Source organism: Verrucomicrobiia bacterium, from assembly GCA_035629175.1.
Classification (GTDB): Bacteria; Verrucomicrobiota; Verrucomicrobiia; order Limisphaerales; family DASXHY01; genus DASXHY01.
In genome coordinates this window covers 1-57671 of record DASPIL010000096.1, presented here as the reverse complement: position 1 = coordinate 57671, position 57671 = coordinate 1, and the positions used below count along the sequence as shown (strand labels likewise).

At 58.7% G+C, this 57671-nt stretch carries 49 protein-coding genes (1 of these 49 running past the window's edge); 15 read left to right on the top strand and 34 right to left on the bottom strand.

Annotation, left to right across the window (positions count from 1 at the left end; genetic code table 11):
* A protein-coding gene (locus VEH04_16745; protein ID HYG24428.1) for a hypothetical protein crosses the window boundary here: on the top strand, nt 1-2957 show its end. It extends 4606 nt beyond the left edge of the window; 2957 of the gene's 7563 nt are visible here — the last part of the coding sequence; its start codon lies off the left edge, out of view; it ends in the stop codon at nt 2955-2957.
* A 25-nt stretch (nt 2958-2982) separates the two neighbouring features.
* Complete coding sequence (locus VEH04_16740; GenBank protein ID HYG24427.1) at nt 2983-3558, top strand: hypothetical protein; 576 nt, start codon at nt 2983-2985, stop codon at nt 3556-3558.
* A gap of 497 nt (nt 3559-4055) precedes the next feature.
* On the opposite strand, the gene VEH04_16735 is transcribed toward VEH04_16740, so the two are convergent.
* The 3 genes from VEH04_16735 to VEH04_16725 all read right to left on the bottom strand — a co-directional run bounded on the left by VEH04_16735 (nt 4056) and on the right by VEH04_16725 (nt 6146).
* The gene (locus VEH04_16735; GenBank protein ID HYG24426.1) at nt 4056-4334 is read right to left on the bottom strand and encodes a DUF2892 domain-containing protein; all 279 of its coding nucleotides are present in this window, start codon (nt 4332-4334) and stop codon (nt 4056-4058) included.
* Between the two features lie 101 nt (nt 4335-4435).
* A complete protein-coding gene (gene dapF / locus VEH04_16730) occupies nt 4436-5272 on the bottom strand; it encodes a diaminopimelate epimerase (protein HYG24425.1) in 837 nt (278 codons plus the stop codon).
* 79 nt (nt 5273-5351) lie between these two features.
* Nucleotides 5352-6146: a prepilin-type N-terminal cleavage/methylation domain-containing protein gene (locus VEH04_16725; protein HYG24424.1), complete on the bottom strand. Its 795-nt coding sequence runs from the start codon at nt 6144-6146 to the stop codon at nt 5352-5354.
* 244 nt (nt 6147-6390) lie between these two features.
* Here VEH04_16725 and VEH04_16720 point away from each other — a divergent pair, with 244 nt between their 5' ends.
* Both VEH04_16720 and VEH04_16715 read left to right on the top strand, forming a co-directional pair.
* Nucleotides 6391-7011 carry an HNH endonuclease gene (locus VEH04_16720; GenBank protein ID HYG24423.1) on the top strand — a complete coding sequence of 207 codons (621 nt, stop codon included), beginning with the start codon at nt 6391-6393 and terminating at the stop codon, nt 7009-7011.
* 40 nt (nt 7012-7051) lie between these two features.
* The gene (locus VEH04_16715; GenBank protein HYG24422.1) at nt 7052-7780 is read left to right on the top strand and encodes a 2'-5' RNA ligase family protein; all 729 of its coding nucleotides are present in this window, start codon (nt 7052-7054) and stop codon (nt 7778-7780) included.
* 48 nt (nt 7781-7828) lie between these two features.
* Here VEH04_16715 and VEH04_16710 read toward each other — a convergent pair whose 3' ends face one another.
* The 4 genes from VEH04_16710 to VEH04_16695 all read right to left on the bottom strand — a co-directional run bounded on the left by VEH04_16710 (nt 7829) and on the right by VEH04_16695 (nt 11094).
* Entirely contained in the window at nt 7829-8197 is a 369-nt protein-coding gene (locus tag VEH04_16710; GenBank protein ID HYG24421.1) for a hypothetical protein, read from the bottom strand.
* 144 nt (nt 8198-8341) lie between these two features.
* A complete protein-coding gene (locus VEH04_16705; GenBank protein ID HYG24420.1) occupies nt 8342-9511 on the bottom strand; it encodes a zinc-dependent alcohol dehydrogenase in 1170 nt (389 codons plus the stop codon).
* Nucleotides 9512-9564: 53 nt separating this feature from the next.
* Nucleotides 9565-10164 carry a nitroreductase family protein gene (locus VEH04_16700; GenBank protein HYG24419.1) on the bottom strand — a complete coding sequence of 200 codons (600 nt, stop codon included), beginning with the start codon at nt 10162-10164 and terminating at the stop codon, nt 9565-9567.
* A 12-nt stretch (nt 10165-10176) separates the two neighbouring features.
* Nucleotides 10177-11094, bottom strand: a complete 918-nt coding sequence (locus VEH04_16695) for an SRPBCC family protein (GenBank protein HYG24418.1) — start codon at nt 11092-11094, stop codon at nt 10177-10179.
* A gap of 326 nt (nt 11095-11420) precedes the next feature.
* On the opposite strand from VEH04_16695, the gene VEH04_16690 reads away from it, so the two are divergent.
* A complete protein-coding gene (locus VEH04_16690; protein ID HYG24417.1) occupies nt 11421-12152 on the top strand; it encodes a hypothetical protein in 732 nt (243 codons plus the stop codon).
* Nucleotides 12153-12295: 143 nt separating this feature from the next.
* Nucleotides 12296-13114, top strand: a complete 819-nt coding sequence (locus VEH04_16685) for a BON domain-containing protein (protein ID HYG24416.1) — start codon at nt 12296-12298, stop codon at nt 13112-13114.
* A 30-nt stretch (nt 13115-13144) separates the two neighbouring features.
* Here VEH04_16685 and xseA read toward each other — a convergent pair whose 3' ends face one another.
* The 6 genes from xseA to VEH04_16655 form a co-directional block, all read right to left on the bottom strand.
* Nucleotides 13145-14659 carry an exodeoxyribonuclease VII large subunit gene (gene xseA / locus VEH04_16680; protein HYG24415.1) on the bottom strand — a complete coding sequence of 505 codons (1515 nt, stop codon included), beginning with the start codon at nt 14657-14659 and terminating at the stop codon, nt 13145-13147.
* A 1-nt stretch (nt 14660) separates the two neighbouring features.
* A complete protein-coding gene (locus VEH04_16675) occupies nt 14661-15446 on the bottom strand; it encodes a TIGR00282 family metallophosphoesterase (protein HYG24414.1) in 786 nt (261 codons plus the stop codon).
* 224 nt (nt 15447-15670) lie between these two features.
* Nucleotides 15671-16303: a response regulator transcription factor gene (locus VEH04_16670; GenBank protein ID HYG24413.1), complete on the bottom strand. Its 633-nt coding sequence runs from the start codon at nt 16301-16303 to the stop codon at nt 15671-15673.
* Nucleotides 16212-17396, bottom strand: a complete 1185-nt coding sequence (locus VEH04_16665) for an ATP-binding protein (protein ID HYG24412.1) — start codon at nt 17394-17396, stop codon at nt 16212-16214. Before VEH04_16665 ends, VEH04_16670 begins: the two co-directional genes overlap by 92 nt.
* 1 nt (nt 17397) lies before the next feature.
* Nucleotides 17398-18972, bottom strand: coding sequence for an ATP-binding protein (locus VEH04_16660; protein HYG24411.1), 1575 nt, complete (start codon nt 18970-18972; stop codon nt 17398-17400).
* 55 nt (nt 18973-19027) lie between these two features.
* Nucleotides 19028-20635, bottom strand: coding sequence for an ATP-binding protein (locus tag VEH04_16655; GenBank protein ID HYG24410.1), 1608 nt, complete (start codon nt 20633-20635; stop codon nt 19028-19030).
* A 182-nt stretch (nt 20636-20817) separates the two neighbouring features.
* Between VEH04_16655 and VEH04_16650 the strand changes: the two genes are divergently transcribed.
* Nucleotides 20818-20991, top strand: a complete 174-nt coding sequence (locus VEH04_16650; GenBank protein HYG24409.1) for a hypothetical protein — start codon at nt 20818-20820, stop codon at nt 20989-20991.
* Nucleotides 20992-21155: 164 nt separating this feature from the next.
* Nucleotides 21156-22142 carry a glucokinase gene (gene glk, locus VEH04_16645; GenBank protein HYG24408.1) on the top strand — a complete coding sequence of 329 codons (987 nt, stop codon included), beginning with the start codon at nt 21156-21158 and terminating at the stop codon, nt 22140-22142.
* Between the two features lie 31 nt (nt 22143-22173).
* Here glk and VEH04_16640 read toward each other — a convergent pair whose 3' ends face one another.
* The 3 genes from VEH04_16640 to VEH04_16630 form a co-directional block, all read right to left on the bottom strand.
* Entirely contained in the window at nt 22174-22689 is a 516-nt protein-coding gene (locus VEH04_16640; protein HYG24407.1) for a DUF2243 domain-containing protein, read from the bottom strand.
* A 299-nt stretch (nt 22690-22988) separates the two neighbouring features.
* Complete coding sequence (locus tag VEH04_16635; GenBank protein ID HYG24406.1) at nt 22989-24107, bottom strand: AI-2E family transporter; 1119 nt, start codon at nt 24105-24107, stop codon at nt 22989-22991.
* A 198-nt stretch (nt 24108-24305) separates the two neighbouring features.
* The gene (locus tag VEH04_16630) at nt 24306-24938 is read right to left on the bottom strand and encodes a hypothetical protein (protein ID HYG24405.1); all 633 of its coding nucleotides are present in this window, start codon (nt 24936-24938) and stop codon (nt 24306-24308) included.
* Nucleotides 24939-25095: 157 nt separating this feature from the next.
* Here VEH04_16630 and VEH04_16625 point away from each other — a divergent pair, with 157 nt between their 5' ends.
* Both VEH04_16625 and VEH04_16620 read left to right on the top strand, forming a co-directional pair.
* Nucleotides 25096-25455, top strand: coding sequence for a hypothetical protein (locus tag VEH04_16625; protein ID HYG24404.1), 360 nt, complete (start codon nt 25096-25098; stop codon nt 25453-25455).
* A 31-nt stretch (nt 25456-25486) separates the two neighbouring features.
* The gene (locus VEH04_16620) at nt 25487-25840 is read left to right on the top strand and encodes a hypothetical protein (GenBank protein HYG24403.1); all 354 of its coding nucleotides are present in this window, start codon (nt 25487-25489) and stop codon (nt 25838-25840) included.
* Nucleotides 25841-25879: 39 nt separating this feature from the next.
* On the opposite strand, the gene VEH04_16615 is transcribed toward VEH04_16620, so the two are convergent.
* The 6 genes from VEH04_16615 to VEH04_16590 all read right to left on the bottom strand — a co-directional run bounded on the left by VEH04_16615 (nt 25880) and on the right by VEH04_16590 (nt 36195).
* The gene (locus tag VEH04_16615; GenBank protein HYG24402.1) at nt 25880-26815 is read right to left on the bottom strand and encodes a prepilin-type N-terminal cleavage/methylation domain-containing protein; all 936 of its coding nucleotides are present in this window, start codon (nt 26813-26815) and stop codon (nt 25880-25882) included.
* 97 nt (nt 26816-26912) lie between these two features.
* The gene (locus tag VEH04_16610) at nt 26913-30398 is read right to left on the bottom strand and encodes a hypothetical protein (protein ID HYG24401.1); all 3486 of its coding nucleotides are present in this window, start codon (nt 30396-30398) and stop codon (nt 26913-26915) included.
* Nucleotides 30399-30718: 320 nt separating this feature from the next.
* A complete protein-coding gene (locus tag VEH04_16605; GenBank protein HYG24400.1) occupies nt 30719-31411 on the bottom strand; it encodes a response regulator transcription factor in 693 nt (230 codons plus the stop codon).
* Between the two features lie 5 nt (nt 31412-31416).
* Nucleotides 31417-32784: a sensor histidine kinase gene (locus VEH04_16600; GenBank protein ID HYG24399.1), complete on the bottom strand. Its 1368-nt coding sequence runs from the start codon at nt 32782-32784 to the stop codon at nt 31417-31419.
* Nucleotides 32785-32990: 206 nt separating this feature from the next.
* Entirely contained in the window at nt 32991-34682 is a 1692-nt protein-coding gene (locus VEH04_16595) for a hypothetical protein (GenBank protein HYG24398.1), read from the bottom strand.
* Between the two features lie 214 nt (nt 34683-34896).
* Nucleotides 34897-36195 (bottom strand): hemolysin family protein, encoded by a 1299-nt coding sequence (locus VEH04_16590; protein ID HYG24397.1) that lies wholly within the window; start codon nt 36193-36195, stop codon nt 34897-34899.
* Between the two features lie 302 nt (nt 36196-36497).
* Between VEH04_16590 and VEH04_16585 the strand changes: the two genes are divergently transcribed.
* From VEH04_16585 to gnd, 3 genes are all read left to right on the top strand, one after another.
* A complete protein-coding gene (locus VEH04_16585) occupies nt 36498-37337 on the top strand; it encodes a hypothetical protein (GenBank protein ID HYG24396.1) in 840 nt (279 codons plus the stop codon).
* Entirely contained in the window at nt 37334-38026 is a 693-nt protein-coding gene (locus VEH04_16580) for a DUF1559 domain-containing protein (GenBank protein ID HYG24395.1), read from the top strand. Before VEH04_16585 ends, VEH04_16580 begins: the two co-directional genes overlap by 4 nt.
* Before the next feature lie 161 nt (nt 38027-38187).
* Complete coding sequence (gene gnd / locus VEH04_16575) at nt 38188-39672, top strand: decarboxylating NADP(+)-dependent phosphogluconate dehydrogenase (protein HYG24394.1); 1485 nt, start codon at nt 38188-38190, stop codon at nt 39670-39672.
* Between the two features lie 49 nt (nt 39673-39721).
* Here gnd and VEH04_16570 read toward each other — a convergent pair whose 3' ends face one another.
* From VEH04_16570 to VEH04_16525, 10 genes are all read right to left on the bottom strand, one after another.
* Nucleotides 39722-41323 (bottom strand): ATP-binding protein, encoded by a 1602-nt coding sequence (locus tag VEH04_16570; GenBank protein HYG24393.1) that lies wholly within the window; start codon nt 41321-41323, stop codon nt 39722-39724.
* Complete coding sequence (locus VEH04_16565; GenBank protein HYG24392.1) at nt 41310-42833, bottom strand: ATPase domain-containing protein; 1524 nt, start codon at nt 42831-42833, stop codon at nt 41310-41312. The genes VEH04_16570 and VEH04_16565 overlap by 14 nt, the downstream gene beginning before the upstream one ends.
* 59 nt (nt 42834-42892) lie before the next feature.
* Nucleotides 42893-43339 carry a response regulator gene (locus tag VEH04_16560; GenBank protein ID HYG24391.1) on the bottom strand — a complete coding sequence of 149 codons (447 nt, stop codon included), beginning with the start codon at nt 43337-43339 and terminating at the stop codon, nt 42893-42895.
* A 215-nt stretch (nt 43340-43554) separates the two neighbouring features.
* Nucleotides 43555-45027, bottom strand: coding sequence for an efflux transporter outer membrane subunit (locus tag VEH04_16555; protein HYG24390.1), 1473 nt, complete (start codon nt 45025-45027; stop codon nt 43555-43557).
* Nucleotides 45024-48176 (bottom strand): efflux RND transporter permease subunit, encoded by a 3153-nt coding sequence (locus VEH04_16550; protein ID HYG24389.1) that lies wholly within the window; start codon nt 48174-48176, stop codon nt 45024-45026. Before VEH04_16550 ends, VEH04_16555 begins: the two co-directional genes overlap by 4 nt.
* 10 nt (nt 48177-48186) lie before the next feature.
* Nucleotides 48187-49380, bottom strand: coding sequence for an efflux RND transporter periplasmic adaptor subunit (locus VEH04_16545; GenBank protein HYG24388.1), 1194 nt, complete (start codon nt 49378-49380; stop codon nt 48187-48189).
* Nucleotides 49381-49400: 20 nt separating this feature from the next.
* On the bottom strand, nt 49401-50021 hold the full coding sequence (locus VEH04_16540; protein HYG24387.1) for a TetR/AcrR family transcriptional regulator: 621 nt from the start codon (nt 50019-50021) through the stop codon (nt 49401-49403).
* A gap of 420 nt (nt 50022-50441) precedes the next feature.
* Complete coding sequence (locus tag VEH04_16535; GenBank protein HYG24386.1) at nt 50442-51518, bottom strand: glycoside hydrolase family 43 protein; 1077 nt, start codon at nt 51516-51518, stop codon at nt 50442-50444.
* A 92-nt stretch (nt 51519-51610) separates the two neighbouring features.
* Nucleotides 51611-53596, bottom strand: coding sequence for a 1-deoxy-D-xylulose-5-phosphate synthase (gene dxs / locus VEH04_16530; protein HYG24385.1), 1986 nt, complete (start codon nt 53594-53596; stop codon nt 51611-51613).
* A gap of 76 nt (nt 53597-53672) precedes the next feature.
* Nucleotides 53673-53945 carry an exodeoxyribonuclease VII small subunit gene (locus VEH04_16525; protein ID HYG24384.1) on the bottom strand — a complete coding sequence of 91 codons (273 nt, stop codon included), beginning with the start codon at nt 53943-53945 and terminating at the stop codon, nt 53673-53675.
* A gap of 447 nt (nt 53946-54392) precedes the next feature.
* Here VEH04_16525 and VEH04_16520 point away from each other — a divergent pair, with 447 nt between their 5' ends.
* Together VEH04_16520 and VEH04_16515 are read left to right on the top strand one after the other, a co-directional pair.
* Nucleotides 54393-54932: a hypothetical protein gene (locus VEH04_16520; protein HYG24383.1), complete on the top strand. Its 540-nt coding sequence runs from the start codon at nt 54393-54395 to the stop codon at nt 54930-54932.
* Between the two features lie 262 nt (nt 54933-55194).
* The gene (locus VEH04_16515; protein HYG24382.1) at nt 55195-55500 is read left to right on the top strand and encodes a hypothetical protein; all 306 of its coding nucleotides are present in this window, start codon (nt 55195-55197) and stop codon (nt 55498-55500) included.
* Here the strand turns inward: VEH04_16515 and VEH04_16510 are convergent.
* On the bottom strand, nt 55497-56201 hold the full coding sequence (locus tag VEH04_16510) for a phosphoribosyltransferase (protein ID HYG24381.1): 705 nt from the start codon (nt 56199-56201) through the stop codon (nt 55497-55499). The two genes, VEH04_16515 and VEH04_16510, sit on opposite strands and share 4 nt — an antisense overlap.
* A gap of 2 nt (nt 56202-56203) precedes the next feature.
* Complete coding sequence (locus tag VEH04_16505; GenBank protein HYG24380.1) at nt 56204-56860, bottom strand: alpha/beta hydrolase; 657 nt, start codon at nt 56858-56860, stop codon at nt 56204-56206.
* Nucleotides 56861-57671: the final 811 nt, after the last annotated feature.

The window sequence follows — 57671 nt, the reverse complement described above, 5'->3', positions numbered from 1 at the left end:
CAATGGATGCAGATGTTCCCGCAGGCCGCGGGCCGACGCTCATCCAACGCGCTCGGGCTCTTCCGGACGCGCCGGACGCTCCGGCACCCGGTGCGCTGGACCAGGCCGACTTCATGCCTTCGAGCAACAAGGAGAAAGGCCCTGTCTGGTTCTCTCAGCTCGAACGCGTCGTCGGCTCGAAAATGGCAAACTCGACGACGCCCGAACAGCTCCAGGCAATGCTCAAGAACCCGCAGAACGGGGTCAAAGGCGAAGAGCTGAAGTGGAGCGGGCTCGACGATTTCCTGAGTGGGAAAACGAAGGTCACCAAGCAAGAGGTGCTCGACTTTTTGGAGCAGAATCGGCTCGAAGTCAAAGAGGTGGTTAAAGGCGGTGCGCAGGAACTTTCTCCGGCTTTACAGGGTTGGCTCGAACGCAATTCAGTGGACCGACCAAACTCGTCTGAAGCGTGGGTTGACGTAGCTGCCCGTTTAGAGCGCGAAGCCCAACGCTGGCAGGAAAACGGTGATGACTGGCAGGCGCAAAGGCGTTTTGAGATGGCCGAAGAAGCGACGCGCCGGAGTGAGTTCGACAACGACGGTGCTCCGACGAAGTTCTCGCGATATCAACTGCCTGGCGGCGAAAACTACCGCGAGATGTTGTTCACGATGCCGCCCGCAAAGGAACTGCAGGGCAATTTCACTTTGCCTGAAGGTCACGTTGTCCGAAAAACGGACCCCTCGCGGCCCTATGCGTGGGAGCATGTCGATGCGGACGGCAAGCGTGTTGGGCCTGAGTTCGGAGCGAGGTCTCTTGCGGAAGCACAGCGGTTTGCGGCCGACCGGCTCCACGGCGGGGGTCGACCAAATCAGCAGCACGCGGACAAGGTGTTCCGCTCCAGCCACTGGGACGAGCCCAACGTGCTCGCGCATACCCGCGTCAACGACCGCGTGGACGCTGACAGCAGGCCCGGGCTTTTCGTCGAAGAGATTCAGAGCGACTGGCACCAAAAGGGGCGAAAAGAAGGCTACCGTCAGCGGAAGGAAGTCACCCCCCTCGAAGAAGTCAGAGTGGGTGAAGTGGGGTATGCGGACGGACATCGTTTTAAGTTTCTCGATCTTAAAGTGGGGGATTACCTGTTTTTCAAGACCAAGGAAGAAGCCCTCCAAGCTCAGAGAGAGTGGGCGGCGGACAACATGACGACAGCGGGCGTCCCAGACGCACCTTTCAAGAACACCTGGCACGAGTTCGTTTTCCGCCGTCTCGTCCGCCAGGCTGCCGAAGAGGGCAAGGAGTGGATCGGCTGGACGACCGGAGAAATGCAGGCCGAGCGCTACGACCTGAGCAAGCAGGTTGAAAAAGTATCGGCTTGGCGAATGGACGACCAGCGCGACCTCTACTCAATGCACATTGAGCTGAAGGATGGGACTTTTCAGCAGTTCGACGATCAACCCGCATCGCGCCTGCCAGACCTAATCGGAAAAGAGCTTGCGGACAAAATTGTCAGCGACCCGCAAGTCGCGAACGACGGCGTTCATTTGTCCGGACTCGACCTCAAAGTCGGCGGCGAAGGCATGAAGGGCTTCTACGACAAGATGCTCGTCGATTTCGCCAATAAGTTCGGCAAGAAGTTCGGCGCGAAGGTCGAGATGCGGGACGTGCCTGCAGCCTCTATTCACGAAGGGCAAGAAATGGCCTATTCATTGCGCGAGGTTGAAGAGGATCGCTGGCAATGGTTCAACGACGATGAGGAGGCGGTCGGGCCGGAGTTCCGGAGTGAAGACGAAGCCCACGCATGGAAAGAGGCCGACCTATACCCCGTCCATTCGCTGCCTATTACCGAAGCGATGCGCAACAGCGTGCTTGAGGGCCAGCCGATGTTCATGCCCACCAAGGGCAACGTGAAGGTGCGCGCGAACGCGGAGAGCGTCACGCTTTCTGAAGACGTTCTCCCGGCGTTCTTGCCGGTCAACAAGGTGGACCTGCGCGATTATGTCGACCGACCTGTCATGGTGCTCACTGCAGACCGTCTCGGCGTCGGCGTCAAGGAAGTCGGGCCGACCGGTGCTAAAAAGCCCGTCTCGGTTGACGCGCAAGGTGGTCGTGGGTTCTCTTACATTGCAGCAGACGGCGGTTGGGCTTTTTCAGATCAACAATCGGCAAGCCGTTTTTTGAGTCGCGTAAAAGATGTCGCGGGTGACAACGATTCTGCCCTGGTGGCTGTCTCGGTGCTGAGTCCGTTGAACCACCTCAAGTCGCGTTACGGCCAACTGGCCTATCACGACGCGCTGCAGGCCGCAGTCGAAGCCGGTGCAGTCTCACAGAAGTTGGCTGATCGCCAAATCCGCGAGATTTTCAACCGCGTCAAAGCGTCCGATACCGTGCCAAAGGAAAAGAAAGTAATCGCCCGCAACATAAAGTCCCTGGCGGACTTCAAACGCGCAATTGACGAAGGCGCAATCGACTTTGGGTTGGCCGCGACCTACCTGAAGCGTGCGGTGCAGAAGGAGCTGCCGATACACGCCAACGAAGCGAAAGAAATCGGGATCGCCCCTGACCAGGTCGCCGCAGACATCGCGGACCCCGAGCTCGTGGACGTCGACTTCGGCACTGTCGTTGCGCTCCTGGAAATCCCGGTCGCTCAGAGGCCACAAAAAACGGATTTCCACTTCAGCTATCCGTTCCAGGTCGCGGGTCGTCCGATTGGCTTCCTGAAAAAGTTCAAAAACGTCAGTGAGCTGAGCGGTGAATCACGCATCCGAAATTCCCGCGGCGAGGTCACCGCCCAGCCGCTACAGACGGTTATGCCAATTTTGGACCGGCTCCGCTCTGCTGAGGTGTTGGAGCAGTGGATGCCGTCTAGGAAGGCGGCAGCCGAAGAACTTCCGATTCGGAAGCGTGGCACGACGCCCGCAAACCTCGACATCCGGTCGCGCGCCAAGGGCGTGCCGGTGTCAACCATGTCCTTGGAAGAGTAGTTGACCGTCAACCCATATTATATCGATGAACATTCTCTCTGACCTCGGTGTGCCGTCACCTGCAGCTCCGGTAGCGCCAGCGGACCAAGCCGCACCTGCCAAGCAGCCCACTGAAGACCCGGTCATAAGCAAGATCATGTCGGGCGAAGTCCCCGGCGTATATGTGCCTGAAGGCGCGCAACTCCCCCAGCCCGTTGAAGGCGTTACACCTGAATCGCTCGCACGGGTCGGCGTTCTGCTCTATAAGCCGAAGACTCCGGGAATTTCAGTTGTCGCGTTCAACTCGAAACTGATTCCTGCGCGGCAGCTCCGCGATGCGGATTTGGCAGGGAAGCTGACTGAGATTTTGCCGCCAGTCACTGACCTGTTGCCGGACACCGGGTCTGACGTCATGGGTGACCTGGCACCGGTTGCCGAGGACGTGCAACCGGCGACGCCTAACCGGGTGCCGGTCATGCCTCGCCCGTCACTTGGTGCCGGTGCCCAGCAGAAGCTTGCAGGCGTCCGAGCCGAGAGCGCAGCCGGTGCAGAGAACCCTTCTGAGCGTCCGATTGCAGGCGGGGGAGTGATTCTCAACGGGCTGCTCAAGCGCACGATTTGACGCGAGATTTTTTGAAGCACAAAGCCCCTGGATTCAACCCCAGGGGCTTTCGCTTTTTGTGCTACGAGTTGTGCTATTGAGGCCCCTTTCTGGACCCCTTGTCGATATTGGCAGAATCAGGGGTTTTCTTAGGAAATTCGCGAATTTTGGAGGACTTGAAACACACGCGAAAGGGTCAAAAACGGATTATGAGTCCTCTGCTCTACCCCTGAGCTACTCTGGCGGAGCCACCGTCACTATTGGCGAACCACAATTTCCGTCAATATTTTTACCGTGTTTGCCCAGCCAATTCTCCAAACGCGGCCGGCAAACGCGGCGAACACAAATAGTGAATCACACTGCCCTGCGCAAGCAGGAACCAAGCGCCGTGAATCGGGTGTCCGCGCCGCCGGCACAGCAACGCGGAAAATGCGGACCCGCGAGAGGTCTCCAACCCGGATTCACCGAGCTTGCTGGCCAGCGACGTCCAATCTCCTTGCGAACCAACCTGCGGCCAATCAGGCGCTTCCGGCAAGGGCTCGATCCTCCATCGGCGATTCCGTGGTCGTTTGAGCCAGCGCTTCCATGTCTGACATGTCTGTCCGATTGGTATCAATGCCTATGAACGAGTTGAGCGGGCAGACACGCGTCGTCGCCGTCACCAATTCGCTCAATCCGAGGAGCAGCGCTCCCAGACGCACGGGCCCGCTTGACCTTGACATGAAGGCAAGCGCCAGCAGCGCGCCACCCGCCACAAACCTGAGGTTCCTGTCCACTTCACCAACGTTTTCTTTCATAAGAATTCTCCTGTTGCGTTCCAATAAATTCCTTCGGGAACGTAACCACCATCACGCCAGTTGGGAGAAAATCGAATGGGGCAATGCGCTAATGGCGGATTTCATGCCAGGATCTCAGCCGACAACACTCCGTCCGCAACCCTCGTCACGGGCCCGGTCATTCGGATGTGAAACCCGGGATCAATTTCGATTGCCAGTTTCCCGCCTGGCATATGAACCGTGATCGCTCGGTCGCAAAGACCCAGCCGATGCGCAACCGCGGCGGACGCGCTGCTGCTGCTCCCCGATGCAAGCGTGTAACCGGCGCCGCGTTCCCAGATTTCAATCTGGATGTTGGATCGGTCCAGCACCTTGAGGAATTGCACGTTGGTTCGATTCGGAAAATAGGGATGCACCTCCAGCAACGGCCCATAGCGGCGCGCGAGCTCCTCACTAATATCCGGCAGCGGCAACACACAATGCGGATTTCCCACCGTCGCCGCACAATAAGTGAACAATCGATCACCAGCCTGGATCTGCTCGTTCAAGACCTCACGACGCTCGCCGTTCACCGGGATCCGATCACTGGCGAAGCTCACCTGGCCCATCTCGACGCGCACCATCCTTCCGTTGTCGAACACCGTCGACTTCACCAACCCGCCCGCAGTTTCGATTGCGAATTCTGTGTCCCCCACAATTTTGCGATCCCAAAGATAACGGGAAAAAATCCGCAGCCCGTTGCCGCTCTTCTCCGCCTGGCTTCCGTCGGGATTGTAAATAACCAATCCGACAGGGGCATTGTTCGATGGCATGGGCCCGAGCAGGATTCCATCGGAACCAATGCCGTAGTTGCGATGACAGATCCGCTTGACCTGGTTCACCGTTAGCGGCGCAGACAGTTCCTTCGGATCGAGAACCAGGTAATCGTTTCCGAGCGCATGATATTTCCAAAAATTCATGCGGGCGACGCTAGCGAGTCGGCGTCACGCTTGAAAGAGAAATGCGGTGGATTTGCGGAGGACTGCAACTCCCCTCGGGTTAACGGAATGCGACGGCCCGCAATGCGCCGAGCCGTTGCTGCAATGCGGGTGCGAAGTCACTGGAATCCTGCGCGAAAAACGCAGCCTTTGTCTCATCCCACGTGGTGAAATAATGCATCTCCTCGAACTTTCGCCATTGCGCAGAGCCATCCGTGAACACCTGATTGCCGCCGTCCGGGACCATGCCGCGTTTGCGATGAGGGGGGATGTTGGCATAGACAAATCCGCGTCCGGCAGTGGTGTCCTGGCCGCCCCAGCGGCCGTTGACCTTCATCACGGAATCGGCAGCCAGCGTCCAGAAGGGACGCGATTGCCCCAGCTTGATGGGACTGCGCGCCGGGAAATCGCCTTGCGGATTGTGCCACACTGTGGCCCCCCCGAAATATTGGAGACCTATTACCCACTGTGGATTCCCCGTCCCGAGCGGATTCGGCTCGTACATCGGCAACCCGGGTCGATTGGGGCACGTCCAAACCGAAACTGTGTTCGATTGGACGATCAATCCGACCTGCCGCGCCGCGCTGGCGTCAGGCGGATTCAAGGAAGTTTGAACCGAGCGCGTTCCCTGCAGGCGGGCGGTTAAAACCCGATCATTGTTGTCGCCCGCGTAGATGGTTGTGCCGATTCCCAGTTGCTTCAAGTTGCTGATGCACTGAATCCGCTTCGCCCGTTCCTTTGCACTCGCGAGTGCTGGCAACAGCATGGCGGCAAGAATGGCAATGATCGCGATCACGACGAGCAGTTCGATCAGAGTGAACGCGTGTCGTATTGATGGAGATGAATTCAGTTTCATGGCAGCTGGAACGTCGCCTTCCAACTTATGCGAGCCGCCCCTCGGCGTCATTCACCCGGAAGTGTGAATCTCCCATTGAGCGTTGGAACGAGAGGTGCGCGGGCAAGTTACACCCCTCCCGAATGTGTTCCGCGAAGCAGGCTGAAGGCTGCGGCCCGGCGCAATGTCAGGATGCGCCCGCACGCCAGTGGGTGCGTTGACACTGCAAGACTGCTTGTGTAGTTTCACGCGAGTTGGACCGGGTATGAACTCACTCCTCAACCAACATGTGCTGGTTCTGAATCGCCTCTGGCAGGCCGTCAATGTCTGCACAGCCCGCCGTGCACTGACACTTCTGTTCCAAGGCCAGGCGCAGGCAGTGCTCGGTGACTCTGACGGATCATTCCGCACGTTCAGCTTTTCGCAATGGCACGAACTGTCGCAGCAGGGACCCCACCCCGAATGCATCAGCACGATCTCGTTTCGCATTCGCATTCCGCGTGTCATCCTGCTCGCGGTATTCGACCGGCTGCCGAAGAAGGAAGTGAAATTCACGCGCCACAACATTTTCGAGCGCGACAAGAATACCTGCCAGTATTGCGGCGACGTGTTCGATCGCAAGGATCTCAACCTCGACCACGTCATTCCGCGCGACCGCGGGGGCCCGACGAGCTGGGAAAACATTGTCTGCTCCTGCATTGAGTGCAACACGGTCAAGGCCAACCGCACCCCGCAGGAAGCCGGCATGCATCTGATTCGCAAGCCGAAACGCCCGAAGTGGCGGCCGTTTGTGCAGATCAATCTCAGCCTGCAACAGCACGACAGCTGGAAACACTTCGTCGACCTCGCCTACTGGAACGTTGAATTGGGCGAAGATGTGGCCTGACGCTGCACTGCCTGGTTCGCCACCGGCCTGAACATTCGCAATGACTCCGTCCGCGTCCGCGCTGTCGCAACATTACGACACCATGTGGGCGGAATCCTTTCCCGCGGTGCGTGAAGGTGCCGTCGAAATCGATCCCGTCCTCGAGCGAGGAAGCGCTGATTTGCGCCGCGGCGTGACTCTTCTGTTCCGTCCGTCGTCGCAGGTGCTCGCGTCAATTGATCGCTTCCTTTCGGAGTTGAAAGCGTGCGAACCGGATCAATATTTCTACCGGCCGGATGAATTGCATGTCACGGCGCTCTCCCTGTTCACCGCCACAGAACGCCACACCGCCTTCACTGCACGCATTGACGATTATCGCGCGGCAGTGCAGGACGCTCTTGCGGGCGCGCCGCCGTTTTCAGTTCAGTTTCGCGGGATCACGGCATCACGCGGGGCGGTGCTCGTGCAGGGGTTTCCTGCAAGTGCGGGCCTGGAGGAGATACGCGGCCGATTGCGAGGATCGTTGCAATCGCGCCATCTCGCTGAAGGACTCGACAGGCGTTATCGCCTCGTTACCGCGCATTGCACAGCGGCACGATTCCGAAAGCCGCTGGCGCGTCCACAGGAATTTGCCAGCATCCTCGCGCAGCATCGCGCCACAGACTTTGGAAAAGCCCAGGTGCGCGAACTCAGCTTGATGACCAGTGACTGGTACATGTCCGCTTCAACGCAGCGGTTGATTGAGACAGTTTTGCTTCGGCCAGTGCACGATAGCGAACAGGGAAAATAGCCGGAGGAACATACGCGCCCCTTCATATGACGGTTTGGCCGAGTAGACTTACGTCTTGGCTGCTGACCGCGCCGCTTCGATCATTTCCCAGAACTTCGGATTCTGCTGGAGCGCTTCGTCTTCCTCCATCTTGAGTCCTGAACGGAACAGGAAATCCTTGAGCGTGTGGCGATTTAAGATGCGATGAACCACGACACCCAGGTCGTGCCGCTCGAAATAGACGCGGTAGTCGCCGACGCGGAAGCGATGCAGGACGCGCCCGGCTCGCTCCAGTTTGCCGAAGTCATCCAGCTCGGTGTGCATCACCTGTTGCGGCAACCCGCGGAACTCTCCAAGAATCTGCAACTGGAGTTCCTTTGGCATCTTCGCCAATTCCACCGCGCTGGTCGGATTAAAGATGATTTGAAAGGGACGCATCGATGCCCGGCAGAGTAGAGCCTCCGCAATCCCGGGTCAATGCACCCGAGGAAACGCCTGCGTAGCGCAGATTTTCCGTGGATTGTCTTCGCAGCTCAGAAGCGTGCAATCCAGCCTCTAAACACGCGCCGATTGCGGCTCACTTTACGGCTTCATCACAATCTTGATGCATTCGTCCCGTTTTGACCGGAATGTTTCATAACCCTCAGGCGCATCGTCGAGACTCATGTGATGCGTCACCACGAAGCTGGGATCAATCTCACCTTTTTCAATGCGCTCCAACAGCGGACGCAGATAGCGTTGCACGTGGGTTTGTCCGGTTTTGACGGTCAACGAACGATTCATGATCGCGCCAAACGGAATCTTGTCCACCAACCCGCCGTAAACCCCAGGGACCGAAAGTGTGCCGCCGCTGCGACACGCCATGATTGCTTCGCGCAAAGCAATGGGACGATCATTCTCAAGCATCATTGCCTGCTTCGCGCGATCGTAAACGTGTTGAACGCCGTGCCCGTGGGCTTCCATGCCCACGGCATCAATGCACGCGTCGGGTCCCCGTCCGCCGGTCATCTCCTTCAGCATTTCAACAACGCTGTCCACCAAGTCACAGTCAATGGTTTCCGCGCCGCCCTCCTTTGCCATGCGCAAGCGCTCGGGCACATGATCAATCGCAATCACGCGCTCGGCTCCCAGCAAGAACGCGCTGCGAATGGCAAATTGCCCAACGGGTCCGCATCCCCAGACTGCGATGGTGTCGCCAGGGCGTATGTTGCAGTTCTCCGCGGCCATGTAGCCGGTCGGAAAGATGTCCGAAAGAAACAGGACCTGCTCGTCGGTAAATCCATTTTCAATCTTGATGGGACCCACATCCGCAAACGGTACACGCACGTACTCCGCCTGCCCTCCTGCGTATCCGCCCGTCAGGTGCGAGTAGCCAAAGATTCCGGCAGGTGACTGCCCCCACATTTTCTCGGCCATGACCGAGTTGGGGTTGGAGTTTTCGCAAAGGGAGAAAAGACTTTGCTTGCAGAAGTAGCAATTGCCGCACGAGATCGGGAAAGGCACGACGACGCGATCGCCATTCTTCAAGTTCTTCACTCCAGGACCAGTCTCGACGACTTCGCCCATGAATTCGTGCCCAAGTATGTCCCCCTTCTCCATCGTCGGAACAAAACCGCCATACAGATGCAGGTCCGATCCGCAGATGGCGGTCGACGAAACTTTGATAATGGCATCGCGTGGATTGAGAATTTCCGGATCCGGAACTTCTTCAACGCGCACGTCCTTCTTCCCGTACCAGCAAACTGCTTTCATATAATAATCCTTTTGGGACTCAATGGGTTCCCAGCTTTTTAATGTTAAATCCGCTATTTGAATTGAAATGGCCCCTCGCAGATGCTCTCGCGCACGGGGCGCCGGCTGGAGATCTGCTCCCGCTCCCGCACATCCGGCGGCAGCTCTTCGGGATCGCCCGGCCTGCCGAGCGCAAACATCGCCGCCACTGCAAACTCGTCGGGAACGCGCAACACGATGCGCGCCTTGTCGAAGTCGAACCCCGCCATTCCGTGCGAGACGATGCCCATCGCTGTCGCCTGCAGCGCCAGGTTCTCCCAGGCCGACCCGGCATCGTAAAGATGAACCGGGTTAGGCTTGCCGTTTCGCGAGAACGTTTTGCGCGCCAGCACAACCGACAAAACCGCCGCCCTGCTGCACCACACCTTGTTGGCGTCCATGAGCAGGTCGAAGAACGTCTGCCAGTGCGGCGATTCCCTGCGGGCATAGAGAAAACGCCATTCCTGTTCGTTGTAGGTCGACGGCGCCCAGCGTGCGGCCTCAAACAGCGTCATGATCTCCTTTTCGGTCAACGACTCGCCGCTGAGCGCGCGCGGCGACCAGCGACGAATGAACAATCGTTCGATCGGAAACTCGGGTTGCCGATGCGCCTCAGGATCAGGAAGCCGGCTCATACGGTTGGTTGCTCACGCCTGAAGCACGCGATCCAGTTTGCCTGGCGCACCCTTCGCCCTGCCCGACGTCTGTCCGATCGTGCGGGCGATCTCGCCTGTTTCCATCAATTGCTTGAACCTCAACAGGTCAATGGCGATTTGTTTCTCGGGGTTTTGCCCAAACATCCGCGCCACCGTCGCGCCCAACGCCCCGGCCGGCGGCTCGTATTTGAGTTCCACCTTGATCACGGTTCCGCGTCCGCCTGTAGCGGGACTGAATCGCACGGAACCCGCATTCTGCACGTCGGCATTCGAACACGATTGCCACGCGATCAACTCGTTCGGACGCTCATTCACGATTTCGGCATCCCATTCAATGCTTCTTCCCGCAGGTCCCTTGACCACCCAATGCGACCGCTTGTCATTTTGTACCTGCACCGACTTAACGTGGCTCATGATTTGAGGAAGATTTTCGAAGTTCCGCCAGAACCGGAACAGTTCCTCCTGCGACTTTTCGATCGTGATGGTGCGAGTGTAATGAAACGCGCGAAGGTTTGCGCCGGGATTCCGGGAGATGCCGCGGCTGGCCTTCAGGTCGAGGGCAGTGATGCCCGCGACCGCGGCGCCTGCCAATGCAATGCGTGTTGCGCGGGAGTCCTTCGACGCGAGCGCGGCGCCGAGCAGCGCGATGTCCATAAGGTCCCCGCCCACGCGGCCCCACAGCCAGGGTGACGGCCGCGCCTGTGTAAGAATTCCAACTCCACTGACAAGCTCCCGCAATCCGAGCAGCCGCAACAGCGTGGAATGTTCTCCGACGCCCACGCCTTTGCCCACACGCCTGGGTGCGAGGAGACTTGCCAGTCCAAGCCCCAGGCTCACCCAGCCCATCGCCCGCGCCAATTGTTCATCCGGAGATCTGCCCGCGTATCCGTTGCCGTATTTGTTCGCCATAAACGCTTCCTTTTATTTGTTTCGAAAACGAAGGGATGTCTCGAGGCTATCCCCGCCGGAGAAACAACCTGCAGATGAAATTCGTTACAGATTGGGGCCGGCAATCGCCGCCCCAGACTAAAACGCCACACTCCGGGAAAATAGGAAGGTGAATGCCCCGAAATGCCGGGGGCAATATAACCCAGTCGCTGCCACTTAGCGGCGTGCTTGCCCGTGGCGTTCGCTTGCCACCCATTCGCTTTGGGGTCAAAGCCCGGGTTGAGAAGAAGCACCCGCAAGCGACCTTCTATGAAACACGTGCAACAGCACTCGCAGGAGAAACTAACATGAAACGCAAACTTCTTATCATCTCGTTAATTGCAGGATTTTCGGCATTTGGTGCCGGTGCGCAAACCGGCGGTGGCGCTGGTGGCGCTGGCGCAGGCGGCGCCACCGGAGCAGGCGCCGGTACGGGTAGTGCCGCGGGCGGCACAGGCGCATCCGTCGGCGGGACAGCGACGGGCGGATCCACCGTCGGCAATGGCAGCAGTGTTGGCCCGCGCATCCTTCAACCCGGCCAGCCAGGTCAACCAGGACAGGCAGGACAGACCACTCCATTCAACACAGACACGGGCGTCGGCGGCGGCAGGAATCCAGCAATTCCAGACCAGTCCGCAACCACGGTAGGTGGCAATGTCAACGCTCCCCGCACGGCTCCCTCGAGCCCTGGCGCGTTCACGCCGGTTTCCCCAATTAATCCCGCGCCGGGACAAGCAGGACAAGCGAATCAGATCGCGCCTGGGTCAACGACACGCACGTTAAACAACCCCGCGCAACTCCAAAGAATGACGAATCAGTTCGGGCTGCAGGGCGGGATGAATTCGGCCGACCGTCAGCTCGGCACAGCCAACAACCAGCTGAATAATCTGACCAATCAATCAGGAGTCGTTAACCCTGGCGGCTTGACCCCGACTGGAGGAACAAACAGCTTTAATCGAGTCCTCCAGACAACCCCGAATCGCACAGGAACTCCCGTCGGCGGCGGCGCGACGCAACCATTGCCGGGAAACAATCCTTGATCAATGGCTGGAACCACAAAAACGGACGGCGAATGCCGTCCGTTTCCTTTGGGCAGATTTCCCTATAGAGCGAAGCGGCGAAGACATTGATCTTCCCGCCAAACCCGACCGGCTTAACTTCCGGTCTCTCCAGGAGAACACTAATGACATCTAAATTTATCTTTTTCGGTTTGTGCGGTTCCGTGGCGGCCCTGACAGCCTACGGCCAAAGCGCACCCGCCGCCGCGGGAACACCGGCACCAGGCAGCAATCCCGCAGGCACCACGCCGCCCGGACTGCAGCAGCGGGATCAACTCCCGCCTGGATTGCAGAACCGGCGCCCGATGCCTCCCGGCCTCGCCGGTCGAACCAATGGAACCACCGCGAGCGGCAGCTTGTCGGGAACCAATTCAATGACTCCCTCCCAGTCGGGCGGAAGCGGCGCAGCCACGGCAGCGTCTGATCCGGTTTCCGCCGATCGGGAACTGCTCACGAAAGTTCGTCAAAGCGTATCCACGGAAATCAGCTCAGTAACAGGCAGCAGTTTTTCCGCAGGTTCGTCAGGAGCGCTGCCAATCAACTACATCGTGCGCAGCGGAGTGGTCGAACTGGTTGGCAGCGTTCCGAGTGAACAGCAAAAAGAACGCATCGAAGCCGTGGTGCAGGGCGTTCCCGGCGTGACCAGTGTCGAGAATCGCCTGCAGGTCATGTCCGCGGTGGGAAGCAGCACTGGCGGGACTCTGGATGGAGCGTCGGATGGAACAGTAGGCTCGGGATCCGCGTCGGGAACAGGTTCGAGCGCGAATGCGACCGCAGGTGCCTTCAGTGGGACGAACCGGCTTTCGGCCACATCATCCACTTACTCCAGTAACGCTTCACCGCGAGAAATCCTGTCGCCGACCTCAAACACCAATGGCCTGGGACGCAGCCAGACCACGCCTGAAAGCCAGCCGCGGAGCCCTGGCGCAGGCGGAAATCCCTGAAATCGGGGCGGTGGCAGGTCAAGCATTCGATTACCCCTCCCTCTCTTCCGAGCCAAGCGAGAGGAGGGGTGTGCGTTCACCAACCTCGGTGCTTTCCACCACACTAACCGCCGTTCCCGACTTCGCGCGCGTGCGGATTCTTTGTCCCACGCGCAGTTGTTTCGCGTCGTGCACCACCCTGCCGGTATTTTCATCCGTGGTAATTGTATAACCTCGTGCGAGCACCTGTTCGGGCCCCAGCAGCCGGAGTCTTGTCTGAACGGTTTCAAACCGATGCCGCGACTCTCGCAAGCGGTGTCGCAATTGTTCCTGCAACCGTTGAAGCTCCTGCTCGAACAACTCGCGCCGCTGACGAAGCAGATGCGCCGGCTTGATACGGCCGAGCCGCTCAGAAAGATTTTTCGCCGCCACAGCATGCTGCCGCAGGCCGGCGCGGGCACAACGGGCGAGGCTTCCCTGCAGGTCGTCCAGGCGCTGCAGCCAATCGTTGAACTTGCGACGGGGATGAGCACGCGCCAGGCGCTGAGAGGCCTGATTCAATTCATGCGCTTTGTCCGCCATCTGTTGCAGCGCCAGTTGGCGAATCCGGCCGGAAACAGCTGACACAAACGCGCAGCTTGAAAACACCCCTTCCGTGATAATCTCAGCTGCTGCGCTCGGCGTCGCGGCGCGCACGTCAGCCACGAAATCACTGATCGTGAAGTCAATCTCATGGCCCACTGCTGAAACGATTGGAATCGAAGAATCGAAGATGGCTCGCGCCACGACCTCCTCGTTGAATGCCCAGAGATCTTCCAGGCTGCCGCCGCCACGCGTGAGGAGAATCAGATCCAGGTGAATAAGGTTCGCGGGATGTCGCGGCGCTGAGGGATCGGGGTGCCGTGGCAAACCATCAGCGGGCCCCGACGACAATGCGTTGAGCATGCGGATCGCCGCGGCAATCTCACGCGCGGCGCCGTCGCCCTGCACGCGGCAAGGCGCAATCACGATTTCGAGCCCCGGATTGCGCCGCTGGATGACGTGCAGAACATCGCGAATTGCCGCCCCGGTCGGGGAAGTGACAATTCCTATGCGTTGGGGAAACCTCGACAACGGACGTTTCCGTTCCGCGGCGAACAACCCTTCCGCAGCAAGCTTCTGCTTGAGCTTGTCGAACGCAATCTGCAGCGCCCCGGTTCCCTGTAATTCCAATCCGCGAACGATCAATTGGTATTGCCCGCGCGCTTCGTACACAGTCAGGCCGCCCTGCAGCAGAAGCTTTTGGCCATCCTTCAGCAATTCCCGATGCGCGACATCTTCGCCGCGGAAGAGCACGCAGCTAAGCTGGGCGCTCGCGTCCTTGAGCGTGAAGTATATGTGTCCCGAACTCTGGCAGCGAAGGTTCGTGATTTCGCCGGTCACCCAGACGTTTCCCACCTGCTTTTCCAGCGTGCGGCGGATGCTCGACGTCAATTCAGCAACCGAATGAATCTTTCTTTCGGGAACCTTCGCCTCGGGCGGGAACAGGTCCCCGAATTCCCATTGTGATTTGAATTGCTTGCTCATGCTACTCCGCCGCGCAAGGCACGTTAAGACGTGAAATCGTGAGCGCCTTTCCCGAAGCCTCATCGACCTCGACAATCGCCCCGTCCAGGAATATCCGGCCTTTGGCGACATCAAATCGTTGCGGCATGTTGGTGAGAAAGCGTTGGATAACAGGCTCAATTTCACGCCCGATAACGCTCTCGTGCGGACCCGTAAAACCCGCATCCGTGAGGTAAGCCGTGCCGCCAGGAAAGATCTGTTCGTCCGCAGTCTGCACGTGCGTGTGCGTTCCAATCACCGCGCTCACGCGCCCGTCCAGCATGCGCGCCATTGCGATCTTTTCCGACGTCGCCTCCGCATGCATGTCGACAAGAATCAATTTTGTCTGTGCTCTGAGGCGGTCCACCGCCGCATTGACCGCATGAAATGGGTTTTCAAGGTCCGCCATGAACGTGCGGCCCTGCGCGTTGACGATTCCCAACTGCAGGTTGCGCACGGAAAACAGGCCGCTTCCATGACCTGGAGTTCCGGTTGGGTAATTCAACGGTCGAAGAAAGCGCGGCTCGTGGTGCAGCAATTCCATCACTTCCTTCTGATCCCAAAGGTGATCGCCGCTCGTGATCACATCAACGCCCGCAGTGAAAATTTCCTCGGCCGTGCGCGCCGTGATCCCCGATCCGCCTGCTGAGTTCTCGCCGTTGGCAACGACGAAATCCAGTCCATGCTGCTCCCGCAGCCTGGGAACGAGTTCGCGCACCGCGCGACGTCCCGGGCTGCCGACAATATCGCCAATGAACAGGAGCTTCACGGGAGAAACAGTGAATGGACGGCATTAAGGCAGCAAGCGGTTTTCACCTCGTCGCGCAGTTCTCCGAGCCACCGGAGCGCCGACTTTCAGTCGGCCCTATGAGGATCAAAAAAGGCAATCGGTGCAGGACAACCAGCGCCGCACGATTCGGCGAGCCGGACAGAGTTGAGCCTTAATCCGACTGCACGCCGGTGCTCCATCGCCGGTAGAAAACCAGCGCCAGGCTACTCCACCAATTGATGTTGCATCGCGTAGTGCATCAGCTCCGCGTTGTTCTTCATTCCCATTTTTTCGAGGATGCGTGAACGATAGGTGCTGATGGTTTTCACGCTGAGGGAAAGTTCTTTTGCTATCTCGCTGACAATTTTTCCCGACGCAATCAGGCGCAACACCTGAAATTCGCGATCAGACAACTTCTCCTGAGGCGGTTTCTGGCCATCGCCGCCCGAAAGATAGGTGGCGAGTTTTTCCGCCAGCGAGTTGCTGACATAGCGCCCGCCTGCCAGCACCTTCTTGATGGCGCCGACAAGTTCATCAGGTGCGCTTTCCTTGGTCATATAGCCCGACGCACCGCGTTTGAGAACACGCACTGCGAATTGACCCTCGGGATGCATGCTCAGCACGAGCACTGGAAGTTTCGGTTTGAACTTCTTTATTTCGCGCAGCACTTCCAGCCCGCTGCGGCCCGGCATGGTGATGTCGAGCACCACCACATCCCACTCCTCCTTAAAGATTTTGGAGAGGGCTTCCTGCGCGTTCCGGGCTTCACCGAACGTGGCCTTTTTGAACTCTTCTGCGAGAATTTGTTTCAGGCCGTGCCGCACCACCGCGTGATCGTCTGTCAACAGGATCTTCATGTACTGCTTCAGGACTGGTTTCCGCCACCGGCAATGTCACCGTCACCCGGGTGCCATGTCCATGCCGGACTGGGCCTATCCGGAATTCCCCGCCGAGCAACGCCGCCCGTTCCTTCATTCCCAACAATCCCAGCGACCGCGTGTTCGAGATTTCCTCAGGCTCGATTCCGCGGCCGTTGTCTTTCACGTCCATGATAATGCGGCCGGGTTCCGCTTTCAAATGAACCGATACCTGCGTTGCACCCGCATGTCTAATTACATTCGTCAGCGTCTCCTGAAAAATCCGGAAGAAGGTCGTCGCCACATTCGAATCCAAAACCGCGTCCTGCAGCCTTGTGTGGAGATCACAACGAATGCCCGTGCGATTCTGAAATTCCGTTGCCTGCCATTCCAGCGCCGCCACCAAACCGAGATGATCCAGGATTCCCGGCCGCAGCTCGCTCGCAATCCGGCGGACGGTGTGAATCGTGGAATCAATATGCGCCGAAAGCGCGCGCGCCTTTTCCGTCAGTGTCTTCAGGTTTTTCGGCAGGCGGCTGGCTATGAGTGACAAGTCCAGCTTGCAGCTGGTCAGCGCCTGGCCGAGTTCATCGTGCACTTCGCGTGCAATGCGCGTCCGTTCCTCCTCGCGCACGCGCTGCAGGTATACCGAAAGAGCGCGCAATTGCTCATGCGACTCCCGCAACTGCTTTTCCGCACGCTTCCGCTCCAGACGTTCGCGCGCTTCACGCAGCGCACGGTTGACGGACGGCACCAGGCGCACCATGCGATGCTTCAACACGTAATCAGTGGCGCCGTTCTTCAACGTTTCGATCGCGACCTCCTCACCCATCGTGCCCGTCAGAAAGATAAACGGCGTTTCTGGGCACAACTTCTTGGCGATCTGCAGCGCCGCGTACCCATCAAAACCAGGCAGCGCGTAATCCGATAAAATCAAGTCGGGCGGATTGTTCTGGATTTCGCGGATGTAATCATCCTCCCGTTCCACTCGCACGGCGGAGTATTGCAACCCACCCTGGCGGAGCGTGTGCTTCGCCAGCTCGGCATCGGCTGGACTGTCTTCCAGCATCAGGATGTGAATCTCTTTCTTCACTCTATTCCGAAAACGCGGCCGGGATTTCCTTTCGCAGCCGATCCGGATTCCGCGGCAGCGTGAAATAAAACGTCGCGCCCTTGTCGATTTCACCCTCGGCCCACGTGCGGCCGCCGTGACGATGGATGATCCGCCGCACGTTCGCGAGGCCAATTCCCGTTCCTTCAAAATCACTCGCCCGATGCAGCCGCTGGAACACCCCAAACAACTTGTGTGCGTAACGCACATCGAAACCGACGCCATTATCCTTTACGAACACAATCAGTTCCTTGGCGGTCGTGCGCGAACCAATTTCAATTCGCGCCGGCTTGCGCGGGCGGGTGTATTTCAGCGCGTTGCAAATCAGGTTGGCAAACACTTGATGGATCAGGTTCGCATCGCCTTCAGCCATCGGCAACTGGGCAATCTTCCATTGAAGGTCCCGGTCAGCTGTGTCGAGCGTCAATTCGCGGCGCACGGTGGAAACGATGTCGTTCAAATTGATGCGCGACTTCCGCAGTTCCGCGCGCGCCGTGCGCGAAAAGGTCAGCAGGTCATCGATCAGGCGGCCCATTTGCCGCGCGGCATCCGAGATGGTTTGCAGGTGCGCTGTCGCTTCGTCATCCAGCGTGGCGCTCTTGGTTACCTTCAGAATCTCGACAAATCCCTCAATGTGCCGCAACGGAGCACGCAGGTCGTGCGACACCGAATAACTGAACGCTTCCAGCTCCCCATTCGCCTCCTCCAGTTCCGCCGTCCGCTCGATCACCCGCTGCTCCAGTTCGCTGTTGAGCCGGCGAATCTCCTCCTCCGCCAGCTTCCGCTCCGTGATATCGTGAACGATCACCTGCGCCGCAGGCTTGCCTTCAAACGTCAGAGGGGCCGCCGCCATCTCGACGGAACGGATCGTCCCATCGACCCGCAAGGCTCGATGCTCGGTGAACGAAATGGGGCGCTGCTCGCGCACAACCTGTTCCAGCCGTGCCCGCACCGCGTCCCGTTCATCGGGATGGAACAATTCAACCGCCTGCCTGCCCACCACAAGTGTTGGATCGTTGCCGTCAAACAGCTTGAGGCCCGCGCTGTTCACAAAGACGATCTTTCCTGCCCGTGCCACAAACAGCGCGTCAGGTGAAATCTCGACCAGGTTGCGGTATCGCTCCTCGCTCGACTGCAGCGCCTCCTCTGCACGCCGCCTTTCCGCCTTGGCCTCCTCCTGTCGCAGCGCGCGATGCACCGCGGGAGGCAGGGTTGTCAGGTGATGTTTCAGGACGAAATCCGTCGCGCCACTCTTCAGGGCTTTGATGGCCATTTCCTCGCCGAGCGAGCCCGTCACGAAAATGAAAGGCGCCTCGGGTGATCGCTTACGCGCGAGTTCGAGGGCTGCAAACCCGTCGAACGCCAGCAGTCCGTGGTCCGAAAGGATCAGCGAAGGCCGGAATGCTTCGAGCGCCCCGAGGAATTCCTCCTCCGTCTCCACACGCTTGAACTGGAAATTAAACCCGCTCTGCTTGAGGGTGTTCCGAACCAGTTCAGCATCCCGCACCTCGTCCTCCAGCATCAATATGCGAAGTTTTTGTTTGGTTGAAATCAACACTCGCCTCGAGCTTATTTCATATCCGCTGCATACGAAGTAGGGCAATACCCCAAGTCTACGCGCCCGGCAGCGAAAAATAGAACGCCGCCCCCTCTGATTCGCGTGCGTGTGCCCAGACGCGCCCGCCATGGCGCTCAACGATCCGGCGGACGTTCACCAGCCCCACTCCCGTGCCTTCAAACTCATTGCCGTGCAGACGTTCAAAAACCTGGAACAACTTCTGCGCCCGCTGCGGATCGAACCCAACGCCGTTGTCGCGCACGCACACTTCCGTTTCAGATTTCCCGCGCGTCGCGCTGATCTCTATGACCGCCGTCTCCCGCGGACGCGTGAACTTCAGCGCATTGGACACCAGGTTGGTGAGCACCAGCCAAAGCATCACGGGATCGCCCTCCACTTCTGGAAGGTCATGGATCTTCCATTCCACACTCCGCCCCTCCCACTCGGGCCGTAGATCGTGAATCACCTCCTTCACGATATCAGCCAGGCTCAGGTGCAGCCGATACATGTCCGTCTGGCCAATGCGCGAGAACGTAAACAGGTCGTCGATGAGTTTGCTCATCTTGTGCGCCGCCTGGGAAATGGATTTCAAATAGCTGCAGCTTTTCCCGTCAAGCCGGTCTGTGGCGGTCTTCAGCAAAACCTCCGAAAAACTTTCGATGTGCCGCAACGGCATGCGCAGGTCGGCAGCGACACTATGGGTGAACGTCTCGAGTTCCTTGTATTTCGCGTCCGCATCACTGCGGTCCAAATCCTCCATTCCGGGTTCGGTGGCAGCCGCCCGGGGAGACAGGTCTCGAACGATGGACAGGAAGCCGCGCAGCTGGCCGCCTTCGCTGCGCACCACCACCACGGCATGGCTGGCGGAGAATGATTCCCCGTTCTTGCGGCATCGCTTCCCGCTTTCTTCCCCGCGATCTTTCCGCTGCGCCTCTTCAAGCAGGAACGCCGGACGTCCCTCGGTTCGCGATTCGGGTGGAAACAAACGGCTGTAATGTTCGCCAAGGATTTCGTTGGGCTCGAAGCCGAGCATTTGTTCCGCGCCCGGATTCCAGGTCGCCACCCGGCCGTCCCTATCAAGCATGAAAGCCGAGTATTCCTTGAGTTCCGCCGATACCAACCGCAAATGTTCCTCCGCATCCAGCAAGGCGGATTCGAGCTGCCGATGCCGTGCGCGCGTATCAGCATCGCGCAGCACGCGTTCGATCGCGGGCGCCAGCAGATGAAGATTCTGTTTCAGAACGTAATCATCCGCCCCGCTCTTCAACGTTTCCTCCACTGTGCGCCCGTCCGGGCCGCCCGATACGAATATGAAAGGCACGTCGGGGCAACGATCCCTCGCTTCAGCAAGCGCCGCGAAGCCGTCAAACCCGGGCACGCCATGGTCGGAAAGGATGACGTCGGGGGTATGATGTTCCAGTTCGTGCAGGAAGGAATCGCGCGTCTCAACGCGCCGGGAACGAAAACGCAGCCCCGCCTTCCGCAGTTCGTGATTGATCAGCAACACATCAGGAGCCGTGTCCTCAATCATCAAAACGCGGATTTCCTTTTTTATGACCAGCGGGCTTTTGATATCGCCCAGAGTAGCTGTCCCTGTGGGCGCATCGAATAGGGTGAACTCTGCAAGCGCCTGCAAAACAGTGCGCAGCGTTGCGCCGCCCACTGGCAGCTGCGGTTAAAACCCGATGTTGCGAATCGCAACGTGTGCTAGCTTGAGCCATTGCTTTATGAAACCAACAAGGGCACGCAATACCAAGGCACGCCCGGACCTCCGGGCTCCTGTTCCAGCATGGACAGCTTGCCCGCGCAGCATCCGCCAACCAGTGAACACGAGAAGGAGGCACTATGTTTTTCTATGAATGGGTCATTCCAGTTCTTGCGGTCTTTGTGATCGCTGCCGTGACGTTCTACCTCGCCGTTCGCAATCGCGCCAATGCAGGCGTGCGCACTGATGGCGAAGTCCTCCACGACGAATATGCCGACCGAACGGCGGATCGCGATCGTTCCTCCGGGAGTTAAACATCGCGCAAGCGGGATTGAGCATTGGGACTGAGTCGCGCACAGGCAGGTTCCACGGCTCACATGTGTGAGGCTTACGCTGGCCGAGCGCCTTCCGCGATCGGAGCACGGGCCGGGGAAACATCTCCCTTGTGATTCCCGGCCCGTCCGGACATTTTCCGCCCATGATCCTCGCTGGCGACATCGGCGGAACCAAAGTCAACCTCGCCTGGTTCAACGTGGAAGGCGGTCAACTGGTCCGCGGCCCGGAGGCGACTTACCGCAGCCGCGACCACGACAGCCTTTGCGCCATCATTCAACGCTTCACCTCTGATCACTCGGTGCCAGTTCGCATCGGCGCGTTCGGAGTTGCTGGACCCATCCGCGACGGCCGCGCTCAACTGACCAACCTTTCATGGATCGTCGATGCTGAGGAACTGCAGCGCGAACTGAAGCTCGACCGCGTTTTCCTCCTGAACGACCTGCAAGCGAATGCTTACGGCATCAGCACCCTGGAACCCGGCGAGGTCATCGTGCTCAATGCGGGAAGTCCCGCGCGCAATGGCAATCTCGCGATCATCTCCGCGGGAACGGGGCTGGGACAGGCGGCGCTGCTCTGGACCGGATCTGAATATATTGCGATCGCATCCGAAGGCGGGCATGCCGATTTCGCTCCGCGGACGGATCTCGACGCTGAACTGCTGGCTTACCTCCGCGAACGCTTTGTTCAACCCAGCTGGGAGCACGTGTTATCGGGACCCGGCTTTTACCACGTATATCAATTCCTGCGCGACAGCGGCCATGGTGAGGAACCCGGCTGGCTGACTGAAGAATTCCGGCGCGTCGATCCCGCCGTCGCAATCACCAAGGCGGGCCTCGCGCAGACCTGTCCGCTCTGCGTTCAAACCCTCGACCTGTTCGTTGGTTATTATGGCGCCGAAGCTGCAAATCTTTCCCTGAAATTCCTGGCGACGGGGGGGCTTTATCTCGGCGGCGGCATCGCTCCAAAGATCGCGGCGAAACTTCAGGATGGATCGTTTTTGCGGAGCTTCATCGGCCAGGGGCGGATGAAAGATTTGCTCGGGGCAATTCCGGTGCGCGTGATCTTGAACGACAAGGCGGCGCTGATCGGCGCTGCGCGCCATGCGGCAACGCGCTCGGGCCTTCTCTGAGCGTGGTCACATCCTCGGCCAGGGCCCTGCGTTAATGCGCGCCCGCGCGCGTGGCATGAGCTGCTGCGAGGAGATTCTCATCTTTCTTTCCGGTCCGAACCATCGCCCATCCCACCAGGATCAGAATCACGCCTGAACCCAGGAAAGCGTAGTCAAAGACCGAAACGCCCAACCGCTCCACCACGTGATGCAGGTGAAGAATGTGATGGTCGATCAATCCTTCGATGAAATTAAACAGGCCCCATCCGAGCAACATCGAACCCACAAAACATTTTGTCGAAAGCGGCACGCGGTGCCTGGTCACAGCGCGCCACAGCAGGATCAGCCCGATCACGGACATCGTCCAGGTGAACGCGTGAAACAATCCGTCCCAGAACATGTTCACTTCAACATTGGCGACGGTGTCCTTCGGAAGCCGTGCCGTCATCATGCTGTGAAGCTGGAGCAATTGATGAAATACGATCCCGTCAAAGAACCCGCCCAGCCCAATGCCGAGGAAGATTCCCGAACGAATAAGCGGCTTGAATCCTGAAGTCGTTGTGTTCATTTCGAATCGTCCCTTCCGAGCCAATGGGAAATGGCATATGCCGCAACCAGGAGCACCGGAACCGGCGACATCAGCGCCAGGGCATTCAAGGCGAAGCTCCCTCCAAATATTTTCGCCCTAACCTCCTGGCCTGTGCCCGTTTGGCAGACGGGACACGCTTGAGCGGATGCAAGGCTGGCTCCAAGGACGGCGATGCAAATCCATCGCTGCATAACGGGAAATGCCTTCACCTGCAAAACTTCACAGCAAAGCCGCCAATCCCAACTTGGGTGTTACCCGCACCGGCTTCAGGAGAGTCATCAGGCCTTCCTGGCAGCGGTCGCGTTGGTAACTGCATCAGCAGTCTTTCCGTTCGCAGTTCGACTGCGCCAGATGCACAACACGGCATCTGTGAGCGCGAGAAGCACGGGTCCGAGGACCAGGCCGGCGGCGCCGAAAACCATCAGGCCGCCAACGATGCCGATAAACACGGGCACAGTGTGCAGTCGGAGTTTTTTTCCGACCAGAACGGGATACAGAAGGTTGTCGATCAATCCCACCACGACCGTTCCCCAAACAGTCAGGATCACTGCCTTCGTCCAATCGCCCTGCACCGCGAGGAACACGGCCGCGGGAATCCAGATTACAAAGGCGCCCAGCACTGGAATCACGGAGAGCAGGCCCATCGCAAAGCCCCACAACAACGGAGCGGGCAAGCCCAGCCACCAAAACATCAAGCCTCCCAGCACGCCTTGCAACGTTGCCACCACGAGGGTTCCGTAAATGCTGGCGTGCACCGTGTCCCTGAAGCGATTGAACACCTGGTTGGTTTCGCGGTCCGTCAGCGGCAGGAAATCCCGGATGTAATCGATGAACACCGAGCGGTCGCGCCAGAAATAAAACAGCATGAACAACGTGATCAGGAACGTCACCAGGCTCCAGATCGTTCCTCCGACAGTCGGCTTCACTACGGCATTCCCGGCAGGCGCTGCCTGTTCGAGAATGGCTTTCGCCCCGCCCTCCTTCTTCACCCAATCCCACGCCTGGCCGAAGCGCGGATTGGACTCCGCGGCTTTCTCGATCGACTTCTGCAATTCGCCCGATTGCAGCGATCGCACGGTGGATGATGCCTTGCTGATCACTGCCTGCAGCATGAGCGCGACCGGAGCTGCGATCACGAGCGACACCAGCACGACAGAGAGCGCCGCTGCGAGTCCTGGCTTTCGAACGTGCTTTTTGATCCATCGGTATGCCGGCTCTCCAATGATCGCGAGCGCGACGGCCCACGCGAGCGCTGGAAGAAACGGTTTGGTGACGAGGAAACATCCGATCAGGAGCAGGATTGTTGCGGCCAGGAGGACGACTGCAGAAAGCTGGTTCCTCGACCAGAAGCTTTCCTGCTCTGATGCCGGTCCGGCGTTTTCATTGGGTTGAGTCATGCGTGCCAAGCCGCGCGCGAGCCGCACTTAGTTACCGCGAGTGAACGGCAAGTGCCATTGGGGTGATGCCCTAGAATCCAAACGGGTGGCTCGCACATCGATCGCACTGCCTCAGCATCAACGCCGTGCCAGGTCCGCACTGGCCTACGGGTCCTTCGGTCCAGGCTCAGGCCGTACGGATGCAACCTAGAAAACAAACTAGGCGAAGTGTGCGATATGATGCCACTTGACCACCCACCCGCCCTGCTCTTTCTCCAGGAAAATAGTCGCCATCGCGCCATGCGGTGAAGGTCCGACCCAGGATCGGACGACTGCCTGCTTGCCGTCTTCAGAATAACCTGGCAGCCACGCTTCAAACCATCCACGTGCCGATGGATGCGCCTTCGCAAACGGCCATTTCTTCGACTCCGACGAAATATCCGCCACGACGATTTTCGGATCGAACTTCAATTCAGCAAACGAAACCGGCACGGAGTCGTAGGTGCTGCCAGGCTTTTGGTTTCGGCTCAGCAAGTTTGTCTGGATGAAAGACGGGATCGTACGACCTTCACCGATGTCCTGCGCCATTTGCCCGGGCCGCAACATCCCCGTCTTGTCCGGGTTCCTGACGTTGAGGAAAACAGCATTAGCATTCGTGGACCGCGTCAGATTGAATTTGGGGTCCGCCAGAACGTGGAGCAACGCCGCTTGAAGAACCTGCCTGTCGCGATCGTCGGGTTGCACGGCAGTGTCAGCATGAATTTCCGCAGCGTTCAAACTCACGCGCGGCGCAAGGACAAAACTTAGGAACGCTGCCAAGACCATGATCGATGCGAAGGAGGTCGAGTTCATATTCCTCGGACACCTTCTCCCCGTTATTGATTCAAATTTTTGCCTCACGGCGTCCCGTCTGGCGCGGGATGCGACTTGGAATCGCGTCAGGAAAATCATGCGGGCGCCCACGGATTCGATGCTGACGCGAACCCCGAAGTGATGCAGCTTATTTCAAATGTATTTGGTGACCGCAAACAAGCCCCGGCAGATCTTGCACCTGATCTTCGCGGGGCGTGTGACGATGGCTGAGCTGCAGAATGGCGAGGGCGATCTGCGCGAGGTGATCAAGGATTTCACCCCCGGCTTCACACTGATCACGGATCTGGAACGTGCGGAATCCATCGAACCGGAATGCGCGCGGCCAATTGGTGCAACCATGGAACTATGCGATCGGCACGGCATTGGTCGCGTGATTCGCGTCATCCCCGACCAGGCCAAGGACATCGGCTTCAACATCCTTTCGGCGTTCCACTACACGCGGGCGCCCCGAACGCTCGTGTTCAAGAAGCTGATTCAAGCCGTCGAGGCGCTTTGATTGGATTAATTACAAACGCGATGGTTGAAATATGAAAAAACCCGATCAATGGATCGTTGCAACGACCGCTGTCGCAGTTGTCACTTTCGCAGCGTTCGCTGCGGAGCCGCCTGCTGGCATGGTCGAGCTCAAGAACGTTCCGGCCGAACAGGTCCTGACGATCTACAAGGACCTTTCACGGTGTGAGATGATAGAATCTTCGGACGTGAAACTGCACTACCGTGCAATCACAGCGCGTTCTTCTTCCATGTCGACGCGGGAAGACACATTGAAGCTCATTGAGACAGCGTTTCTGGAGCAGGCGGGAATTGTCATAACGCGCCTGGGCGGCAAGCGCGTTTCCGTGACATTCAACGATCACCTGCCAGTCAAGTCTCCGCCGTGACAGTCCGCGAACCGGCAACCCTGCCCTCCCGTTTGAATCCTACGGATTGAGGACCGTCGGGTTATGACTGGCCACGTAGTATAGATCCTCCTTCGCATTGGCCTGGGCTGCGGATCCTTCAGCGCCACCGGTGATCGTGAATTTGCGGGGGTTCATGCTGTTGGCGAACCTGATCACCGCATCACTCACCCACTTATGCGCCTCGGTGTGGCCGTCGGCGAAACTAAACGTGCTGCTTCGCCCATGAAACGCCGCGGGGGAATCTCCCCATCGGGCGTTGACGAAATTGATTGCCGGATTTCCCACCGTCATGTCCCACGTGCGGACGTTTTCTCCGCATAGCTGGCCGCCAACCGTGATCTGTTGTGAATCGGATTCCTCCACCCAGAGAAACCGGTCACTTGGATGCAACACCTGCGACTGTTTCATGATGAATCCGGGAAGGTTCTCGTAGGCCGTGTCGCCATTCGCGAAACCGTTGACTCCGGAATAACTCGTCCATGCAAAGTGATTCGGAATCGTGGCGCGGATGTCACCCGGGCAATGCATGATGCCGGGATTCGGCGCATAGGGGTAAAGGGGACCGTTTCGATAACCGCGCTCAACTTTCCAGACAACGAGCGCGTTGCCCGTCACGTCCGCCGGCGCGGGGTCAGGCACCCTGTCGGCTTGGACGCGCCAATTCGGCGTGGCGGCACCCGGATCGGTGCTGAATCCCACCACACGGTCGGAATTGTCGGACGCATACATGACCCACGCCAGGGAAAGTTGCTTTTGGTTGCTGAGGCAATTGGCTTGCTGCGTTTTTCTCTTTGCCTTGCTCAACGCGGGAAGAAGCATTGCCGCCAGGATTGCAATGATTGCAATGACCACGAGCAGTTCAATCAGAGTGAAACCGCTGCGGTGTATCCAACGTACCGAACAGTTGCGGCGCCCAGAGAAAAAGTCACATTTATCTTTCGAGATTGGATTCATGATGCTGTCGTAGGCTGCTGCTCGCTGCAGCGAGTGGTTTCGAACAGGTGGCAGGGCTTGCGCCCCGCCACCGTGGGATCGAACCACCAACCACCTGCTATTGCCGCAACCGATAAAACGTCGCTGTATTCGTTGCGTTGAAAACCTGCGGATTGGTTTGCGTCGAGGCGTCCGTCCAGGGCCCGGTCAGCGCTGGTGCCTGCTCCAGGATACCCGTGCCCGTCCAGGACAACTGGTTGTTCTGAATGGTCAGGGCAGCCTGCACACCGGGAGCCGCGAATCCGATCCCTGCTGCCGTTGCAGCGAACATGATGCTGTCGAACTGCGCGTAGGCGCTGCCATTGCCGCAACGAAGACGGATGTTGTCAAAGGTGCTGTTGGCCGTGAGAGACGTCGCAGGCTGAAGCTGGGCGCCTTCGCTGCGGTTGAAGTCCGGATCGAGCCAGACTTTGATCTCGTCGTTCGAGCCAGCCTTGAAGTCGATTCGCACGACCAGCGTATGCCATTCCCCCAGCGCAACCGCAAGTTGAGGAACGAGATCCACCTGGTTGCCCGAGGCGTCGAGACTCCAATTGACCGATGCCCACGCGTTGCCAATGATCAGCCGTTCGGCATTCCCTTCGAAGAACTGAAGTCCTCCAAATCCCCCACCGTTGCCTGTTTCATTATTCAGGTCCAGGAACGTCATTCTGAAACGAGCGTAGAGCGTTTTTGTCGATGTATTCTGGTAATTGCCATCGATCCAGCCGTTCAGATTGCTGTAGATGATGATGCCGCCGCCGCCGCCGAAAACATCCAGTTGCCCTTCAAGAGTGACGGGCAATGCTGGAAACGCATCCACCGTGAAGGACCAACTGGCGGAATAGGGCGCGTCATTTGAGTCCGTCAGGCTGACAGTCACGAAATGGCTCGAATTTGCCTCGAATGCGGCGGCCGGCTGGTAGTTGATGATGACATTCCCGTTCGTGTTGACGCTGAAACTCGGCGTCACGGGATTGCCATCGATGGTCATGCTTATGGTGCTCGTTTTGATTCCGGAACTGCCGGGAATCGCGCGCACGCTGATTGAAGTTCCGACCGCAGCCGCAGTTGCGGCATCCGCAGGGAACTGGTTATCGAACACCACATCGACCCAAGGCGGAAAGCCCACGCCAGTTGCTGTCGCAGCCATGATGATATTGCTCCAGGTGGCGCTGGCCGTTCCGTCGCCGCAGCGAAGCCGGATATTGTTGAAGCTGTTATTGATTTCGAGCACGACAGGCGGGTTTGGCTGGTTGGCTTCAGTATGCGTGAAGTCCGGATCGAGCCAGACTTTCACAACGTCGTTCGTCCCCGGCAGGTATTCCGTGCGCACAACAATGGTGTGCCATTCGCCGAGATTCACAAAGGTGAGCGGGAAAAGGTCCTGCTGGGCTGCAGCTGCATCGAGACTCCAATTAAGCGAGACCCAGGCGTTGCCGGCAATGAGCCTCTGGTCGTTGTCCTGCATGAAATGCAAACCGCCATATCCTCCGCCGCTGCCGCCTTCGTTGTTCAGGTCGTTGAAGACCATGCTGTAACGCGTGTAAAGGATCGAACCGGAATTTGTGTTGTAATTGGAACCCACCCAGGCATCGCCAGCTGCGGAGAAGAGCGTGTAATCATTGCCTCCACCCGTGGTGATGGGTCCCGCAACAGTTACCGGCAAGGAAGGATAACCGGTGGTGAAGCTCCACGGATTCGTGAACACCCCTCCATTGTTGTCGGTTACCACGAGTTCTACCATCTGCAGTGTGCCCGCGGCCAGAGGCGCACCCGGCTGATAGCTTACCGTGATGATGCCGGAATTCGTGCTCAAGGCCGGGGAAACCGTGACGCCATTTACTTTCAGCGTGATACCCGTGATCGGCGCACCACCCATTACAACCTGTGCCCCAATCGGGGTTGTTGCTGGAATACTTGCCGATCCGTTCACAGGAATAATCCCCTGGAACGTCACGTTGGCGGGAACAGCAAAGCCAACATCCGTTCCCAGCGTCGCGATGATGATGTTCGTGGCTTCAGCGCTGGATGGAGCGTTTCCACATCGGAACCGAATGTTGTCGAACGTGTTGTTGATGGAAACGATGAGGGGCGGGTTGGGCTGATCGGCTTCTGTCTGGGTGAAATCAGGGTCGAGCCAGATTTTGGCGGTCGCATTACCACCCGGCGTGTAATCGACGCGCGTCACCAGCGTGTGCCATTCACCCGCGATGACAGTGGTGCTGGGAATCAATTCCGGTTCACCTGAGATGCCGCCGCCGTTCTTGGTATCGACGCTCCACGTCGTCCGAATCCAGGTTTCGCCAGTCAGCAATCGCTCGGTGTTGCCGTTGAAAAAGTGAAGCCCGCCATAGCATCCTCCCCCGCCGTTGCCCGGCTCGTCGGCCGTGTTGTGGAAAACCATGCTGATCCGCGAAAAGAGCGTCCGGCTGGAGGTGGAATCGTAATTCGTTCCGATCCAAGGGTTGCCCGCCGCATTGAAGATCACTACATCCACCCCGTTGCTGGTAGCGACTGGACCAGCGAGTACCGCTGGCAGCGAAGCAAAGCCCGTGGTGAAGCTCCAGGCATTCGTGAAAAGAGTGCCGTTGTTGTCCGCCACGACCACCCTCGCGGTATGCAGTGTTCCGGCGCTGAGGGGCGAAGCGGGCGTGTAACTGATCGTGGTAATCCCTGTTGTCTGCTTGATCACTGGTGTAACGCTCGCGCCGTCGACTGTCATCGCAATGCTGTTGGTATTAACTGCAACAGCGCCATCCACCGCCTGAACAGTGATATTGGTGCGAACGCCGCTGAAGGAGCGGTCGGCTGGGGAATGTCCGGCGAAAGTCACGGGATCGGAGACCAGCTGGAGCATGTCGAATTGAAAATCCTGGCCGCCTCCCGACGTCGTCGTCCCGTTGCCGCGGTAGAAGGCGACCCGTGCAATAGATCCGGAAACGGTCCCCGTGAACGATGCGCCCGTCGTCAGATTGCGGAAGAGATACGTTGTCGGCGACGTCAGCTTGAATGAATAGCTGTTGAACTGCTGGAAATTGTATCCAAAGCCGGTTGCCACTCCGTCGGTTGTTCCCGCATCCGTGAAATGGCCGTTGTCGTTGTCACCCCCGACATGCCAGAAACTAAAAATCGTGTTGCCACTCGCATCCTGCAGGATCACTGCGTTCGTGTTTGGCGACCCCGCAAGTCCATTCAATCGCCGCTGGAACGAAAACGCCTGCCCTGCCGTCATCGGCGAAGTGAACGGCCTCACTGCCACGGTTCGGCTGTTGATCGACTCGTTCCACAAATCGAAGGAACTGCCGCTGGGGCCGTTGTTCTGGATGAACGCGCCGCCATTGCCGGAAACAGAAACTGTCCAGGGGCCGAATCCAAACCCGCCATTCAGACCGGTTTCGAAGGACCCAACGTACGCGGGATCGTTTGCGGCATCAAAGGCGTTGGTTGTCTGGCCGGAGCTGGGTTGCGCCACCAGCACGAGGAGCGCGCACACCCGCAGGACCGGGCTCAGAATCTTTCCCCACAAACCAGGTGAGTTCATTTGGTGTAAGCGGTTTTTCATAAGACTGATGTAGCTGGGTGTTGTTGTTGTGTGCCGCCGCGTGCAAGCGTGACTACAGCGAAGGAGAGTAATTACCGCGCGCGTTTCAACAATACCCGCAATCAGGGGTATTCAGGTTGATCCGCCGGGAGGGATGGCGGGCTGCGTCGTCACCGCGCATCAGCGCGGAACAAACCGTTTTGAGCGAGGGATCGAAATCTTCCGAAGGTCCCGTTGAAGCCGTAAGCCAACTGAAAGTCGGCGCTCCAAATCAGGCACGAGCGCCGACTTAGCCATTGGCCTCCCCCGCGCACGCAGCGGAACCCCGTTTCGAAAGCGATCTACTTTGGTTTTGCCGCCTTCGAAAATCCGAGCGGGAATTGTCCAAGGTATTTGGCGGTCGCCTCGCCGCGCGAATGAACATGCAGCTTCGCATAAATGTGCTTCACGTTCATCCGGATCGTTTCAATGCTCAAAGACAGCAAGCTCGCAATTTCCTTGGACGATGCCCCCTTCGCCATGAGATCCAAAACCTGCTGCTCCCGTGGCGAAAGCTCGCCGACGTCCGATCTGTTTTCTCCAGCCTGGTGAAAGTGAGCGACGATTTTTCGCGCAATGCTGCTCGACATCGGAGAGCCGCCCTCCCGAACCTGGCGAATGGCTTCAACGAGTTCCTGGGTCGTGCTGCGCTTGAGCAGGTAACCGCTGGCGCCCGCGAGCAGCGAATTGAAAATCTTTTCGCTCTCTTCATAAACGGTGAGCATCAGGCACTGAGCCTTGGGAACGATGCTCTTCAAATGCCGCACACACTCCACCCCGTCCATGCCCGGCAGATTGATATCAACGATCACCACGTCAGGCTGGTCGTCGACAATTCCGCGCAGCGCCTGTTCCGCGGTTCGATACGACTTGAGGCAACGCAACCCTTCGCTGCGATTGATTTCGAGCTCGAGGTTCTCCCGCATCCACGCGCCATCCTCGATGATCACCACGCCAACGAGCGCGGGTTGCTGACGATTGTCGTTTCGATTCATGGTGATTAAGGGGCTGACGCCAGTGACAGCTGCAGCGTTACGGTGGTGCCTTGATTCAACTGGCTGCACACCTGCAAGCCCCCGCCGAGGTCGCGCATTCTGCGGTCCATATTCTCCAGTCCATTTCCGACTGCGGCAGCCTGGTCTGGACGGAACCCGCACCCATCGTCGCTCACAACGATCGACAAACGATTCCTTGCGGGAAATTCGAGCGCAAGCTTGATGCGGCGCGGTGCAGCATGCTTCACCGCATTGTGCAACGCCTCCTTCACTACCATGAACAAATGATGGCGCACCTCGGCTGTCAGCGGAATGACAGGAACTTCGAGAGGCACATCCAGTTCGCAGGAGATGCCAGTCGGACGAAGAAATTCCTGGGCGTAGTAAACGAAATAATCGGCCATCTCCTTCAAGGTGTCGTTCTTTGGATTGATCGCCCAAACGATTTCGTCCATCGCACGAATCGTTTCGCGCGCGGTGTCGGCAATGCTGCGGGTGAATGCCGCCTGGTCGGCTTCCCCCTTGTTTTTCCAGTCCATCAATTCTGTCAGCTTGCCAATCTTCGTCAGGCTGGCGCCAACTTCGTCATGGATATCGCGTGCGATGCGGGCGCGCTCTGCAGCGACAGCACTTTCCTGTTCGAGCCGCCGGATTTGCCGTTGTGCCCGGCGCCGTTCGCCCAGCCGTGCGACGACCGCCACGCCTGAGAGCAGCCCACCCATCATCAGGCCGACGAACCACCCGCGCTGCCAGAAATGCGGCATCAATAAATCCTCGAAGGAGGTTGCCACCATCATCTGGCTGAACTTCCATCCACCGCCATAGCCTCGGTGGATCAGCCTAAATTCATCGAAGGTCGCGTCCGCCTGAAAATGAACCACGATGTTGGTTGGCTGGTTGAACTCAGTCATGCCGTGGGAAAGATCGGGATTGAGCCAGGCAGTAACTTTGGCGTCCTGGCCGGGCACATATTCCACCCGCCATACGATGTAGCGCGGAACGCCGGCCCGCATGTACTCGTAGGAAAACGGAGCATCCGGAACGCTTGAATTGAAGTCCTGGAATTTCCGTGGCGCAGTGGGAACGTTGAGCGCGGAAAAAGCCATCGCCCCGTCCGTATTGCCGATGCCGAGATGTTCCACCCCGTTCTCCACCAGCATGAAGCCGGCTTCAAAGGGCTTGATCATTTTCGCGGCCGTGTCGGAGATCGGCGTGACCTTGATGCGGAAATAAAGCGTGCCCGCCGAGTTGCGATCGCGCGGCTTGACGGCGCCGTGCAGGATGTCCTCGCCCTTGCCGTTGTCGCAGACGAGCACAGTTTCGGGATGGCTCCACAGGACGGCGCCGACGGCGGGAAACGCGACGGCGAGCATTGCCAACAACAGCAACGTGAAGCCGCACGATGGAAGTCTGGAAGCCTGATCACCGAAGCGCACGGAATGGAGACTAATGATTTTCCAGAACAAAGTTCAACACTTCGCTTTGTTTTGCTGGCTCAACGCGAGGGTGGCGTCAGGCATCCCTGCCTGACGTAGAGGGCGTGCATCCTTGCTGCTGCCTTATTTGTACGTACTGGGAACTACTGGGGAGGCGGCAAACTGAGCAGCAGTCGAAAATAGGCGGAACTGGAGTCAGGCAGCGTCACTTCCATCACATCCCGCCCGGTTTCAGGCTCGGTTCCGACCTTGATGGGCGTGATGCCCTCCTGCGTCCATTGCAAAAAATTGGAACTCCATTGCGGCGTTGCAGAAATCAACAGGTTCGTGTCCGCCGCACGCGGCCATCGAATCTTCCTTACGTTGTCCGACACTGTCGCAGACAATCCCGCAGACACGGTGTTCGTCAGCCCGTAGGTCCCGAAATAAATTTCCGCGATGTCGCTGATGCCGTCCCCGTCAACGTCGGCGGCACGCTCGTGTCCGTCGTCGCGCACAGCTCCAATGGGTACGTAACCGATGGGGCGCGTCGAACACGGCGGATCGGACGAGACATGGATCGTGATGATGGAGTGCCAGCCGAACTCCATGATCGTGCTGATGGACGAAAAGCCCAACAGAACCTGATGGGCCCGAACTGATACATAATTGGCGCTCGCGCTGCCGGAGTCGTAACTGTAATCGTTGACCACGCCAGCGGGTGATTCCCAATTCTCAAATATCCGGCCAGGGCGCCCCTGCGCCACCATGCGCCATTCATGGCCCTGCCCCGAGGGCTGAAACATGCTGATCCGGCTCTGCGATGCATCCACGAGCCATTCACCCTTGAGATCTGAATACGCGAGGTTCGCGCCGAAGAAACGCGTGGTGGTGGCATTCGTGGGCGCGATCCGTGTCACCTCCGCCCATGCACCGTTCGTATAATGAAACACAAACGCAGCACCCGCATTGGTGGTGACGATATCCGACTGCGTCGCCCCAACAAACACCTTGTCCGGTCCCAGGGCGAGGCTCGTGCCGAAACGATCCGCAGCTGCGAGATCAGCAGGCGCAAGGTTTGTTTCATAATTCCACACGCCCGCGACGTCCCGACGCCACAGGTGCGCTGCTCCCGTATAACTGCTGTTTCCATTCTGCGGCACCCCGACAGCCAGCGTTCGATCATGCATCTTCACGATGGTGCTGCTGTTGATTGCTGCCGTTTGAAATCCGGGAATCACAAGCTGCTGGCGCTCCTCCCAAAGTCCTTCGTCATTGACGCGATACAAGTGCACGCGCCCCGATGATTCGTAGCGAATCACGGCGAGCCAGGGCCCGTCCATCGCGATCGAATCCTGCTGGCTTCCGAAGGCATCGCCGGAGGCGTTCGGATCGCCCAGTAGATTCGTGCGGAACGCCCATTCGGTGGCGTTGGTTGCCTGCAAGAGGCACACCGTGAAGGAATCGTTTGTAAGACGGGCCGTCGCCGCGAGCCACGATCCGCTCGAGGCAAGCACGCGTCCGAATCCGCCAGTGCCAAGCTTGATCGCGGGAAGCGGCGGCAGGATGAACGACTGAATGTCGTGGAGGCTGGACGCGTAGGGTTTCATGATCCAAATGGCGCCTCGACGATATCCGTCCTGGCTGCTCAACGCCGCTCCAACAGCAATGCGCCCGTCATCGAGCCAGATCGGAGAATCGGCAACTTGCGAATCGACCTGCATGCGGGAAACCTCGAGCAATCCAAATGCAAGCGGTCCGCCGGGCGGAAGGTAGGCGCAGTCCTGCGCATTGGAACGACTCGGAATCGCGGATGGGATTGAAAGAATGACGAGAGAGAAGATTAAGCGAAACATTACGTGCAACTTCATGGCTTTGACCGGGCTGATTGCGCCCACCGTAAAACATGACAATTCATTTCGCGAGGGAGAATTTCCCGGCACGCGGCGCTGCGGCGGCTCCATGCCACTGGTCTTGGTTTTCTCCTCTCGCCTGCGACGCAGGCGCGGGAGAGCGGTTGGGGAGAGGGTGCTCTTCAAAGCAAGCTGAAGCCCGCGCTGTGTAATGGACCTACCTCTTCGGCATCACGAGTACTTTGTCCACGCGGTGGCGATCCATGTCGAGCACCTCAAAGACGTAACCCTGCGACTCGAAGGTTTCACCCTCGCGTGGAACCCGGCCGAAGGTTTTCACGACAAATCCAGCGAGCGTTTGATATTCCGTGTAGGCATCCAGTCCGAACTTGAATCCAGGCAACGCCTTCTCCACCGCTTCGAGATCGATCATCGCATCAATCAGCCACGAACCATCGTCGCGCCGTTTCGCCTCGGGCTTGGCGCGTTCGCCCTGCGACGGAAATTCACCCACGATCGCTTCCATTACATCGATCAGCGTCACCAGTCCCGCCATGCTGCCGAACTCGTCAGTGACCAGCGCGATGTGTTTCCCGGCTTGCTTGAAGGTTTCGACCAACTGCAACACGGTTTGCGTTTCCGGCACAATGAGCGGCGGCGTCATCAGGTCCTTCAGGTTCACCCCGGCGCCCGCGGCGAGGTTCGCATAAATCGCTTTCACCGCCACCACGCCCACCGTGCGATCGCGATTGCCTTCATACACTGGAAAATGCGAATGGCCGCTCACGACGATCTTGTGCCAGACCTGTTCGTGGTCGTCGTTCTGGTTCAGCCAGATCACCTTGGGGCGCGGCGTCATGATTTCCCGCACAGGCAATTTATCCAGCTCGAGTGCGCTGTGGACGATGTGGCTTTCCACCTTGTTGAAGGCGCCCGCACGCACACCTTCCTGCATCATGACGCGAACCTCCTCTTCCGAAACCGTCACTTCCTTTTCGGGTTTGAATCCAATCAGGCGCAACAAACCTTCCGTGGAAAAGCTGAGGAAATTCACAACAGGACCCGCGACCCTGGCAACCCAGTTCATCGGGCGCGCAACCAGCATCGCTATGTTTTCAGGGTTGCTGAGGCCCAATCGCTTTGGCACGAGTTCCCCCAGCACCAGCGAGAAGTAAGTGAGAACGGCCACGACAATGCCAAACGCGAATTTGTCGGCGTGGCTGGCAAGGAACGAAATCTGGCCGATCGGCACGGCGAGCTTCGATGCGAGCGTCGCGCCGCCGACTGCGCCTGCAAAGATGCCGACAAGTGTGATTCCAATCTGCACGGTGGAAAGAAAGCGATTCGGCGACTCCGCAAGCTCGAGCGCAATTCGCGCATTGTCATGGCCCTGCTCGGCGAGCCGTCGCAATCGGGTCTTCCTGGCCGACACGACGGCTATTTCGGCCATGGCGAACACGCCGTTTGCGAGCAGCAGCAGGAATATGATGGCGATTTCCAACGCAATCTGGCTCATGGGGCGATTCTATGGGTGCAACGATTGGCGTGAAAGGTTCAATGAGCCGCGCAGCTGTGAAATCGGCGGCGATCCCGTCGCTATACAGGTTTCTTCCGACGACTCGGGACTCTATCGGCGGCTTCCAGTCCGGCTGGCTGCGGATCTGCGCCGCGAGTCATGGAATCCGCGTGCGTTGCGCTGTGCACATTTGAAACATTTGACCTTTTACCTGTGTGGAAGACTTTGCTAGCGTGCCGCGCTGCCGAACCAGGAATCAGTTGAACGATTACAATGAAAACCATCAACGCCAGAACCTGATCATGAATCGCTTGCCTGGCCCATCCGCTGCCGTGATGTTTTTGATATGCGGTTTGCTGTCCGCGACCGCAGCCGTCCTGACGCAGATTCCCGTGCAGAATTTTGGCGGGGAGACGACGTCATGGATGCTGATGCCGATGGTGTCGTATCGTGAATCCGACGGCCAGATGCACGTCACGATGCCCGCTGCCGTGCCGCAACTCACTCCGTTGCTCGTCAGCAATCCCGCCGACAACTTCAATCCTGCGGATCCATGGTTCGGTGCGCTGGATCCCAGCCAGGGTGGCGCATCCTTCAGCAGCCGTTACGGGTTTGTGATGGATGGCGACACGGACCCGCTGCCTTCGGGAACAGAAATGTGGATTCGAAAACTCTCGGGTCCCGAAGCTCTGAAATTTTATCGTTACTCCAGTTCCGTGCCGCGGCGCTTCGAACCGATTTTCGGAACTCATTCAGTGACCAACGCGATTCACTGGAACGGCATGATGTTTCATCCCGTGGTCGCAGCGCCACCCGGAACGAACATCTGCACGGCGGAATTCGAGGTATATCTCATCAACACCACAACGGGCGAAGCCGTGCCGGGTTCCAGCAGCGGCGTGCTCGCGTTTCACTGGACGAATGTTTCCGACGGGCGGCCGGAGTTGAGCATTGCAGAAGGTGCGACCTTGACCTGGCCAGCGGGAACGGCAACGAACTGGTTGATTGAATCAACCGTTTCATTAAACGCGGGCCCATGGACGAGCCTGACGAACCCGCCTGTAACGCTGGGCGACACACGCGGCGTCATTCTCGACACGGCGGGGTCCCAAAGATTCTTCCGCATGCGTTACGTGCCGTGAATCCTTTCTTCGCTGGCAATGTCGAACGGCCAGGCCAAAACGCAGTTCGCGCCTTCACCCTGGTCGAGTTGCTCGTGGTGATCGCAGTCATCGCGATTCTTGCCGCGCTCCTTTTGCCGGGGATGTCGCAAGCGAAGGAGTCCGCGCGCGCGATTCAATGCCTGAACCAGACCCGTCAGATTGGATTGGCCGCAAGACTGTACGCGGACGAAAACCGCGATGAACTGCCGCGCAGCCAGCATTCCGCGTTCGCACATGGCGAGATCCCTTGGGAACGATCCATCGCACCCCTTCTGGGTTCGACCGCGAACCAGTGGAAAAACCTGCTCTCGGGGATTTACCATTGTCCGTCCGATCGACGATCCCAACCGTGGAGCTACGGCGCGAACGTCTATTTCGAACTGGGCGCGGACGATGATTACATTGGCAAGCCGCAAACCTGGCGGCGCACCACGCAAGTGCCTCGCGCGTCCGCGACCATCCTGTTCGCTGAGAGCAACAGCAGCGCCGATCACGTCATGCCGCACTTCTGGCAAACCGCAGCCGACGCGACGGAAATCGCGCGGGAACGTCATCGAGGCCGGGCCAACTACGCGTTTGTGGATGGACACGCGCGCGCGACGGAATTCAAAACAACGTACGAGCCGTCGAACAAAACGGACCTGTGGAATCCGTCGCTGGCGCAATAAAGTGCTCCGGAACGCGGCGTTCACGCCGCTCAAACACGGGGAACAGAAAATCACAGCAAAGTGCAATTTTCGAAGAGAAATTCTTCTGGCCGATCTCACGGCCATTTGCAACCGTTGGCTCCCACGTGAGCAACAGCTCACCGCGAACTTGAAAGCTAAGCATGGAACCGAAAGCCGATATTGCCGTCATTGGACTGGCCGTCATGGGCCAAAACTTGATTTTGAACATGAACGACCACGGGTTCACCGTGGTTGCCCACAATCGCACCGTTGAGAAGGTCGACCAGTTCCTCGCCAACGAAGCCAGGGGAACGAATGTCATCGGCGCGCGAACCGTCGAGGAAATGGCGGGCCTCCTCAAGCGTCCCCGCCGTGTCATGCTCATGGTCAAGGCGGGCAAGCCCGTGGACGAATTCATCGAACACCTCCTGCCCTGCCTCGAGCCCGGCGACATCATCATCGATGGCGGAAATTCTCTGTTTCAGGACACGGATCGGCGCGTGAAATACGTCGAGAGCAAGGGGCTGCTTTATATCGGCACGGGCGTTTCCGGTGGTGAGGAAGGAGCGCGCCGCGGACCCAGCATCATGCCCGGGGGATCCAAGGCCGCATGGCCGCACGTTAAGGACATTTTCCAGGGAATCGCTGCCAAGGTGCAGGACACCAATGGCGCCGAAGCTGCCTGCTGCGATTGGGTCGGCGAAGGCGGAGCCGGCCATTACGTGAAGATGGTTCACAACGGCATCGAATACGGCGACATGCAGTTGATTTGCGAAGCCTATAACCTGATGAAGACCGGCCTCGGCATGTCGCCCGACGAGATGCACCAGGTCTTTGCCGAATGGAATCACGGCGAGCTGGACAGTTACTTGATCGAAATCAGCCGGGACATCCTGGCGAAGAAGGACGACGACGGCACCCCGCTCGTGGACAAAATCCTCGACACTGCGGGACAAAAGGGAACCGGCAAGTGGACGGTGATCAATTCACAGGACCTGGGCATTCCGATCACTCTCATGGCTGAAGCCGTCTATTCACGCTGTGTGTCCGCGTTGAAGGACGAACGCGTGAAGGCGGCCCGCAAGCTTAAGGGACCCCGCCCTGCCCTGGCCAGCATCTCGGCAAGCGCTGAGAAAAAGAAGGCGCTCATCAATGACATTCGCGACGCGCTCTATGCATCGAAGATCGTGAGTTACGCGCAGGGCTACATGCTGATGCGCGCCGCCGCCAAGGAATATGGCTGGAATCTGAACTACGGCGGCATCGCGCTCATGTGGCGCGGTGGCTGCATCATTCGCTCCCGTTTCCTGGGCAAGATCAAGGACGCCTACGATACCAATCCGAAACTGTCCAACCTCATGCTGGATGATTATTTTCGCGGCGAAATCAAGCGCACGCAGAAGGGCTGGCGCAACATCGTGGCGACCGCCGCAAAGAAGGGCATCCCCGTCCCCGCTTTCAGCACAGCCCTCGCTTTTTACGATCAATATCGTTCCGCCGTCCTCCCAGCGAACCTGCTCCAGGCCCAGCGCGATTACTTTGGCGCCCACACATATGAGCGCGTGGACAAGCCCCGCGGTGAATTCTTCCACACCAACTGGACGGGCCGGGGCGGAACCACCGCATCGGGAACCTATACCGTTTAGCTTTTCGACGATTCAACCCCCGACGGGCGGCAGCGATGCCGCCCGTTTTTTATGCCTTGCGCAATTCGACCCAGAAAGCGGCGCCGTGGCCCAGGTTGGATTGCACCCCAACCCGTCCATCCATGCGTTCCACCCCTTTGCGCACGATCGAGAGGCCGATCCCGGTTCCCTGATACCGCGTGCCATGCAGGCGTTCGAACACGCGGAAGATGCGTTCATGCTGATCTGAAGGAATTCCCACGCCGTTGTCCTTGATCCACAGGCGAACATGACGTTCCGCCTGTTCTGCCCAGAAGCTCACGTGCGGCGCAATGCCCGGAGTCACAAACTTCAAGGCGTTGCCCAGCAGATTTGCCAGTATCTGTCCCAGGGTTGCTTCATGCGCCAGAACCATGGGAAACGGAGGCACCGTTTCCACCTCCGCAGAGGTCTGCTCAATTTGTGTTGCACACTGGAACAATGCCATCTGCCAGGTCCGCATTACATCGACCGGAACAAGTTCTATTTCCGCGCGGGCGGTGCGTCCAAACGCGAGCAAATCCAGGAGCAGCTTGTCCATGAACTCCGCGGAAGCCTGGATGCGATTGAGCAGATGCCGCGCGCTTTCGGAGAGCTCCGGCCGAAAATCGTCCACGAGCAGCTGCGAGTAACCAATCATGGAGCGCAGCGGCGAACGCAGGTCGTGTGCGATGGAATAGACGAAGGCCTCCAGTTGTTCGTTTGTCGAATGCAGGTCGCGCGTGCGCTCAGACACAGCTTTTTCCAGGAGTTGCGCGTGAGATTCCAGCCGCGCCCGCGCTTCGACAAGAGCGTCCTGCAATTGCTTTTCGACTGTCTCGTCACGCAGCACCTTGCTGAATCCAATGAGCTGTCCTTCCTTGTCGCGCAACGCCGTCGTCAGGGAACGGCCGTAAAACGAAGTCCCATCCTTGCGTTGCATCCAGCGATTAAAGCTGGCGCTCCCATTCTCCGCTGCAGCCCGCAGTTCTCCCTCCGCCACGCCTGCTTCGCGATCCTCGTCGCGAAATACAACGCGCGAGACGTCCGCGCCGATAAAATCCTCGCGTTCGAACCCCAGGATGCGCCGTACTCCTTCATTCCAGCTGCTCGGGTGTCCTGAAGTGTCGGTTCGATAAATGGCATAATCGGACACCTGCTCGATCAGCGTCCGGTAGCGTTCCTCGCTCTCCTCAATCGCCTTTTGTTGCGCGTCCTTCAGGTTCAAGAGATCGCGCACCTGATACTGGCGGCGGCGCGAACGGAGAGCGACCTGGATGGAGTGCAGCAGCGTCATCGAAGCGATCGGCCGCTCCAGCAGCGTCAGGCTTCCCGCCGCAGCCGCTATCAGGTTGAGCAGCTTGGCCCAACGCGATTCGCCGCCCCCGCTGATGAGCACGATCACAGGCAATTCCGACCAGGGGGGCTGAGCCTGCAGCCACTCCAGCATTCGCGGCAGCTCCGGCGACTGCAATGCCTCCTGCGTCATCAACAGCGCGCCAACACTCACAACGTCACTCGCGAAACAATCGGTCAACGCAGTTCCAACCTGCGCCTGGACTCCGCTCTCCGACAAGACCTGCGCCATTGCACCCGCGTCCTGGCCAATGGGCGCAACAATGATGACTGAATGATCGGAATTATTGCGGAGCATCGCCGGCCTTCATCATGCGATCAGCATTCCCATCGAAAGTCGGCGTTCCGCTCAGTATCCCTCTGAACTGCCTCAGCGGCGCGCCAATTTGAATGCCGCGCCCCGTCTCGAGCTTGAACTCGCGCACTGCCTTTTCATGAGCACCGCTCCGCTTCTTCACCACGGCAATCGCCTGCTTGATTTCGCCTGCAGCTTCAAAATGCTGAAGCATCACCACTGTGTCCGCCAGATAGGACAAATCCATGGGCGCGGACATCGACGCCGTCAAGCCATGCAGTGCCATTACGATGATTGTGACCACGCCCTGCTGGTTTAAATAGGCGGTTAATTCGTGCAATTGCGCCATGAGGTATTGCTCCCCGGGCATGGCATTGAGGTAGCCATTCAGGCTGTCGATGACGACCAGTTTGCAACCGTCTTCGACGCCGCGGACAATGCGGTCCACAAACTCGCCCGGCGAGATTTCAGCGGGATCCAGCTGTGCGATTTTAACCAAATCGCGCTGAACACCAGGCTCAATGTCGATGCCCAGCTGTTTTGCGCGGGCGAGCATAACCCTCAGAGTTTCGTCAAAGGTCAGGACCATCGCGCATTCCCCGCGCTTGCTCATCTCGGCAGCGTATTGAAGCGCGAGGGTTGTTTTGCCTGTGCCCGCAGAACCCATGATGAGGGCCGTCGTTCCACGATCGAACCCCCCGCCAAGCAGGTCATCAAACGGTTTCAGCCCGCTGGAGACGGGTTCAGGTCCCGTGTCTGAACGATGTTCGCCCGCGACCAGGCGCGGGAAGATCCGCAAACCGCCGGAGACAATCGTATAATCGTGATACCCCTCAGAGAATTCCACGCCGCGCATCTTGAGCACGCGCAACCGGCGCCGGGACGTGCCGTAATTCGGAGAGAGCTGTTCCATTTCCACGACCCCATGCGCGAGGCTGAGAATGTGTGGATCGGCTCCAATGTTTTCGTTGCTCATCTTGTCGTCGAGCAGGAGCACTGTGCTGCCGGCTGCCGCAAATTCCTCCTTCAAAATCAGAAGCTGGCGCCTGTATCGCAGCGAGGTCTCAGCCATCAGGCGGAATTCCGACAATGAATCGAACACGACGCGCGCAGGCCGGATCCGCCGCAGCTCGTCCTTCAACAGGCGGCTGACCTTGCCGAGCTCCACTTCGGACGTATGAAATACGGTGTTTTGAGACTCGGGCCTGAGCAGCGCTTCAATGGCGGACAGTTCCATCAGCGGCACATTTTCCAGCGACCATCCATGGGATCGCGCCACCTTCAAGAGCTCGCGTTTGCTTTCAGACAATGTGATGTAAAAGACCTTTTCGCCGCGCCGCACACCTTCAAGGAGGAATTGCAGCGCCAGGGTCGTTTTCCCAGAGCCCGGATCGCCCTGGATCAAATAGAAATAATCAGCCGGCACACCGCCGCCGGTGATCTCGTCGAAACCGTCAATGCCGCTCGGGCAACGCAGGTCGTGGTCCAGGACCGAATCAGGTGCTTCGCTCATAAAGTGTGGAAAATCGCATGCAACGCGCCAACCGCCGCAGCTCCCGTCAGGGCGCCGTTTCAGGGCAGCGCAACCACTCGATGCCACTCATGCAGCGTGGCAGCAAATTTGACCAACTCAGACAACCGGCTCGGTTTGACCACGTAACTATTCGCCCGCAACTCATAAGCTCGCTGCACGTCGCTCTGACGCGACGAAGCCGAAAGGATATGAACTGTCAACTTTCCGCACTCCGGGTCGCCCCTGATCCATTGAAGGACTTCGAACCCATTCATGCCAGGCATGTTGATGTCGAGCAGCAGAATGTGCGGGAATGGGTAAACACCGCGATCCGCAAAGGCATCTCTTCCCGTGAGATACGCGACGACCTGCAACCCATCGCCCACGTCGTGCAAGGAACTGGTGACCGCTGCCTTTTTGAAGGCTTCTCGAAGGAGAAAGAGGTCATCGGGATTGTCTTCGGCTGCCAGGATGTGCAACGGCCCATTGTTCACGCTCGAAGTCATAGTGGGACGCGTCTCGTTTAGCAAGCAGGGGAAACCACCCGGCTGCCGCGGTTGGAACCAAGAGCGGGTGAAAACCTCTTTTCGTGTGGTTGGTGTAATTCGTGATCATTCACCCCTCCGACCCGAAAGGGCAAAACGATCTTACGGGAAGCTCGCCCCTCAACGCGAATGGCCGCCGCCGCTGTGAGCCCGTCGGAAATAAAGCGGCCATGATGTCACGGTCGGCTTGAAACCTCGGTCGATTGCAGGTCAGCGCGCAGCTCCGGGCCTTTCCAACCGCCGCCCAGCGCGCGATACAGCGTCACTGCGTTCAAGAGCCGCGCGGCCTGGAACTGCAGCAGGTTTTGTTGCGCGGCATAAAGATCCTGCTGCGCAAGCAATACCGTGACGTAGCTGTCGACTCCCTGCCGATACCGTGCGTTCGTCAACTCAAACCGTTTCTGCTGCGCGGCAACCAATCGTTCCTGCGCGGCCAGGCGATCCCCAACCCTCGATCGCACGACGAGCGCATCGGCAACTTCGCGGAATCCGGCCTGGATCGCCCGTTCGTAGTTCGCAATCTCAATCTGCTTCTGCAGGGCGGAGACGTCGAGGTTGGCGCGGTTGCGTCCGCCCTGAAAAATCGGAACCGTGATCTGCGGCGAGAAATTCCACGCAAACGACGGGCCCGTAAACAGGTCGCTCAATTTCGCGCTGGCGGTGCCCGCGGATCCCGTGAGCAGGACGCGCGGAAAGAAAGCAGCCCGAGCCGCACCGATGTTGGCGTTCGCCGCCTTCAGAATGTGTTCTGCCGCAAGGATGTCGGGACGGCGCAGCAGGACTTCGGAAGGCACACCCTCTGGCAGGTCCATGAGCAGCGGCTGCTCCCGCAACGAATATCCAGCCGGCACATCCTGCGGCAGCGGCCGGCCGATCAGGAGCGCCAGCGCATTTTCGGATTGGGCGCGCAGTTCGTCAAAGGTCGAAACATTCACGCGCGCTGTCTGCACCTGGGCCTCCGCCGTGCGCAGATCCAGCTCGGAAGCCGTGCCTGCCGCGAAACTGCGGCGGTTCAATTCGAATGATTGCTCCACTGCGCGCAGGGTTTCTTCCGCCAGCGCCTGCGATTCCTTCAACTGCAGCCACGTCAGGTATTGGGAAGCGACTTCGGAAACCAGTGCGATGTGAACGCTCCGCCGCGTTTCCTCCGAGGCAAAATACCGTTCCAGTGCTTCTCGTTTCAGGCTGCGAACCCGGCCGAACAGATCGAGTTCAAACGCAGCGCCCACATTCACATCAAAGGCGTTCGCGGTTATCGGGTCGCCACTCAGCGTATAAGTGCCGGGAGTCCGCGCCCTGCTCCCCAGTGCGTTCGCGTCAAGCGCCGGAAACAATGCGGAACGCTGGATCCGATATTGTGCGCGGGTTTGCTCCACCCTGAGAGCCGCAACGCGAAGATCGCGATTATGTTCGAGGCTCAGCGCGATCAACTGCCGCAGGCGCGGATCGCCAAAAAACTCCGGCCAGCGAATGTCTGCAGCCGCGGCGTTTGTCGGACTTCCCGAGACGCCTGCAGGCCAATGTCCAGTGACGGGCGAAGCAGGTCGCTCGTAATCGGGTGCCATCGTGCAACCCGTTACCAGAACGCCAGCCGCAAAACCCGGCAGCAGCCATCTCGAAAAACACGTTCTACAAAGAATCTCAATCATACAGCTCGCTCGCCTTCCTGAAGACCCGGAGTGCCTGCCGACGGGCGCATCAATTTCTTGGGTTTGAAGATGCGCATGACGACAACGTAGAACACGGGAGTGAAGAAAATGCCCAGCACCGTCGCCGCCAGCATGCCTCCGGCCACGCCGGTTCCGATCGCATTCTGGCTCGCCGAACCCGCGCCCGAACTGATCACGAGCGGCGTGACTCCCAGGATGAATGCGAACGATGTCATCAGGATGGGACGCAGCCGCAGATGAACCGCTTCCAGAGTGGCTTCAACCAGATCGCGTCCAGCGGCCTGAAGATCCTTCGCATATTCAATGATCAGGATCGCATTCTTGGTCGCAAGCCCGACTGTCGTCAGCAAACCGACCTTGAAGTAAACATCATTTGGCAACCCGCGGAATGTCGCCGCGAGAAGTGCGCCCAGGATTCCCAAGGGCACGATGAGAACCACAGAGAGCGGAATGCTCCAGCTTTCGTAAAGGGCCGCAAGGCAGAGAAACACAACGAGCAGCGATAGCAGATACAACATGGGTGCCTGCGCGCCCGCGAGCCGCTCCTCAAACGATTGTCCCGTCCATTCGTAGCTGATGCCGGCCGGCAGCTTTGCCGCCATCTCTTCCATCGCATTCATGGCTTCGCCCGTGCTTCGACCCGGCGCCGCTGTCCCGACAATCTGCACTGATGGAAAGCCATTGTACTTCTGCAGCTGGGGCGCACCGTAGGTCCAGCGAATCGACGTGAACGCCGACAGCGGCACCATGGATCCTGCACGATTGCGAACGAACACATTGCTCACGTCGTCGGGTGTCATGCGATACGGAGCATCGAGCTGCACCATCACGCGCTGGACGCGGTTGCCGTTCACGAAGTTGTTGACGTAAGCCGACCCGAAATACGTCTGCAGCGTCGAATTGATTTCACCAAGCGACACGCCGAGCGCAGTCGCCTTGTCCTGGTCGATTTCGATCTTCAGCTGCGCGGCGTCCTCAAGGCCCTGCGGCCGGACGCCCGCCACGCGCGGGTCTTCCGCTGCCATGCCCAGCAATTGGTTGCGCGCTTCCATCAGCTTCTCGTGGCCCAGCCCGCCAAGGTCCTGCAGCTGGAAATCAAAGCCAGCCGAATTGCCCAGTTCCGGTATCGGCGGCGGATTCACCGGGAAAATAACCGCGTCCTTGATGGAGGCGAAGTGAGCCGACGCGCGCGCAATCACGCCGTCCACGCGATGCTCGGCGCCTTTCCGTTCATCCCACGGTTTCAACCGCGCGAACGACAACGCGGAATTCTGGCCGCGGCCGTTGAAGCTGAATCCCGCGACGGTGATGAAGCTCGCGATCTCGGGCTGCCTGGAATAGTACTCCTCCACCTGCCGCAACACCGCATCGGTCCGCTCCTGAGTCGCGCCAACCGGCAGCTGGATGTTGGTGATGAAATAACCCTGGTCTTCAGCAGGGAGGAAGGCTGAGGGAAGCCGGGCATACAACAGCGCAACCGCGCCAAGGATGACTGCGAATGCAATCATCGCCACCACTGACTTGCGCAAAATCTTTGCAACCCAGCCCTCGTAACGCTTGGTCGCGCGGGCAAAACCACGATTAAACCATCCGAAAAATCCCGTTTTCCCGTGCTTGTGGCCCTTGTCCACCGGCTTCAACAACGTGGCGCAAAGCGCAGGCGTAAGCGACAACGCGAGAAATACCGAGAACAACATCGATGCGACAAGCGACATCGAGAACTGGCGATAGATGTTTCCAACCGATCCCGAGAAGAACGCCATTGGAATAAACACTGCCGTGAGCACCAGCGAAATGCCGATTAACGCGCCCGTGATCTGGCTCATGGCCTTGATCGTGGCGTCCAACGGCGACAGGCCCTCCTCCGCCATGATGCGTTCCACGTTTTCCACCACAACAATCGCGTCATCGACCAGGATCCCAATGGCCAGCACCATCCCGAACATCGTCAGCACATTGATGGAAAAACCAAAGGCCAGCATCATGCCGAACGTTCCCAGCAAGGCCACAGGAACGACAATCGTGGGGATCAGCGTGGCGCGGAGATTCTGCAGGAAGAGATACATGACGAGGAACACGAGAAGAATCGCCTCGGCGAGTGTCTTCAAGACTTCAATGATCGAGATGCGGACGAAGGTCGACGTGTTCAGCGGATAGTCCACGCGCACCCCGGGCGGAAAGAATTTGGCGAGCTCCTTGACCTTTTCCTCGACGGCGGTTGCTGTTGTGAGCGCGTTCGCCGAAGGCGCCATGCGGATGGCGACCGCTGCAGACGGATGGCCGTTTACACGGGCAGATGTGCCGTAATTCTCCGCCCCCAGCGCAACACGGCCAACGTCCTTGAGCAAAACACGCGAGCCGTCGGGATTCATCCGCAGGACGATCTGCTCGAATTCCGGAACTGTCGTGAGCGTTGTGCGTCCCTGCATGATGATGTTGAGCTGCTGCCCTTCCACTGACGGGTTCGCGCCCAATTGTCCGACAGGGACCTGCGTGTTCTGTTGCTGGATCGCTGTCGTAACATCGCTCGCCGCCAGCCCGAAACTGTTCATCTTGTCGGGATCGAGCCAGATCCGCATGGCATACTGCGACCCGAACATCATCGCCTCACCCACGCCACTAATGCGCCGGATGGGATCCAGGACATTCGCGGCGATGTAGTTTCCGAGCGCGTATGAATCGAGGCTGTCATCCTCGGTCGACAGCGTGAAGAACATCATGAAATTGCGCGTCGCCTTCGCGATCACAATCCCCTGTTGCTGCACGGTTTGCGGCAGGCTCGGCGTCGCGAGCTGCACCTTGTTCTGCACCTGCACCTGTGCCGTGTCAGGGTCGGTGCTCGGCGTGAAGAACAGCGTGATCGTCGCCTGGCCCGACGCGTCGCTGCTCGAAGACATGTAAAGGAGGTTATCGATGCCGTTGAGCTGCTGCTCGATGACGGAAGTGACGGTGTCCTGCAGTGTTTCTGCGGATGCGCCTGCGTAGTTGGCGCTGACGGAGATCGACGGCGGCGCCACGCGGGGATACTGCGCGATGGGCAGCCGCGTGATCGCGAGTCCGCCCAGCACCATGATGAGAATCGAAACGACCCAGGCAAAGACCGGGCGATGGATGAAGAAATGCGCCATGACAGATCCTTTAATGCGCAGCTACAGCCGCGCGGGCCGGGATTTCCGCAACCGGGGTGGGACCGTTGGAATTGAATGGCACGGGCGCGACCACCGATCCGGGAGGCGCTTTCTGCGAACCTTCAACGATGATCTTCTCGCCCGCTTTCAGGCCGCGCGCGACGAGGACCTTGTTGCCAACCAGCCGATCGACATCGATCCGCCGCAACTCCACCTTGTTTTCGTCTGTCACCACCAAAACAGTCGCGCCGCCGCCGGCTCCATACGTGACAGTCCGTTGCGGAACAGTGATTGCATCCGAAATCACGCGCTGCACGATCTGTCCGCGCACGAACATTCCCGTCAGCAGGAAATAGCCCGGGTTTGGAACGAGCGCGCGGAGAGTCACCATTCCTGTGGTGGGATCGACGGACACATCAGAGAACAGCACGCGCCCGGTTTGGTCATAGGTCGAACCGTCGTCGAGAATGAGCGTCACATCGGCTTGCGCCGGACGGGAGGAGCTTGAACCCGCTTCCAATGAACGCCGCAGCCGCAGCAGGTCAGTGCTGGACTGCGTGAAGTCGAAATAAACCGGATCCAGCTGCCGGATCACCGCGAGTTGCGTGGCTTCAACGGCGCTGACCAGCGCGCCTTCGGTGACCATCGCTCTCCCAATGCGCCCGGAAATTGGCGCCGTGACTTTCGCATAGGAAAGATTGAGTTCAGCCGTTCGAACCCCGGCCTTCGCCGCCAGCAATTCGGCTTCATCCTGTCCCAGAGTCGCCTGCGCCTCGTCAAACGTCTGCCTGCTGATGGCATTGATCTGCACGAGGTCGCGGTAGCGTTCGACGGTGGCGGCCGATTCCTTCAACGCGGCCTCAGCGCGGGCATGGGCTGCGCGGGCGCTGTTGAGTTCCGCCTGCAACGGTTCAGGATCGATTTCAAACAGGACGTCGCCTTCCTTCACGTTGGCGCCTTCCTCAAACAGGCGCTTGAGCAGGATGCCCGTGGCGCGGGCGCGGACCTGCGCTTCGCGAACAGGGTTGATCCGGCCGGGCAATTCCGTGGTGAGCTTCACGGGCTCGGTTTCAACCGTCAGCACGGACACCGCGGCGGGCGGCCTTTCAGCAGGAGCTGCTGACTTCCTGCCGCAACCCGGCAGCAGGAACGCCAATGCGATCGATGGAACAAAAATACCCAGCGCACGAACAATCAGTTTCATAACAGAGTAAAAAAAGGAAATCAGGCGGTCCGAAAACCGGCGGTGACAAAAGCGATCAGCATTTGGATCTGCGTCTCGGTATCGACCTTGCCCGCATCGGCAGGAACAAAGCGATCTCGCGTCAGCAACCAATGATGAAGAACACCGAATGTAAATTTCCGGCGCCAGAAAATCTCGGCACGCGAAAGGTGAGGAAGCGCCTTGAGCAGCAGGGCATCCATGCGCCGAATCAAGGGGTCGAACTGCCTCTTCAAGAGCTCTTCAAGCCCATGCGTGGTCTCCACGAGGCAGCGTCCCATCAATCGCGTAAACGTCGTGAGATGCCTCCCCTCCTTCGCGCAGCCTGTCAACGTCGGACGAATCACCGCCTCGAGGATCTCCTCCACCTTCACACGCCTGCCGCCAGTCGACTTCTCCAGCGCACTCAGCGCTTCCAATCGTGCATGGTTCACCGGGCCGATACGCCGCTCGAACACGGCGGCAATCAGCTCGTCCTTGGTGCCAAAATGATAGTTAACCGCAGCGAGGTTCACCTTCGCCTTTTCGGTGATGTCCCGGATCGACACACGCTCGAAACCGTTGTCGGCGAACAATTCCTCGGCGACATCCAGGATTCGGGTCTTCGTTTCGATGCAATTCATACGAGCGTTTGAAACAGTAGTTTCAAATCCGCCCGTGTCAATTGGGTTTCGGCGAAGCATCTTCTCTGAAGGTGATTGATGTCGGTAAAATCACTGCGATCTGTAACCGCTTGACGCCCGCCCTGTGAGGCACGATCGGGGGAGAGTTGGAGTGAAATCGTCTGTGAATCTGGACCTCTGCTTCCTCTGCCAGCTCCTGTTCAAAAGATTTGGGTGCGGTTCGGCCTCCGCAAAGGCGTTTAACAGGAGGCCGAAGAGATAGCAGGGACGAAGAAAAGACCCCTGCTGTTTATTCGGGTGCCACCTCCCCCCGGCCCCTCCTCCGGCTTCGCTCGGCAGAGGGGGAGTTTAAATCAACCACAGGAGGTTTGAAAGCTGCGGTACGGTCGAGCGATACTTCTGCCTCGGAATGTTCCGGCATCAGGGCTGGAGCGCGCCATGCAGGTCTTCTCGAGCGCGCATGACACGCACTGCATCTCCAGTGTCTTCCATCTCGTACAGTTTCGCGCGCGTGCGCGGACTGCCGAAGGGTTGATGCAGCACCATCATCAACTGCCCGTCGAAGGTCTTGAACAACATGCCATGACCACTGTCATTGCCGACCAGCGGCTCGAGCTGCTCCCAAGGCCCCTTGAGTGTGCCCGTCCTAGAACGCGCGAGCGTCTCGACGTAGCCGTTCCGATTGTAGCTCGCCCAAAGCATCAGGAGTTTTCCAGCCTTCGTCCGGTAGAACTGCGGCCCGTCCGTGACGTAACGATTCTCGCGAACGCTCGGCACCTTCTCAGCGTTGATCCACGGCGCGTCCGAAGCCTTGAACAAATGAATGGGCTCGCCGATCGAATCGGAGAGGTCCTCCTTCAAACGAATGGCTTCCATCGTTCCATCGACAACCTGAATCCATTCATGCGCATACACCATCCAGGGCTGCCCCTCAGGATCCACGAACAGCGTTCCATCGAGGGTCATGAAATTCGTGGGCGGATGCGGTCCGCTGGTTTTCAGCAGGCGAAACGGTCCCTCGGGAGAATCACTTTCCGCCACCACCGATCCGCGGAGGTGGTTCGTTCGCACCGATTCGGGCGGGACTGAGAAGACCGCCGCGTTGTTGTGCAACGTGCAGAACAGATAAAACTTGCCCTTGTATTCATGCACCTCAGGCGCCCAAACACCGTCGTTTGGATTGGCCCATACACCATCAGGCACCGTGAAAACCAAGTGCGGTCCGTCCCAGTTCAGCAGGTCCTTGCTCTTATATGTGACCACGCCCGAGCGGCCGACGGGAGAACGGCGGCCAATCGCTGTGTAGAGGTGGTAGGTCTTGCTGGGTTCGTGTGCGACGATGAAGGGATCGTGGACCCGGATGTTCGCAAGCCGAAGATTGGAGGCGGAAGGCAGCTGGGAAGCCGCGGAGTTCGTCGCGCCGCTCTCCGCCGCCTGGAGGACAGCCAGCGAAAGCCAGGCCGCACAGAGCACAACGGTTTGCTTCAACGTCTTCATAAAACAAGCGGTTGCTTTCAGGCAGGGACTCGCGCCAGTGGGCATTCATCCGGCCCGGTCCATCCGCGGCGGAGTCGCCGCGTCCCGCGAGGTTATGCCACTTCGATCAGGTTGGACACGACTGACACGTCGCCGAACTGCGCCTTCACACGCGCGACCGCATGTTCGGCCGTCAGGCCATACTTTCGGCGAAGCTCATCCTGGGTCGTGGCGTGTTCGACGAATTGATCGGGCCAGCCGATTCGCACCACAGGAGTCGAAAGCCCGAGTTCGCTGAACAGCTCCAGCACCGCGGATCCATACCCGCCCATGAGGACGTGATCCTCAAGGGTAACGACCAGGTCGGCTGCCTTGCCGAAGAACTCGTGGGTGCCTGCGTCGAGCGGCTTCGTGAACCTGGGATTAACTAGCGCGACGTCGTACCCTTCGGCTTCGAGTTGCGCCGCGGCCGAACGCGCAATGCCGCACATGGCGCCCAGCCCAAACAACGCAACCTTGCGTTTGCCATTGCTTGAGAAATTGCGGAGCAGTTCCGCCTTTCCAATTTCCAGGAGCTTCGGCTGTTCCTTGATCGGCACGCCCTCCGCCGCACCACGCGGATATCGAATGAATGCCGGGTGTGGATGATGTGTCGCCGTGAACATCATGTCCGCGAGCTCATCCTCATCCTTCGGCGCCATCGCCGTCACGTTCGGCAGGCAGCGCAGATAGGCGATGTCGAAAATTCCGTGATGCGTTGGACCGTCGTTAGCCGACAAGCCAGCCCGGTCCATGCAGAAAATCACGGGCAGATCCTGCAGGCAGACATCGTGATGAATGCAGTCGTAGGCCCGCTGCAGGAAGCTCGAGTAAATCGCCACCACTGGATGCAATCCCATCGTCGCCATGCCCGCCGCAAAGATGACCCCGTGTTCCTCGGCGATCCCCACGTCGTAATAACGATCCGGCATCGCCTTCTCCAGGTGCTTCATCCCGGTTCCGCTCGGCATTGCCGCCGTGATTCCAACCAGCGTGGAGTTTTTCTGGCACAACTTCACGAGGGTTTGCCCCATGACATCCTGATAATTCGGCGGTGCGCCAAGCTTCGCCGGCGGCGAGTCACCCGTCTTGATGTCGTAAGGGCCTGTGCCATGAAATTTTTCGGGTGACTTGATCGCTGCGTCGTATCCCTTGCCTTTCTTCGTAAGAATATGGATGACGATGGGATGATCGCAGGTCTTCGCGAATTCCAGCGTGCTGATCAGGAGCGGAAGATCGTGCCCGTCGATGGGCCCCAGGTAACGCACGCCCATTTCCTCAAACAGCACAGCGCTGCCAAATCCGCCGCGTCCATCTGCATCCAGCGCGTTGCCCGTTTGACGCAGGCCTACTTCATTGATGGCGCCTTTGAAGCCTTCCTCCGCCTTGTGCGCGAGCTTGAGTGCAATCTCGCCCTTGGGCAGGCGACGCAGGAACCCTTGAAATTCCTTCGCCAGCTTGTTGTACGACGGATTCGTAATGAGCTTGTTCAGGTACGTGGCAATCGCCCCCACGTTCTTGGCAATGCTCCATTCGTTGTCATTAAGAATCCCGATGAAACGCTTCGTCGTGTGGGAAATGTTGTTCAGCGCCTCGAACGAAATGCCATTGGTAAGGGCCGCGTCCCCAAAGATGCAGACCACGTTTTCATCCGTGCCGTTCTTGTCCCGCGCCGCGCACATTCCGAGCGCGGCCGATAGCGCAGTGCCCGCGTGACCCGCGCCGTAACAATCGTGGGGGCTTTCCGTCCGCAGCGCGAACCCGTTCAACCCGTCCGTCGTGCGGATCGTGTTGAAGCGGCTCTTCCGTCCCGTGAGCAGCTTATGGACGTATACCTGGTGGCTGACATCCCACACGAATTTGTCGCGCGGCGTGCTGAATACATGATGCAGCGCGAGGGTAAGCTCGACGACGCCGAGGTTCGGCCCCAGATGGCCCCCGTTCTTTGCGAGAACGGTAATCAGTTCGTATCGGATTTCTTCGGCGAGCTGGCGGAGCTGTTCGAGCGTCAATTTCTTGACGTGCTGCGGTTCATCCACCGTGTCCAGGTATCGGCTCATAGATTGGCTGCATTGCACCGTTAAATGATCAATCGTTAAATCGGTTCAAACCCGGTTTAACGATTGTCTCTACGGTTCAACTTTCGGCTTGGTCAGATTCAAACGGCTTCAGCGTCATATCGCCAGCCGCATTCTTTTCGAGTTGTTGAATTTTCAGGTCTGCCTCGGCAAGTTTCGCCTGGCAGATGCGTGCCAGCTGCGTGCCCTCTTCGTAACGCGCCAGCAACGTTTCCAAGGGAAGCTCTTCCGCTTCCATCGTTTCCACAATGGACTCGAGCTTCTTCAAAGCGTCTTCAAATGGAACGTTGCCGTTTTTGCCCGCGTCACCGGGCCTGGCCGACTTCGACATGGCGAAACTCTAGGTTAAAGCCCCATAGTCGTCCAGTGCGCTTATCGCCTCGCGCACACGCCGGCGGCCGCCGCCTTGCCGCTTTCGCAACAAGTGAGTCATCCTGTCCGCAGTGGGCACATCACCCGCGTGGCCGTCCGGCAGGCTTTGGGCGACATTGCCCCATACGCCTGCGATCAGCGCAGCGCACGCCGCCATATGAAGAACTCAAAAACAAAAACTGCGCCCGGCGCAGGAACGAAAAAGCCCCTGGACCGCCGCGAAAATCCCGGGGCCCGCGACGAGCGCGGAGCTGCAACCCGCGCAGAAATTCGATCAGGAGCATCGATGATGTCCGCGCCGCGCCAAACGCAACGGCGCGTGGAACGAAGCAACCAACCGCGTAGCGCCAAAAACTAGGCTGACAAGCCTTCGATTGGAACTACGGAAACCAAGAAAGACACAACCATGAAAGAACGACACACCGAAAAAGATACTGGCCGCCGGATGGACACCGGCAGGGGCACTGACGCGAATCGCGATCCCATCACGGGCGCGCCCGGCGCACATCCAGTGGGAGCGGGCGTTGGGGCAGCCGGTGGCGCAGCCGCTGGCGCAGCTGTGGGAGCTGTCGGCGGGCCCGTTGGCGCAGCAGTCGGATTGGTCGCAGGCGGTATTGTCGGCGGCTTGGCCGGAAAAGGAGTCGCCGAAAAGATCGACCCGACCGTTGAGGATGCATACTGGCGTGATAATTATCGCAACCAGCCGTATGTGGATCGCACCGCTGAATACGACGAGTACCGCCCCGCGTATCGCACCGGATACGAAGGCTATTCCCGATATGCCGGGAAACGATTCGAAGATGTTGAACCTGATCTTCAGCGGGATTACGAGAAGTCCCGCGGAACATCCCGCCTCGGCTGGGACAAGGCCAAACACGCGACTCGTGATGCATGGCATCGAGTAGAGCACGCCATGCCCGGAGATGCTGATGGCGACGGCCGTTAGACGCCTCGCATAAGCCCGTGGCGCAGGTTTTCAATTCCAAACCTGCTGTATGGCTGGCGCTTCCAAGGCGGCTTCGCGCGGGAACGCGCGGATACCGCAAAGAAGCCGACAAGACAGCAGACGCGGATATCTGCGCCGCGGCGATCGCATTTTGTTCGGCAATCGAACATTGCGTCGACACGAAGACGCCCACTAGTCTCCAGCCTCGTGAGCCTGCACGTGATTTCGCTGGTCGTATGGGGCTCCCGACGCAAAGAATCTCATGGACGCTGACGAGAAAGAAATCTGCCTGTTCCTGAAGTCATATCCCGGCCAATTTGTTGGCCTGCGGGAAATCTGCAGGCGCGCCGGAGGGAAGCAACGTTTCCAGGAGGAAGAGGACTGGGCACTTCCTGTCTTGCTTCGTCTCGCTGAAAGGGGTCTCGTGGAAGACGACCGTGCAGGACATTTCCGGCTCGTGCGGAAGGAAAAACGCACGGAACAGAAATGGATCGCCCCGCATCTTCGGGACATCCTCAAGCGCAGCGGGAAGACGTTTGACGTCGCCGAGGACGAAGACCACTCCTAGTCCTCGTGGCTGGCGTGTGCATGCGAACGCTGCTCCTGAACCCGGCGGACGCGTCTCTGATGCGCAGCATGATTGAGGATCTGCTTCACTTCGTCATCCGTGGTCGGAAGAAAATTCGCATACCACGTTCCAACGGCAAAGAATGGCTCAGGACACTCGCCGCAGATCAATTCATCCACCTCCGCGCGAAAGTGATCGCATGTGTCCCTGGACCCAATCGGAACAGCGGCCGTGATGTAGGCCGGTTTCTTAAGCCGTAGTGCACGGACGGCGGCCCGCATCGTCGCACCGGTAGCCAGCCCGTCATCCACCAGGATCACAGTGCGGCCTTCCAGGTCCACGGGATCCCGATCCCCGCGGAACGCTGCTTCCGCCCTTTGCAATTCGTGTTCCTCCTCCTGCGTTACCGCTTCGACAGCGGTCGATGGGATGGAAAGCCGCTGGATGATTTCTTCATTCAACACCCGGACGCCTCCCGAAGCGATCGCTCCCATGGCCAACTCTTCATAGCCCGGCACGCCTAATTTTCGCACCACGAACACATCCAATGGCGAGTTCAGTTCCTCAGCGACACGCGCAGCCACGGGAACTCCGCCACGTGGAAGCGCCAGCACAACGAGGGATGGGTCGCTGGAATGGTGTGCAAGTTTCGCCGCGAGGAAGCGGCCCGCATCGGAACGGTCCTGGAATAATGGTCCCATGATCAAACGCGCATTGGGTGAAAGTGATTGGCGAACCATTCGGCAGCCATTTGCGCAACAATCTCCAGCTTCCCTTCTTCCTCAAACAGATGGCTTGCGCCCGGCACGATCCTCAGCGCCTTCTCACACTGAAGCTGTGTGTACGCATCCTCGTTCAAGGGCAGCACCGAGGTGTCCTCCTTGCCGACGATCAACAACGTCGCGGCGGTGACATTCGGGAGAGCCTGCGCTGCGAGATCAGGCCGGCCGCCGCGCGACACCATCGCCACAATCGTTTCGCGCAGCTGTGTTGATGCGATCAATGCGGCCGCCGCGCCTGTGCTGGAACCAAAGAAACCAATTGGAATGTCGCGGGTCGTTGCGCGATCTGCAGCCCATCGGGTAATGGCAACGAGGCGTTCCGAGAGGAAAGGAATATTGAAACGCAGGTGTCGTGTGTAGGCTTCGGCCTCCTCCTCCTCAGCTGTCAACAGATCGACAAGCAACGTGCCGAGCCCCGCGTGTTGCAATGTTTTCGCCACAGCCTGATTCCGGGGACTGTGCCGGCTGCTGCCGCTTCCGTGTGCAAAGATCACCAACCCGGAACTGGAGTCCGGCAGGTTCAACGCTCCCTGGAGTTTAATCCCTTTGAATAAGATGGATACGTCATGCGCGCTCATGGGCTGATCAGAAATTAAGTTTCAGGAATAAACCGCCGGGGCGCAGCAGATGCAAACCCCTTCAAGACCCCATACGCACCGCCCCGGCGTCCTACGCTGCCCCTTACGCGAATTACGCTAAATGGCGCTGCAAAGATTTTAATCGCGGACCGAACCGTCCATCTTCCATCTTCCATCTTCCATCTTCCATCTTCCATCCCTCGACCCTCTCCGCTACCTCTGCGTGCTCCTGTTAAAAGTTTGTTTTTTGAACGCCGTTTGACGGAGGGGGCTGAAAAGACGCAACGGCGTTTACGCGAATTACGCAAATTTTCGCGAATTAAAGAGAGAAACCTTAACCACGGATGGACACGGATTTCCAAACAGAATGCTGAGAGGCTAAAAGCTGAAAGGGTGAAGCAAGAAACACGGTTTACGCGGATTGGGATGTGAGATACGGGATATCCGATCCCATTTCGTGTGGTTCGTGTGATTCGTGGTTACCTGCTTTTGAGGTCCCCTCTCTCCAGCTCTCTCCCCGTTCGTGCCTCCCGGGGCGAGAGAGATCAATGGGTCAGTTTCGAGTCCTAAATTTGCGTCTTCTCCGCTCTGGGTAGTCTCTGCGTGCTCCTGTTCAACGTCTTTCCTTCGCGCCCTTCGCGGCCTCCGCGTGAGGCTTTTCGGGTTGAATGGGGGAGAGACCTCTGAGGTAGTCCGTCAATCATGGAGTTGAAAGATGTTCACACGCATTTCATGCAGCGGGTTGGTGTGGAAGAAGGGCAGCGTAAAGGCTCTCGTAGAGTGTGACTCCGCGGCGCTGCAAGCTCCGCAG

What these genes read in the sequence shown, in the direction of transcription:
- VEH04_16740 (HYG24427.1), top strand. Translation starts at nt 2,983, where the DNA reads ATGAACATTCTCTCTGACCTCGGTGTGCCGTCACCTGCAGCTCCGGTA.
- VEH04_16735 (HYG24426.1), bottom strand. Translation starts at nt 4,334, where the DNA reads ATGAAAGAAAACGTTGGTGAAGTGGACAGGAACCTCAGGTTTGTGGCG.
- dapF (HYG24425.1), bottom strand. Translation starts at nt 5,272, where the DNA reads ATGAATTTTTGGAAATATCATGCGCTCGGAAACGATTACCTGGTTCTC.
- VEH04_16725 (HYG24424.1), bottom strand. Translation starts at nt 6,146, where the DNA reads ATGAAACTGAATTCATCTCCATCAATACGACACGCGTTCACTCTGATC.
- VEH04_16720 (HYG24423.1), top strand. Translation starts at nt 6,391, where the DNA reads ATGAACTCACTCCTCAACCAACATGTGCTGGTTCTGAATCGCCTCTGG.
- VEH04_16715 (HYG24422.1), top strand. Translation starts at nt 7,052, where the DNA reads ATGACTCCGTCCGCGTCCGCGCTGTCGCAACATTACGACACCATGTGG.
- VEH04_16710 (HYG24421.1), bottom strand. Translation starts at nt 8,197, where the DNA reads ATGCGTCCCTTTCAAATCATCTTTAATCCGACCAGCGCGGTGGAATTG.
- VEH04_16705 (HYG24420.1), bottom strand. Translation starts at nt 9,511, where the DNA reads ATGAAAGCAGTTTGCTGGTACGGGAAGAAGGACGTGCGCGTTGAAGAA.
- VEH04_16700 (HYG24419.1), bottom strand. Translation starts at nt 10,164, where the DNA reads ATGAGCCGGCTTCCTGATCCTGAGGCGCATCGGCAACCCGAGTTTCCG.
- VEH04_16695 (HYG24418.1), bottom strand. Translation starts at nt 11,094, where the DNA reads ATGGCGAACAAATACGGCAACGGATACGCGGGCAGATCTCCGGATGAA.
- VEH04_16690 (HYG24417.1), top strand. Translation starts at nt 11,421, where the DNA reads ATGAAACGCAAACTTCTTATCATCTCGTTAATTGCAGGATTTTCGGCA.
- VEH04_16685 (HYG24416.1), top strand. Translation starts at nt 12,296, where the DNA reads ATGACATCTAAATTTATCTTTTTCGGTTTGTGCGGTTCCGTGGCGGCC.
- xseA (HYG24415.1), bottom strand. Translation starts at nt 14,659, where the DNA reads ATGAGCAAGCAATTCAAATCACAATGGGAATTCGGGGACCTGTTCCCG.
- VEH04_16670 (HYG24413.1), bottom strand. Translation starts at nt 16,303, where the DNA reads ATGAAGATCCTGTTGACAGACGATCACGCGGTGGTGCGGCACGGCCTG.
- VEH04_16650 (HYG24409.1), top strand. Translation starts at nt 20,818, where the DNA reads ATGTTTTTCTATGAATGGGTCATTCCAGTTCTTGCGGTCTTTGTGATC.
- glk (HYG24408.1), top strand. Translation starts at nt 21,156, where the DNA reads ATGATCCTCGCTGGCGACATCGGCGGAACCAAAGTCAACCTCGCCTGG.
- VEH04_16640 (HYG24407.1), bottom strand. Translation starts at nt 22,689, where the DNA reads ATGAACACAACGACTTCAGGATTCAAGCCGCTTATTCGTTCGGGAATC.
- VEH04_16635 (HYG24406.1), bottom strand. Translation starts at nt 24,107, where the DNA reads ATGACTCAACCCAATGAAAACGCCGGACCGGCATCAGAGCAGGAAAGC.
- VEH04_16630 (HYG24405.1), bottom strand. Translation starts at nt 24,938, where the DNA reads ATGAACTCGACCTCCTTCGCATCGATCATGGTCTTGGCAGCGTTCCTA.
- VEH04_16625 (HYG24404.1), top strand. Translation starts at nt 25,096, where the DNA reads ATGTATTTGGTGACCGCAAACAAGCCCCGGCAGATCTTGCACCTGATC.
- VEH04_16620 (HYG24403.1), top strand. Translation starts at nt 25,487, where the DNA reads ATGAAAAAACCCGATCAATGGATCGTTGCAACGACCGCTGTCGCAGTT.
- VEH04_16615 (HYG24402.1), bottom strand. Translation starts at nt 26,815, where the DNA reads ATGAATCCAATCTCGAAAGATAAATGTGACTTTTTCTCTGGGCGCCGC.
- VEH04_16610 (HYG24401.1), bottom strand. Translation starts at nt 30,398, where the DNA reads ATGAAAAACCGCTTACACCAAATGAACTCACCTGGTTTGTGGGGAAAG.
- VEH04_16605 (HYG24400.1), bottom strand. Translation starts at nt 31,411, where the DNA reads ATGAATCGAAACGACAATCGTCAGCAACCCGCGCTCGTTGGCGTGGTG.
- VEH04_16600 (HYG24399.1), bottom strand. Translation starts at nt 32,784, where the DNA reads ATGCTCGCCGTCGCGTTTCCCGCCGTCGGCGCCGTCCTGTGGAGCCAT.
- VEH04_16595 (HYG24398.1), bottom strand. Translation starts at nt 34,682, where the DNA reads ATGTTTCGCTTAATCTTCTCTCTCGTCATTCTTTCAATCCCATCCGCG.
- VEH04_16590 (HYG24397.1), bottom strand. Translation starts at nt 36,195, where the DNA reads ATGAGCCAGATTGCGTTGGAAATCGCCATCATATTCCTGCTGCTGCTC.
- VEH04_16585 (HYG24396.1), top strand. Translation starts at nt 36,498, where the DNA reads ATGAATCGCTTGCCTGGCCCATCCGCTGCCGTGATGTTTTTGATATGC.
- gnd (HYG24394.1), top strand. Translation starts at nt 38,188, where the DNA reads ATGGAACCGAAAGCCGATATTGCCGTCATTGGACTGGCCGTCATGGGC.
- VEH04_16570 (HYG24393.1), bottom strand. Translation starts at nt 41,323, where the DNA reads ATGCTCCGCAATAATTCCGATCATTCAGTCATCATTGTTGCGCCCATT.
- VEH04_16565 (HYG24392.1), bottom strand. Translation starts at nt 42,833, where the DNA reads ATGAGCGAAGCACCTGATTCGGTCCTGGACCACGACCTGCGTTGCCCG.
- VEH04_16560 (HYG24391.1), bottom strand. Translation starts at nt 43,339, where the DNA reads ATGACTTCGAGCGTGAACAATGGGCCGTTGCACATCCTGGCAGCCGAA.
- VEH04_16555 (HYG24390.1), bottom strand. Translation starts at nt 45,027, where the DNA reads ATGATTGAGATTCTTTGTAGAACGTGTTTTTCGAGATGGCTGCTGCCG.
- VEH04_16550 (HYG24389.1), bottom strand. Translation starts at nt 48,176, where the DNA reads ATGGCGCATTTCTTCATCCATCGCCCGGTCTTTGCCTGGGTCGTTTCG.
- VEH04_16545 (HYG24388.1), bottom strand. Translation starts at nt 49,380, where the DNA reads ATGAAACTGATTGTTCGTGCGCTGGGTATTTTTGTTCCATCGATCGCA.
- VEH04_16540 (HYG24387.1), bottom strand. Translation starts at nt 50,021, where the DNA reads ATGAATTGCATCGAAACGAAGACCCGAATCCTGGATGTCGCCGAGGAA.
- VEH04_16535 (HYG24386.1), bottom strand. Translation starts at nt 51,518, where the DNA reads ATGAAGACGTTGAAGCAAACCGTTGTGCTCTGTGCGGCCTGGCTTTCG.
- dxs (HYG24385.1), bottom strand. Translation starts at nt 53,596, where the DNA reads ATGAGCCGATACCTGGACACGGTGGATGAACCGCAGCACGTCAAGAAA.
- VEH04_16525 (HYG24384.1), bottom strand. Translation starts at nt 53,945, where the DNA reads ATGTCGAAGTCGGCCAGGCCCGGTGACGCGGGCAAAAACGGCAACGTT.
- VEH04_16520 (HYG24383.1), top strand. Translation starts at nt 54,393, where the DNA reads ATGAAAGAACGACACACCGAAAAAGATACTGGCCGCCGGATGGACACC.
- VEH04_16515 (HYG24382.1), top strand. Translation starts at nt 55,195, where the DNA reads ATGGACGCTGACGAGAAAGAAATCTGCCTGTTCCTGAAGTCATATCCC.
- VEH04_16510 (HYG24381.1), bottom strand. Translation starts at nt 56,201, where the DNA reads ATGGGACCATTATTCCAGGACCGTTCCGATGCGGGCCGCTTCCTCGCG.
- VEH04_16505 (HYG24380.1), bottom strand. Translation starts at nt 56,860, where the DNA reads ATGAGCGCGCATGACGTATCCATCTTATTCAAAGGGATTAAACTCCAG.